This is a genomic window from Marinobacter halophilus (assembly GCF_003007685.1).
GTDB lineage: Bacteria > Pseudomonadota > Gammaproteobacteria > Pseudomonadales > Oleiphilaceae > Marinobacter > Marinobacter halophilus.
Genome location: NZ_PXNN01000011.1, coordinates 342217 through 399887, shown reverse-complemented (window position 1 = coordinate 399887; position 57671 = coordinate 342217). Strand labels below are relative to the sequence as shown.

Annotated in this window: 51 protein-coding genes and 1 other RNA gene (2 of these 52 only partly in view); 26 read left to right on the top strand and 26 right to left on the bottom strand. The window is 56.8% G+C overall.

Annotated features, from left to right (window positions below; all coding sequences use genetic code 11):
* Positions 1 to 378, top strand: the 3' portion of a protein-coding gene (locus tag C7H08_RS08210) for a response regulator (protein ID WP_106671247.1). It extends 279 nt beyond the left edge of the window; 378 of the gene's 657 nt are visible here — the last part of the coding sequence; its start codon lies off the left edge, out of view; it ends in the stop codon at positions 376 to 378.
* Positions 379 to 390: 12 nt separating this feature from the next.
* Here C7H08_RS08210 and C7H08_RS08205 read toward each other — a convergent pair whose 3' ends face one another.
* Together C7H08_RS08205 and C7H08_RS08200 are read right to left on the bottom strand one after the other, a co-directional pair.
* The gene (locus C7H08_RS08205; protein WP_106671246.1) at positions 391 to 1044 is read right to left on the bottom strand and encodes a pentapeptide repeat-containing protein; all 654 of its coding nucleotides are present in this window, start codon (positions 1042 to 1044) and stop codon (positions 391 to 393) included.
* Between the two features lie 68 nt (positions 1045 to 1112).
* Entirely contained in the window at positions 1113 to 2969 is a 1857-nt protein-coding gene (locus tag C7H08_RS08200) for a PQQ-dependent methanol/ethanol family dehydrogenase (RefSeq protein WP_207768297.1), read from the bottom strand.
* Positions 2970 to 3335: 366 nt separating this feature from the next.
* Between C7H08_RS08200 and pedF the strand changes: the two genes are divergently transcribed.
* The 4 genes from pedF (at position 3336) to exaC (ending at position 8598) form a co-directional block, all read left to right on the top strand.
* On the top strand, positions 3336 to 3767 hold the full coding sequence (gene pedF, locus C7H08_RS08195; protein ID WP_106671245.1) for a cytochrome c-550 PedF: 432 nt from the start codon (positions 3336 to 3338) through the stop codon (positions 3765 to 3767).
* Between the two features lie 50 nt (positions 3768 to 3817).
* Entirely contained in the window at positions 3818 to 4756 is a 939-nt protein-coding gene (locus C7H08_RS08190) for a substrate-binding periplasmic protein (RefSeq protein ID WP_106671244.1), read from the top strand.
* Positions 4757 to 4945: 189 nt separating this feature from the next.
* On the top strand, positions 4946 to 6721 hold the full coding sequence (locus C7H08_RS08185) for a PQQ-dependent methanol/ethanol family dehydrogenase (RefSeq protein WP_106671243.1): 1776 nt from the start codon (positions 4946 to 4948) through the stop codon (positions 6719 to 6721).
* 356 nt (positions 6722 to 7077) lie between these two features.
* Entirely contained in the window at positions 7078 to 8598 is a 1521-nt protein-coding gene (gene exaC, locus C7H08_RS08175) for an acetaldehyde dehydrogenase ExaC (RefSeq protein WP_106671241.1), read from the top strand.
* A gap of 259 nt (positions 8599 to 8857) precedes the next feature.
* Here exaC and C7H08_RS08170 read toward each other — a convergent pair whose 3' ends face one another.
* Positions 8858 to 9358 (bottom strand): tetratricopeptide repeat protein, encoded by a 501-nt coding sequence (locus tag C7H08_RS08170; RefSeq protein WP_106671240.1) that lies wholly within the window; start codon positions 9356 to 9358, stop codon positions 8858 to 8860.
* 120 nt (positions 9359 to 9478) lie between these two features.
* A complete protein-coding gene (locus C7H08_RS08165; RefSeq protein WP_106671239.1) occupies positions 9479 to 11602 on the bottom strand; it encodes a NosR/NirI family protein in 2124 nt (707 codons plus the stop codon).
* 226 nt (positions 11603 to 11828) lie between these two features.
* Between C7H08_RS08165 and pqqA the strand changes: the two genes are divergently transcribed.
* The 11 genes from pqqA (at position 11829) to C7H08_RS08110 (ending at position 22207) form a co-directional block, all read left to right on the top strand.
* Positions 11829 to 11900, top strand: coding sequence for a pyrroloquinoline quinone precursor peptide PqqA (pqqA, locus tag C7H08_RS08160; protein ID WP_007153157.1), 72 nt, complete (start codon positions 11829 to 11831; stop codon positions 11898 to 11900).
* Between the two features lie 53 nt (positions 11901 to 11953).
* Positions 11954 to 12883 carry a pyrroloquinoline quinone biosynthesis protein PqqB gene (gene pqqB / locus C7H08_RS08155; RefSeq protein WP_106671238.1) on the top strand — a complete coding sequence of 310 codons (930 nt, stop codon included), beginning with the start codon at positions 11954 to 11956 and terminating at the stop codon, positions 12881 to 12883.
* Entirely contained in the window at positions 12880 to 13635 is a 756-nt protein-coding gene (gene pqqC, locus C7H08_RS08150) for a pyrroloquinoline-quinone synthase PqqC (RefSeq protein WP_106671237.1), read from the top strand. Before pqqB ends, pqqC begins: the two co-directional genes overlap by 4 nt.
* The gene (pqqD, locus tag C7H08_RS08145; protein ID WP_373284872.1) at positions 13632 to 13910 is read left to right on the top strand and encodes a pyrroloquinoline quinone biosynthesis peptide chaperone PqqD; all 279 of its coding nucleotides are present in this window, start codon (positions 13632 to 13634) and stop codon (positions 13908 to 13910) included. The genes pqqC and pqqD overlap by 4 nt, the downstream gene beginning before the upstream one ends.
* Positions 13907 to 15040, top strand: a complete 1134-nt coding sequence (gene pqqE, locus C7H08_RS08140; RefSeq protein WP_106671235.1) for a pyrroloquinoline quinone biosynthesis protein PqqE — start codon at positions 13907 to 13909, stop codon at positions 15038 to 15040. Before pqqD ends, pqqE begins: the two co-directional genes overlap by 4 nt.
* Positions 15006 to 16880: a S9 family peptidase gene (locus tag C7H08_RS08135; protein ID WP_106671234.1), complete on the top strand. Its 1875-nt coding sequence runs from the start codon at positions 15006 to 15008 to the stop codon at positions 16878 to 16880. The genes pqqE and C7H08_RS08135 overlap by 35 nt, the downstream gene beginning before the upstream one ends.
* A 71-nt stretch (positions 16881 to 16951) precedes the next feature.
* Positions 16952 to 18115 carry an alcohol dehydrogenase-like regulatory protein ErcA gene (gene ercA / locus C7H08_RS08130; RefSeq protein ID WP_106671233.1) on the top strand — a complete coding sequence of 388 codons (1164 nt, stop codon included), beginning with the start codon at positions 16952 to 16954 and terminating at the stop codon, positions 18113 to 18115.
* Positions 18084 to 19847, top strand: a complete 1764-nt coding sequence (locus tag C7H08_RS08125; RefSeq protein ID WP_423793506.1) for a PAS domain-containing hybrid sensor histidine kinase/response regulator — start codon at positions 18084 to 18086, stop codon at positions 19845 to 19847. The genes ercA and C7H08_RS08125 overlap by 32 nt, the downstream gene beginning before the upstream one ends.
* Before the next feature lie 138 nt (positions 19848 to 19985).
* Positions 19986 to 20273, top strand: coding sequence for a hypothetical protein (locus C7H08_RS08120; protein WP_106671232.1), 288 nt, complete (start codon positions 19986 to 19988; stop codon positions 20271 to 20273).
* A 50-nt stretch (positions 20274 to 20323) separates the two neighbouring features.
* Entirely contained in the window at positions 20324 to 21700 is a 1377-nt protein-coding gene (locus C7H08_RS08115) for a class II fumarate hydratase (RefSeq protein WP_106671231.1), read from the top strand.
* 24 nt (positions 21701 to 21724) lie between these two features.
* Positions 21725 to 22207, top strand: a complete 483-nt coding sequence (locus C7H08_RS08110; RefSeq protein WP_106671230.1) for a CDP-archaeol synthase — start codon at positions 21725 to 21727, stop codon at positions 22205 to 22207.
* Positions 22208 to 22213: 6 nt separating this feature from the next.
* On the opposite strand, the gene C7H08_RS08105 is transcribed toward C7H08_RS08110, so the two are convergent.
* A complete protein-coding gene (locus C7H08_RS08105) occupies positions 22214 to 23188 on the bottom strand; it encodes a metallophosphoesterase (RefSeq protein WP_106671229.1) in 975 nt (324 codons plus the stop codon).
* A gap of 147 nt (positions 23189 to 23335) precedes the next feature.
* Here C7H08_RS08105 and chrA point away from each other — a divergent pair, with 147 nt between their 5' ends.
* The 3 genes from chrA (at position 23336) to msrB (ending at position 25704) form a co-directional block, all read left to right on the top strand.
* Complete coding sequence (gene chrA, locus C7H08_RS08100; RefSeq protein ID WP_106671228.1) at positions 23336 to 24514, top strand: chromate efflux transporter; 1179 nt, start codon at positions 23336 to 23338, stop codon at positions 24512 to 24514.
* Between the two features lie 91 nt (positions 24515 to 24605).
* On the top strand, positions 24606 to 25256 hold the full coding sequence (gene msrA / locus C7H08_RS08095) for a peptide-methionine (S)-S-oxide reductase MsrA (protein WP_106671227.1): 651 nt from the start codon (positions 24606 to 24608) through the stop codon (positions 25254 to 25256).
* Positions 25257 to 25278: 22 nt separating this feature from the next.
* Complete coding sequence (gene msrB, locus C7H08_RS08090; RefSeq protein ID WP_106671226.1) at positions 25279 to 25704, top strand: peptide-methionine (R)-S-oxide reductase MsrB; 426 nt, start codon at positions 25279 to 25281, stop codon at positions 25702 to 25704.
* 38 nt (positions 25705 to 25742) lie between these two features.
* On the opposite strand, the gene sorU is transcribed toward msrB, so the two are convergent.
* From sorU to C7H08_RS08075, 3 genes are all read right to left on the bottom strand, one after another.
* Positions 25743 to 26066, bottom strand: coding sequence for a SorU family sulfite dehydrogenase c-type cytochrome subunit (gene sorU / locus C7H08_RS08085; protein ID WP_106671225.1), 324 nt, complete (start codon positions 26064 to 26066; stop codon positions 25743 to 25745).
* A 59-nt stretch (positions 26067 to 26125) separates the two neighbouring features.
* Positions 26126 to 27352, bottom strand: a complete 1227-nt coding sequence (gene sorT / locus C7H08_RS08080) for a SorT family sulfite dehydrogenase catalytic subunit (RefSeq protein ID WP_106671224.1) — start codon at positions 27350 to 27352, stop codon at positions 26126 to 26128.
* A gap of 156 nt (positions 27353 to 27508) precedes the next feature.
* Positions 27509 to 28483 (bottom strand): calcium/sodium antiporter, encoded by a 975-nt coding sequence (locus C7H08_RS08075; RefSeq protein WP_188445184.1) that lies wholly within the window; start codon positions 28481 to 28483, stop codon positions 27509 to 27511.
* Between the two features lie 406 nt (positions 28484 to 28889).
* Here C7H08_RS08075 and mqo point away from each other — a divergent pair, with 406 nt between their 5' ends.
* The 4 genes from mqo to C7H08_RS08055 all read left to right on the top strand — a co-directional run bounded on the left by mqo (position 28890) and on the right by C7H08_RS08055 (position 35533).
* Entirely contained in the window at positions 28890 to 30371 is a 1482-nt protein-coding gene (mqo, locus tag C7H08_RS08070; protein ID WP_106671223.1) for a malate dehydrogenase (quinone), read from the top strand.
* 152 nt (positions 30372 to 30523) lie between these two features.
* Positions 30524 to 31756 (top strand): ATP-grasp domain-containing protein, encoded by a 1233-nt coding sequence (locus tag C7H08_RS08065; protein ID WP_106671222.1) that lies wholly within the window; start codon positions 30524 to 30526, stop codon positions 31754 to 31756.
* Between the two features lie 52 nt (positions 31757 to 31808).
* Positions 31809 to 33833, top strand: a complete 2025-nt coding sequence (locus C7H08_RS08060; protein ID WP_106671221.1) for a hypothetical protein — start codon at positions 31809 to 31811, stop codon at positions 33831 to 33833.
* 29 nt (positions 33834 to 33862) lie between these two features.
* Positions 33863 to 35533 carry an acetolactate synthase large subunit gene (locus tag C7H08_RS08055; protein WP_106671549.1) on the top strand — a complete coding sequence of 557 codons (1671 nt, stop codon included), beginning with the start codon at positions 33863 to 33865 and terminating at the stop codon, positions 35531 to 35533.
* On the opposite strand, the gene C7H08_RS08050 is transcribed toward C7H08_RS08055, so the two are convergent.
* The 17 genes from C7H08_RS08050 to smpB all read right to left on the bottom strand — a co-directional run bounded on the left by C7H08_RS08050 (position 35530) and on the right by smpB (position 54814).
* Positions 35530 to 36417: a chemotaxis protein gene (locus tag C7H08_RS08050; protein ID WP_106671220.1), complete on the bottom strand. Its 888-nt coding sequence runs from the start codon at positions 36415 to 36417 to the stop codon at positions 35530 to 35532. The genes C7H08_RS08055 and C7H08_RS08050 overlap by 4 nt on opposite strands.
* A 149-nt stretch (positions 36418 to 36566) precedes the next feature.
* Positions 36567 to 37163, bottom strand: coding sequence for an exopolysaccharide biosynthesis protein (locus C7H08_RS08045; RefSeq protein ID WP_106671219.1), 597 nt, complete (start codon positions 37161 to 37163; stop codon positions 36567 to 36569).
* Between the two features lie 111 nt (positions 37164 to 37274).
* Positions 37275 to 37388: a RhuM family protein gene (rhuM, locus tag C7H08_RS18370; RefSeq protein WP_227663155.1), complete on the bottom strand. Its 114-nt coding sequence runs from the start codon at positions 37386 to 37388 to the stop codon at positions 37275 to 37277.
* Positions 37389 to 37803: 415 nt separating this feature from the next.
* Positions 37804 to 38142 carry a hypothetical protein gene (locus C7H08_RS08035; RefSeq protein WP_106671218.1) on the bottom strand — a complete coding sequence of 113 codons (339 nt, stop codon included), beginning with the start codon at positions 38140 to 38142 and terminating at the stop codon, positions 37804 to 37806.
* A complete protein-coding gene (locus C7H08_RS08030) occupies positions 38142 to 38801 on the bottom strand; it encodes a hypothetical protein (RefSeq protein ID WP_106671217.1) in 660 nt (219 codons plus the stop codon). Before C7H08_RS08030 ends, C7H08_RS08035 begins: the two co-directional genes overlap by 1 nt.
* A 3-nt stretch (positions 38802 to 38804) precedes the next feature.
* Positions 38805 to 41960 (bottom strand): type I restriction endonuclease subunit R, encoded by a 3156-nt coding sequence (locus tag C7H08_RS08025; protein ID WP_106671216.1) that lies wholly within the window; start codon positions 41958 to 41960, stop codon positions 38805 to 38807.
* Positions 41957 to 42976: an SIR2 family protein gene (locus C7H08_RS08020; protein ID WP_106671215.1), complete on the bottom strand. Its 1020-nt coding sequence runs from the start codon at positions 42974 to 42976 to the stop codon at positions 41957 to 41959. Before C7H08_RS08020 ends, C7H08_RS08025 begins: the two co-directional genes overlap by 4 nt.
* Before the next feature lie 3 nt (positions 42977 to 42979).
* A complete protein-coding gene (locus C7H08_RS08015) occupies positions 42980 to 44365 on the bottom strand; it encodes a restriction endonuclease subunit S (protein WP_188445182.1) in 1386 nt (461 codons plus the stop codon).
* Positions 44355 to 46070, bottom strand: a complete 1716-nt coding sequence (locus tag C7H08_RS08010; protein ID WP_106671214.1) for a class I SAM-dependent DNA methyltransferase — start codon at positions 46068 to 46070, stop codon at positions 44355 to 44357. The genes C7H08_RS08015 and C7H08_RS08010 overlap by 11 nt, the downstream gene beginning before the upstream one ends.
* A 777-nt stretch (positions 46071 to 46847) precedes the next feature.
* Complete coding sequence (locus C7H08_RS08000; protein ID WP_227663153.1) at positions 46848 to 48593, bottom strand: DUF927 domain-containing protein; 1746 nt, start codon at positions 48591 to 48593, stop codon at positions 46848 to 46850.
* 128 nt (positions 48594 to 48721) lie between these two features.
* Positions 48722 to 49702 (bottom strand): toprim domain-containing protein, encoded by a 981-nt coding sequence (locus tag C7H08_RS07995; protein ID WP_106671211.1) that lies wholly within the window; start codon positions 49700 to 49702, stop codon positions 48722 to 48724.
* Positions 49699 to 49926 (bottom strand): helix-turn-helix transcriptional regulator, encoded by a 228-nt coding sequence (locus C7H08_RS07990; protein WP_106671210.1) that lies wholly within the window; start codon positions 49924 to 49926, stop codon positions 49699 to 49701. Before C7H08_RS07990 ends, C7H08_RS07995 begins: the two co-directional genes overlap by 4 nt.
* A gap of 149 nt (positions 49927 to 50075) precedes the next feature.
* Complete coding sequence (locus C7H08_RS07985) at positions 50076 to 50843, bottom strand: hypothetical protein (RefSeq protein WP_106671209.1); 768 nt, start codon at positions 50841 to 50843, stop codon at positions 50076 to 50078.
* A gap of 58 nt (positions 50844 to 50901) precedes the next feature.
* The gene (locus tag C7H08_RS07980; RefSeq protein WP_106671208.1) at positions 50902 to 52134 is read right to left on the bottom strand and encodes a tyrosine-type recombinase/integrase; all 1233 of its coding nucleotides are present in this window, start codon (positions 52132 to 52134) and stop codon (positions 50902 to 50904) included.
* A 200-nt stretch (positions 52135 to 52334) separates the two neighbouring features.
* Positions 52335 to 52697, bottom strand: a transfer-messenger RNA (tmRNA) gene (gene ssrA / locus C7H08_RS07975).
* An 81-nt stretch (positions 52698 to 52778) separates the two neighbouring features.
* Positions 52779 to 54176, bottom strand: a complete 1398-nt coding sequence (locus C7H08_RS07970; protein ID WP_227663151.1) for a wax ester/triacylglycerol synthase family O-acyltransferase — start codon at positions 54174 to 54176, stop codon at positions 52779 to 52781.
* A 155-nt stretch (positions 54177 to 54331) separates the two neighbouring features.
* On the bottom strand, positions 54332 to 54814 hold the full coding sequence (smpB, locus tag C7H08_RS07965; protein WP_106671206.1) for an SsrA-binding protein SmpB: 483 nt from the start codon (positions 54812 to 54814) through the stop codon (positions 54332 to 54334).
* A gap of 181 nt (positions 54815 to 54995) precedes the next feature.
* On the opposite strand from smpB, the gene C7H08_RS07960 reads away from it, so the two are divergent.
* Genes C7H08_RS07960 through C7H08_RS07950 form a run of 3 tightly spaced genes read left to right on the top strand, consistent with a single transcriptional unit; the run spans position 54996 to position 57374 of the window.
* On the top strand, positions 54996 to 56591 hold the full coding sequence (locus C7H08_RS07960; RefSeq protein ID WP_106671205.1) for a sodium-dependent transporter: 1596 nt from the start codon (positions 54996 to 54998) through the stop codon (positions 56589 to 56591).
* Between the two features lie 58 nt (positions 56592 to 56649).
* A complete protein-coding gene (locus C7H08_RS07955) occupies positions 56650 to 57096 on the top strand; it encodes a type II toxin-antitoxin system RatA family toxin (protein WP_106671204.1) in 447 nt (148 codons plus the stop codon).
* A complete protein-coding gene (locus C7H08_RS07950; protein WP_106671203.1) occupies positions 57096 to 57374 on the top strand; it encodes an RnfH family protein in 279 nt (92 codons plus the stop codon). Before C7H08_RS07955 ends, C7H08_RS07950 begins: the two co-directional genes overlap by 1 nt.
* A gap of 8 nt (positions 57375 to 57382) precedes the next feature.
* Here C7H08_RS07950 and C7H08_RS07945 read toward each other — a convergent pair whose 3' ends face one another.
* Positions 57383 to 57671 carry the 3' portion of an outer membrane protein assembly factor BamE gene (locus C7H08_RS07945; protein WP_106671202.1) on the bottom strand. 44 nt of this gene lie beyond the right edge of the window, so the window shows 289 of its 333 coding nt (coding positions 45-333); its start codon lies beyond the right edge, outside the window; its stop codon occupies positions 57383 to 57385.

Here is a 57671-nt window from a genome sequence, read left to right as displayed (position 1 = left end):
GATGTGGGCGGATTGGGTTTCGTTTCCAAAAGCTGTGCTCCTGAAGAGCTGGCGGAGGCCGTAAAGCGCGTGGCATCTGGCCAACCCTATATTGAACATCCCGTTGCAACGCGGTTGGCGATGAATCACGAGCGGGCTGTGGATCACCGATTGAGAGACATGACCCAGAGGGAGATGGAGGTATTGCTTATGTATGCCCGCGGGGAGAGCGTTTCGGCTATTGCCGATCGCCTTTGTGTCAGCAACAAAACCGTCTCGAACCATCTGGCCATTTTGAAAAGCAAGCTGCAGGTCTCATCCTCTGTGGAGTTGATCCATCTGGCCGTGGACGCCGGGTTGATCCGCTATGGTCACCTTGAGGGTTCAAGGCGGGTCTGAACCCGCCCATCATCACCAGTCAAATGGACACTCGGTGCAGCCCTCCATATAGGTTCCCTCGAAGGTGGCGTAGTGGATTCTCGTGCCAGTCAGATCTGCCTCGGCCAGATTGGCCATTCCCATCTTTGCCTCTTGCAGATTGGCTCCCTGCAGGTTGGCTCCCTCAAGGTTCGCTTTTGGCAGCCAAGAGATCTCGAAACTGCTGTAGGGCATATTGGCGTTTTTCAGGATTGCTCCTGAGAAGCGGGAAAAATCGAAGTTCGCGCCAGTGAGGTCGGCTCCGGTGAAATCTGCACCCTGGGCAAACAGGTATTCCCCCTGCATTCCCTGCAACCTTGCGTTGCGTAACGTTGCTCCGCGCATGCTGGCTCGATAGGCCTCGAGCCGATAACCGGTGACCTTGTCGAGATTTGCCCCGTCGAGATTGGCGCCCCTCAGATTGGTGTGGCTCAGATTTGCCCCGGAGAGATTGGCGCCCCGGAAATCGGCAGAACGGAGATCCATATTTGACAGATCGACACCCCGCAGGTCCACGCCAGCGCAGCTGGCCTCACGCTCCAGTGCGCAGCCATTGGTGACGGGCGTCTGATCCAGGCCCGCCATGTAATCGCCAGCCAAAGCGGGCGTAATGAACAGTAAAAACGATGCGGTAATGACTGATTTCATGATTTGACTTCCCAAATGAATGCGGAAAAACGGGCCCGGCTTGACGCCGGACCCAGGCCCGAGGTCTGTTATCGCGAGGCTTGTGCCCAGGAAGGCACTTTGAAGACCCAGAATGAGCCGCCCTGTGAGATGGGCTTGGTCAGCTCCGCCATATCACCACCCCAGAGTGGAACAGCACCGCCGTAACCTGAGGCAACGCCGATATATTGTTCGCCGTCCATTTCCCAGGTCACCGGGGATGAGATAATTCCAGAGCCGGTCTGGAACTTCCAAAGCTCTTCGCCGGTTTCAGCGTCGAAAGCCTTGAGGAAACCGTCCCCGGTGCCGGTAAAGACCAGCCCTCCTTTGGTCGTCAGGACGCCCGCCCACAGCGGCATGTTTTCCTTGTGCTCCCACTCAATTTCACCGGTCAGTGGGTTCATGGCTCTCAGAATACCAACATGGTCATCGTACATGCGCTTGATTCGGAAACCCTGGCCGAGGTAAGCCGCACCTTTTTTATAGGTGACTTCCTCGGTCCAGTAGTCTTCTTTCCAGTGGTTGGCCGGTATGTAAAACAAGCCGGTATCCTGGCTGTAAGCCATCGGGTTCCAGTTCTTGCCGCCAAGAAAGGGGGGCGAAACCTCGATGGACTCACCGCGGGTTTCACCTTCGGCAATGGGAGGTGGTCGCTGGCCTTCGGGCTCTACCGGGCGGCCGGTTTCCAGGTCGATGTGCGTAGCCCAGGTGATGTTGTCTACGAACGGAAATGCTTTCTCGAGTTTGCCACTGGTGCGGTCTACAACATAGAAGAAACCATTGCGGTCAGCGTGTGCGGTTGCTTTGACATCTCTGCCGTCTTCGGTGTATTCGAACAGCACAAGCTCATTGTTTCCGGAGAAATCCCAGGCGTCGTTTGGTGTGTGCTGATAGAACCACTTCACTTCACCGGTTGTCGGGTCGACGCCCACCTGCCCGGACGTATAGAGGTTGTCGTAATCATGTGGGCTGCCGCCTGGAGAAGTTCGCTCCCACGTGTTCCACGGGGCCGGGTTGCCGGCGCCTATGATGATGGTGTTGGTTTCCATGTCAAAGCTGGCGCTTTGCCAGGGAGCACCGCCGCCATGGCTCCAGGCTTCAACCTTGCCCGTTTCCCGTGAAGGATCATCCGGCCAGCTCGGAGCACGTGGATCTCCCGTGGGTGTGCTGCGCTCGCCGTTGAGCCGGCCGTAGTGGCCTTCAACAAACGGACGCATCCATATTTCCTTACCGGTATCAGGATCGCGCGCGAAAAGCTTGCCGACGACGCCAAACTCATCTCCGGAGGAACCGTGGATTAAAAGAACCTGACCGGTGTTCTGGTCCTTGGCCAAGGTTGGGGCGCCGGTCATGGTATAACCAGCCTCGTGATCGCCGAATTTCTCTCGCCAGACAACTTCCCCGGTATCCTTGTTGAGGGCGACAATACCGGCATCGAGCGTGCCGAAGAAAACCTTGTCGCCGAAGATCGCTGCACCACGGTTGACCACGTCGCAGCAGGGGCGGATGCCCTCTGGCAGGCGATGACTGTATTCCCAGAGTCGTTCACCGGATTTGGCATCGAGCGCCCAAATCCGGGAATAGGAGCCGGTCACGTAAATAACCCCGTCATGAACCAGAGCCTGGGATTCCTGCCCGCGCTGCTTTTCATCACCGAAAGAAAAAGACCACGCAGGAACAAGCCTTTCAACGTTGTCGCGGTTAATCGTCGTCATGGGGCTGTAACGTTGCGCTTTGGGTCCGATGCCATAACCGAGAACATCACCAGCAGTGTCGGCGTCATTTGCGATGTCATCCCAGGTGACGTCTTTTGCTTGCGCCTGCAAGGCCAGGCCGCTGGCACTGCCCAGTGCCAGCGTAAGACCAATAGCTCTTACAAAAGCCGGTTTTCGATATGTGTGCTTCATGAAGATTCCCCTTGGTTTTTGTTGTCAATCACGCGTTTGTATCGCGTCGACGGTTCAAGTTTTAGTTCGCTACGAACACGAAAGCGACGGAAAAAACCATAAGAATGTCGGGAAAAAGTCGGGAAAAAGTGGGAAATATTCCCGGCACCTTGGTGATTGGTTGAAATGGAGCCGTTTTTTTGTATTGGGGTTGGAGCATCGTGCTTTGGCGCCGCTTCCGGACGCTTACTACCAAGGAACTAGAACTAGGGCGCGAAAGTGGCATTCTGATTGGGGTGGCGTATTCCTAGACTTGTTTGAGGTAGCTGGTAATGCATTCACAACAAACAGCCAGCGCACGCAGATTCAAACCAGAGGTGCAACAACATGTCAGTTTCTTCTTTTTCGTTAAAGGCCATCGTCGCTGCGGGCTTGCTTACCGCTGCCGGTTTGGCCATGTCCCATGGGGACGTTACTCCCCAGGAAGTGGACACCGGTAGTCTGCCCGATCTAGGTAAAGAAGCGCTGAGCGAGAACCCGTTCCGAGAGGGTAACGAGTACGGTGACAGGCATGACGAAGCTGTGAAGGTAGGTGAAAGCGGCTATGCGGGTAACTGCGCGGTCTGCCACGGCATTCAGGCCATGTCGGGCGGACTGACCCCAGATCTGAGAGAGCTGACGGAGTGGGACGACGAGTATTTCATCGGCCGCGTCATGAACGGTACCGGGCGGGGCATGCCGTCATTCAAGGAAAACCTGGACCAGACCGCTATCTGGGCCATCAAAACTTACATTGAATCAGTCCCTGAGCCTATGTGACCGGCGCAAGCAGCCTGTTCGCCATTGGAATTTTTTCGGGAGGTGGGTGCATGAAGTCGGTTTATCGTTTTGGCTGGTCGCTGGTTGTGACTCTGATGTGCGTCTTCGGACCTGTTCAGGCTCAGGAATCCCGTTCCCTGATTCCGGACAGAACCCTGGATATCGTGCAGGACTCCGGCTTCCTGAATGTCGGTATGTACCAGGATTTCCCGCCCTATTCCTACGAGGTGGATGGCGAGGCCAAGGGTGTGGACGCAGATCTTGGGCGCCGGATTGCTGAAGGGCTGGGCGTGGAGTTTCGTCCTTACTGGATTATCCCTGATGAAAACCTGGGCGATGATTTACGGAACCATATCTGGAAGGGACATTACCTGGCAAAGACACGTATAGCGGACATCATGACGCGGGTACCCTACGACAGCACCTTCAAGTATATGCGGGATTCCACCGGCGAGATGATTAACGAGCAGGTGGTTTTCGTGGGTCCCTACCAGCAGGAGCGTTGGCAGATCGCCTTTGACGAAGATCGGCTCGACGGCGTGGACACCATTGCGGTCTTCCAGTATCACCCCATCGGTGTGGAGGTCGACACTCTTCCCGCGACTTATCTTACTTCCGCTTTTGGTGGGCGCTTGAGGGATCAGGTCCAGCATTACAGCAACGTTGGCGCCGCGTTCGAAGCCATGGCGCAGAGAGAGGTTGCTGGTGTCATGGGGATGCGCGCGGAAATAGAGCACCAGCTGGAGTCATACGCCGGCAAGGGTTTCGCCAAGGCAGGCAATGGTTTTCCGGGGATAACCAAACAGGTATGGGATGTCGGGCTGGCGGTTCGTCATACCCACCGCGCCCTGAGTTACGCGGTCGAAGCGATTGTCGATCGCATGGTCCGCTCCGGTGAGATGGCAGCGCTCTTCGCCAATCACGGCCTATCTTACAGTCGTCCCGGCTACTACGACGCGATTCTCGGCCCCGAGGAGAGCGGCGAATAAGTAGTTACTGACTGTTAGCCCGCCATGCGTTGGCTTTCTTGAGGGGGTCTTACTACCAAGTGATGAGAAAACCTGTTCCGGCGATTAATTGTTGCGATGGCCGCTCAGGCGAAGAATGCAGGTTAGAGGCGGGAAAAATTCCCGGTTCCCTGCAAACACTGACAACAAGAGACTTTGGAGAGCGCAACCATGAGATCGAATCCGTTCGGTAAACAGTTTACAGCCAGTGCCTTGGCGCTGGCTGTATCGTTGGGGGCCCATGCGGTCACTGATGAAGACATCATGAATGACCATAATACCGTTGACCAGATCGTAACTTACGGTATGGGCGTACAGGGCCAGCGGTTCAGCCCGATGGATGCTCTGAATACAGAGAACATCCAGTACCTGCAGCCTGCCTGGGCGTTTTCTTTCGGTGGCGAGAAGCAGCGTGGCCAGGAATCCCAGCCAATGATCAAGGACGGCGTTATGTACGTGACGGCGTCCTATTCCCGTGCTTACGCGGTTGATGCCCGCACCGGTGAAGAAATCTGGCAGTACGACGCCCGCCTGCCGGACGGCATCATGCCTTGTTGTGATGTTGTGAACCGTGGTGGCGCCCTTTACGGCGATCTGTTCATTTTCGGTACCCTCGATGCCAAGTTGGTTGCCCTGAACAAGGACACCGGCAAGCCGGTGTGGATCAAAACAGTTGCCGACTATCAGGCCGGTTACTCCATGACGGCAGCACCGCTGATAGTCAAGGGCAAGCTGATCACTGGTGTGTCCGGTGGTGAGTTCGGCATTGTCGGTACCGTAGAGGCCCGCGATCCGAATACCGGCGACCTGCTTTGGACACGCCCGACCGTTGAAGGTCACATGGGTTATGTCTATGAGGACGGCGAAAAGATCGAAAACGGCATCTCTGGCGGCGAGGCTGGCAAGACCTGGCCCGGCGATATGTGGAAGACTGGCGGAGCAGCCACATGGCTAGGCGGCACCTATGATCCAGATACCGATTCATTGTTCTTCGGCACCGGTAACCCGGCTCCCTGGAACTCGCATCTGCGTCCGGGTGACAACTTGTTTTCGGCTTCACGCCTGGCAATTGATCCGGAGGATGGCAGCATCAAGTGGCACTTCCAGACCACGCCTAACGACGGCTGGGATTATGACGGCGTCAATGAGCTGATTTCCTTTGATTATGAAGACAACGGAAAAGCGGTAAAGGCAGCCGCCACTGCGGATCGTAACGGCTTCTTCTACGTGTTGAACCGCGAGAATGGCGACTTTATTCGTGGCTTCCCCTTCGTGGACAAGATCACCTGGGCCACAGGCCTGAATGAGGACGGCAGTCCAATCTACAATACCGAGAACGGCCGCCCGGGCAACCCTGCCGATGCTGACGGTGAAAAAGGTGAGACAGTTGTTGCTTTCCCTGCGTTCCTGGGCGGCAAGAACTGGATGCCGATGGCGTACAGCCAGGATACCGGCCTGTTCTATATTCCATCCAATGAGTGGTCCATGGACATCTGGAACGAGCCAGTCTCCTACAAGAAGGGTGCTGCTTACCTGGGGGCAGGCTTTACCATCAAGCCTGCAAACGACGATTTTATCGGGGTGTTGCGCGCGGTTGATCCAAAAACCGGCGAGGAAGTCTGGCGCTACAACAACCCGGCTCCGCTCTGGGGTGGTGTTATGGCTACAGCAGGCAACCTGGTATTCACCGGTACGCCGGAAGGATATTTCAAGGCATTCGACGCCAAGACGGGCGAGGAGCTCTACAAGTTCATGACCGGCACTGGCGTTGTGGGTACACCGGTAACCTGGGAAATGGACGGTGAGCAGTATGTGGCCATCTCTACTGGTTGGGGCGGAGCGGTTCCTCTCTGGGGTGGTGAAGTAGCCAGGGTGGTCAAGGACTTCAACCAGGGTGGTACTGTCTGGACTTTTAAGCTGCCGAGCGATCGGGTTGCCAGCCACTGATCCAGCGTAACGCCGGTGCTATACCGGTTTTACAGGGGCTGCCTCCGGGCAGCCCCTTTTTTGTTTCCGATGATGCCGGGGTCAGTCAGGCGGCCTGATGGCGGACCGTTTGGGCCACCGAGTCGTTGATGTCTTCAAGCCGTGTTTGGTCTGCATGGTCAGTGCCTCGGTTGCGTTGAAAGGTGGGGACCATGTTATGCCGCTTAAGGCGTGGCTCTCGGGCCATCTACTACCAAGGGAGGAGTTTTTCGCCCCCATTGCATTATTCAACTATCCAGGTGCGGGGTCTACATTGATAGGGTAAACGCGAAAGGCCGCGTTGCCCTTCGACAAACACAAAACAAGAGGTCGAGACCATGATCTATGCACAACCAGGAAAAGACGGCTCCGTCGTTTCCTTCAAATCTCGTTACGAAAACTTCATTGGTGGCGAGTGGGTTGCCCCGGTGAAAGGTCAGTATTTTGAGAACATCACACCGGTAACTGGTGACGTGATCTGTGAAATTCCCCGTTCCAGCGCCGAAGACATCGAGCTCGCACTGGACGCCGCTCATAAAGCCGCACCGGCCTGGGGCAAGACCTCCACCACTGAGCGGTCTAACATCCTACTGAAAATTGCCGACCGAATTGAGCAGAATATCGAGATGCTCGCGGTTGCCGAAACCTGGGACAACGGTAAAGCCGTCCGTGAAACCATCAATGCTGACCTGCCGCTGGCGGTGGATCATTTCCGTTACTTCGCCGGTTGTATCCGCGCTCAGGAAGATGCTTCCAGCGCCATCGATAACAACACCGTGGCTTACCATTACAACGAGCCTTTGGGTGTTGTTGGCCAGATCATTCCCTGGAACTTCCCGCTGCTGATGGCTGTGTGGAAGCTGGCGCCTTGTCTGGCAGCCGGTAACTGCACCGTTATGAAGCCTGCTGAGCAGACTCCAGCCAGCATCCTGGTTCTGATGGATCTGATTGGCGACCTGTTGCCACCGGGTGTAGTCAACATTGTCAACGGTTATGGCATTGAGGCCGGCCAGGCTCTGGCTACCAGCACGCGCATCGCCAAGATTGCCTTTACCGGCTCAACGCCGGTCGGTGCTCACATTCTCAAGTGTGCAGCCGAGAATATCATCCCGTCTACCGTAGAGCTGGGCGGCAAGTCTCCCAACATCTACTTCTCAGACGTTATGAAGGCTGAGCCCGAGTTTATCGACAAGTGTGTTGAAGGTCTGGTATTGGCGTTCTTCAACCAAGGTGAAGTGTGTACCTGCCCGTCCCGCGCCCTTATCCAGGAAGACATGTACGACGAATTTATGGCCAAGGTGATTGAGCGCACCAAGGCGATCAAGCGCGGCAACCCGCTGGATACCGATGTGCAAGTGGGCGCCCAGGCCAGTAAAGAGCAGTTCGACAAGATTCTGTCTTACCTCGAAATCGGCAAGCAGGAAGGCGCGGAAGTGCTAACCGGCGGCGACCGTGAGCAAATGGAAGGCGAATTCAACAATGGTTTCTACATTCAGCCTACCTTGTTGAAAGGCAATAACAACATGCGCGTGTTCCAGGAAGAAATCTTTGGCCCGGTGGTCGGTGTGACCACGTTCAAGGACGAAGAAGAGGCTTTGGCCATCGCCAACGACACTGAATTTGGTCTTGGTGCCGGCCTCTGGACTCGCGATAGCAATCGCGCTTATCGCATGGGTCGTGCCATTCAGGCCGGTCGTGTTTGGACCAACTGCTACCACCAGTACCCGGCTCACGCCGCCTTTGGTGGTTATAAAAAGTCTGGTGTTGGTCGCGAAAACCACAAGATGGCTCTGGGACACTACCAGCAGACCAAGTGCTTGCTGGTCAGCTATGACATCAACCCGCTTGGGTTCTTTTAATGTGTAGAAGGCTGTAAAGATTTTTTCGCTTAGGACCTGATTCGTGTAACCGCACAGGGACCGTGCATTTTTTAAACCTGGTAATTGCCAGGTAGCTCCTTAACGGGAGCGCGGGATTTATCTACCACTCTCTTTAGGCCCCTCCCAGGGCCTTTTTTTGTGGGGCCGGCACGGGCCGCACTCCTGGAGGTGCAAGCCAATAAAGTGGGTAGTAACAGAGAATACGGGGTGGTTCTAGGTCAAGACCAAAGGCAGGGCTCTATGGTTGAGCCTCTGGCTTGCCTGTAGACGGATCGGTTTCAATTTGATGCAGGAACCGCTGAGCATCCGCGCTGCCTGAAGCGGCAGCGCGCCTGAGCCAATGCAGGCCCTCTGCCTGGTTCATGTCGGTGCCTGTGCCCTGATACAGCGCTTTGCCGTAATGGTAGCGGGCTAGAGAGGAGTAGTCAGCGGCGTCATCAAGCTCAGCACCACGCTTCATGAGTGATGTTGCATAGGCTTGGTCCCGTTGTACTCCGATGCCGGTTTCATAAATCTGTGCCAATCCGATCATGGAGTAAACATCATTCCAGCGCCGGATGCAGTCTTCGAAAATACGTATGGCGACTGCATGGTTTCCGGTCTTTTCAGCAGCGTAACCATAGAGGCACTTAATACGTTTATCCGAGTCAATATAGGCCTCATAGCTGAGATCACTGGCTTTGACCGAGGCCATCGATGCAAAAAGCGGGATGATAAAGATAAGAGTCAAAGAACGCATAAATTGCTCCTCTAAGAAAACCATAAAATGTTAGATATATTTCCAGCTAATAGCTAAAACGTTGTGTATTGGTCATTGGTTCCTGACGGCAGATCTTTTAACAAGTTACGCGGATGCCACTCAGGTTCTTGCTTTCTGCCCCTCGGCGGCATCCGTGGCCAGAATCTGTGCCCCCCTTCGGAGCTGCCTATTGCGGATGATGGAATCCACACATTGGCTGTCATCCCGCAAAATCACCACGCATTCCAGGCACTGAATACATTCGTTGTAGTCAACCCGCCCATCCTTTCGGATGGCATTAATGCCACATTCGTTTCGGCAGTGTTGGCAGGGTTGCCCGCAGCGTTTTACCCGCTCAAGCCAGCTGAACAGGCGGAAGCGGCCGAGCACTGCCAGGCCTGCCCCCAGGGGGCAGAGGTAACGACAGTAGAATTTGTGGATAAACATGCCAACCGCCAGCAGGCCTAAGGCATAGACCACAAAGGGCCAGTGGCGCACAAAAAACAGAGTAATGCTGGTTTTAAACGGCTCCACCTCTGACAGCTGTTCCGCCAGCGTGATGGAGTAAAAGGACGCGGCCACGATGCTCAGTAGTAAAGGGTACTTGATCAGAATGAGTTTGCGGTGCCAGTAGTCGGGCACCTTGATCTGTTTGAACTTCAGTTTCCGACCCAGCCACGACGCCATTTCCTGCAGAACGCCAAAAGGGCACAGCCAGCCACAGAAAAGCCCTCGGCCCCAGATAAACAGGGTGATGAAGGTGTAGGTCCAGAGTATGAAAATAACAGGATCCAGCAGGAACACGTTCAATGAGAAGCCGTCTTCGATGGCGAGGAACAGAGTGTAAATATTTACCACCGACAGCTGGCCTTGGGCGTAGAAGCCGATAAAGAACAGGGTAAAGAACAAAAAGCCCCAGCGGAATCGACGCACCAGTTTTGGATGTCGGGTCAGCGTCTTCTGGCGGGCGAAGAACACAGTCAGTAATGACAGGCTGACCACCAGCACGCTGATCTGCCACCAGCGCTCTTTCCACAGGCCAATCCAGATGGGGTCGCGAACAAACTCCGGTCCGCCGGTCACTTCCACCGTTTCGAATAGGTCGTCTGAGTAGGCCAGAGGGAATCCGAAGCGGGCCGTATCGGAAATTAAATGATTCCGGGCCAGAACGACATTCATGGTGAAGGTGGCTTCTGCGCCTGGGTTGAATCCGGCATTTCCGCCAACCCGAAACAGATTGATGGCGTTCATATCGGGCATGCCGGGGACGGAGAGCGGATGCGATGTTTCCAGCCAGTTAAGATCGCGCAACTCAATGGACAGCTGGTTCTGGTTCAGGCCAAACCGGTCCGGCGTGCTGCCGGGTACAAAATCCGACCCGATGTGTGGGTAAGTGCCCCGCGACATCACCATCATGACGTTGCCATTGTCGCCCAGGCGGTCCCGAAAAGTCTGGTATCGTTCCTCGCCCAGCAGATTGCGCCCGACCATGGGCGAATTCATGTAGGCAAAGTAGACCTCAGAGAAGGGCTCGCCGGGGTCTGGCTCAACATTGGCGGGGTATATCGACAGCGGCCGGCCAACTTGCGCTTCGACGTCGCTGGCGGAAATCCTGAATTTTCGGATGTAGCCCCGCTCCAGAAGCTGATCCCAGTCGAGCGGCTCGAAGTAATCCTGCCGTGCCCTGGTCGGTGCCCCTTGCGCAAACCCTTCAAGCTTTTGGCGAGCTACCTGCAGTGCCGAGGACAACACCGAGTCGTTGATGATCAGTATCGACACCGTTGCCTTGCTGACGCCGTCAAAGTAGACCACGTTGCCTGAAGTGGATTTGCCGGACCGCCCTGAAGACCGGATGACAATCTGCTCGGTAAGCGACTGCCCCTCGTATTGGTCAACAAAGTCGGTCAGCGCCTGTTCGCCGATGCCGTAGTGAAACACCGGCTCGTAATGATGCAGCACTTTAACGCCGGTGAAGCGCCCCCGGGTATCCAGCCCAATCATCATGGTGATCGGCTTGCCGGCAAACCCCTGAAGTTTGCTGAATTCGGTGGAGACGTACGCGTAACCGAGCAATTCCTGAAGCTGATAGACCGGGTAAACCGGAAGGTCCGGTAGCTGATCTTCGATCACGGTGGCTGAGGGGAACAGTTCCTGGATGACCTGCCGGGTGTCTTCCGGGGGTTCCGCGTGGCCATGGATGAATACAAAACACAGGATCAGCGAGAGCAAAATGCGCCCGGCCATGATGCCTCCAGAAGTTATTATTGTCTTTGTTACATGCTAGGCGGCTCAGTGCCCAGCTCAATTAAACCTCGGAGGCAATCCCTTGCTACTTTCTGCCGGCAGAAAACAGTGCCAAAGTACCATATGGGGTGGAAGGCTCTGTCATTAGGATGAAGTTGTGCACGTGGAAAAATCCCCGGTGCGCGGACATGCAACGCACTCATAATCATGACAAGAGGTGAGCATCATGTGGACCAAGCCAGCGTATGAAGATCTCCGGATCGGATTTGAAGTAACCATGTACTTCGCCAACCGGTGAATTACGGCCGACCAGCCGATCGGGCTGGTCGTTTCCGACCCGGAGGTTTAACCATGCATCTTCACATTCTGGGTTCGGCCGCCGGCGGCGGTTTCCCCCAATGGAACTGTAATTGCCGCAATTGTTCCGGCTACCGTGACGGCACCCTGAACGCCAGAGCCCGCACTCAGTCATCCATCGCCATCAGCGAAGACGGCGAACACTGGATTCTTTTCAACGCCTCCCCGGACATCCGGGCTCAACTCGCCGCGTTTCCCGCTATGCAGCCGGCCCGCTCGTTACGTGACACGGGTATTTCGGCGATCGTGTTGATGGACAGCCAGGTTGACCATACCACCGGATTGCTGTCCCTGCGCGAGGGCTTGCCGCTGGATGTCTGGTGCACCCGCCAGGTTCATGATGATTTAAGCACCGGCTTTCCGTTATTCACCATGTTGCAGCACTGGAACGGTGGCCTGAACTGGCGTGAAATTGAAGCCAACGAACAACAGTCGTTCACGATTCCCTGTGCCCCCGCTCTTGAGCTGACGGCCTTCCCGATTGTCAGTAACGCTCCGCCTTATTCGCCGCGCCGGGACAATCCCCACCCGGGCGATAATATCGGGCTCTTTATTCGCGATTCCCGTAATGGTCAGACGGTGCTTTATGCCCCTGGCCTGGGGCAGCCGGACGACCGCATCCGCAGCTGGATGAAGCAAGCCGATGTCCTGCTGGTGGATGGCACGGTCTGGCACGATGATGAAATGATTCGCCAGGAAGTCGGCACCAAGACAGGCCAGGCCATGGGGCATCTGGCCCAGTCGGGGACCGGGGGTATGATTGAATTGCTGGACACCATGCCAGCCCATCGCAAGGTGCTTATTCACATCAACAACACCAATCCGATCCTGGATGAAGACTCGCCCGAGCGCGCGGAACTGGCCGCCCATGGCATTGAAGTGTCCCAGGATGGCATGCAGATCGACCTGACGGGGCAGCCATGAACGCTAAAGCCAACACCGCCTTGAACCGCCACGATTTCGAACAGGCTCTGCGGGCCAAGGGTGCGTATTATCATATTCATCATCCTTATCATCGGGCCATGTACGGTGGCCAGTGTACGCCTGAGCAAATCCGGGGTTGGGTGGCCAACCGGTATTACTACCAGATCAAAATCCCGCAAAAAGACTCCGCCATCATGGCGAACTGTCCGGACGCGTCGGTACGCCGCCTGTGGTTGCAGCGCATTCTCGATCATGACGGTCACGAGGGCGACGTTGGCGGTATCGAAGCTTGGCTGTCGCTGGCAGAGGCGGTCGGCCTGACCCGGGAAGAGGTCATCGATGAACGTCACGTGTTGCCGGGAGTCCGCTTTGCGGTCGATGCCTATCTCAATTTTGCCCGCCGCGCGACCTGGCAGGAGGCGGCGTGTTCGTCTTTGACGGAGCTGTTCGCGCCGGAAATCCATCAGTCCCGGTTAGACAGTTGGCCACAGCATTACCCCTGGATAGAAGCGGATGGCTATCGCTATTTCCGCAAGCGTTTGTCCGAAGCCCGGCGGGATGTGGAGCACGGGCTGGCAATCACCCTCGATCACTTCGTTACCGAAGCCGAGCAGAATCGTGCCTTCGAGATCCTGCAGTTCAAGCTGGATATTCTGTGGAGCCTGCTGGACGCGTTAACCATGGCTTACGTCCACCAGACGCCGCCGTTTCATACGGTAACCGATGAGCCTGTCTGGCACCGGGGATTGTGAGGAGTTTCGCGATGGAGCAAATACCCCGGCTGAGGCGCGGTTTCCGGTTTCAATGGGAGCCGGTACAGAACAGTCACGTGCTGTTGTACCCGGAGGGCATGGTCAAACTCAACGACAGTGCCGGTGCCATTCTGGCGGAGGTGGACGGCGCTCGCTCTGTGCAATTGATCATTGCCTCCCTCGAGCAAAAGTACCCGGAGGCCGGCCCGCTTGCGGCAGACGTTGAAGCGTTTCTGGCCGAAGCGATCCGACAACACTGGATTGAATGGTTATGAATGAGCTGGCAGACAAAGTCGGGCCCCCGTTGTGGTTGCTGGCAGAGTTAACCTACCGCTGCCCACTGCAGTGCCCCTATTGCTCCAACCCCATCGATTACGCCAGCCAAAAGAGTGAGCTGAACACTGAGCAGTGGCTGGATGTGCTACGCCAGGGGCGGGCCATGGGTGCCGCACAACTAGGGTTCTCGGGTGGTGAACCGCTGGTGAGACAAGACCTGCCGGAGCTGATTGCCGGTGCTCGCGAGCTGGGCTACTACACCAACCTGATCACCTCCGGGCTGGGGCTGACCGCCGACAAGGTAGACACGTTTGCGCAAGCTGGCCTTGATCATATCCAGGTGAGCTTTCAGGCGTCGGATCCGGAACTTAATAACGCCGTGGCCGGCTCGCGCAAGGCGTTTGATCAAAAACTCGCGATGGCCCGGGCGGTGAAAGCCGCCGGTTATCCGATGGTGCTCAATTTCGTTATTCATCGCCATAACATTCACCAGATGAACGATATTCTGGCGTTATGTGAAAACCTGGACGCGGATTACGTTGAATTGGCGACCTGCCAGTACTACGGATGGGCCTTCAAGAACCGTGAAGGGCTGATGCCGTCGAAGAGCCAGCTGGTGAAGGCGGAGCAGGAGGTCAACCAATACCGCGCCGACTTGATGGATCGGGATCAGCCGATGAAGGTGATCTTCGTAACGCCTGACTACTACGAAGAGCGTCCCAAAGGCTGTATGAACGGTTGGGGCAGCCTGTTCCTGACCGTGGCCCCGGATGGCACGGCGTTGCCGTGTCACAGCGCCCGGCTGCTGCCCATCGACTTCCCCAACGTACAACGCCAGCCTTTGAACGACATCTGGTATCACAGCCCAGGTTTCAATCACTACCGGGGTGACAGCTGGATGCCGGAACCCTGCCGCTCCTGCGATGAGAAAGGCAAGGATTTCGGGGGTTGTCGTTGTCAGGCCTACCTGCTGACCGGCAATGCCGATAACGCCGACCCGGTATGCTCAAAGTCACCGCACCATGATCGCATCCTGGCAGCCCGTACCGCGGCTGACCACGCCACGGCCGGGCTGGAGGATCTGACCTATCGCAATGCCCATAATTCCCGACTGCTCTATCGGGGCTGACCCGATATCCGCGCAAGCCGCCTGCGCCGGTTTTACCCAGTTTGCGGGGCTCAGGGTGTGTGGCCAGGAGGTGTTCTGGCTGGCATCGGAACCGGCAACCGGCACCGTGGGGCTGTGGCAGACCAGCAATACCGGAGTCCGCCGTGTTCCGACCGGCCCGGGCAGCATTCGAAGTCGTCTGAATGGCTACGGTGGCGGTGCCTTCGCGGTTCTGCCCAAGCGCATCGTCTGGGTGTCGGAGGATCAGAGTCTCTGGAGCCTGGACCGCCACTCCGGCGAGCGAACGGTGTTGCTGAACGGAAACGGTCAGGCCTGGGGCGGCCTGGTGGCAGACCCGACCCGTGACCGGGTCGTGGCGGTGCGAGAGCAGCAAAACCAGCAGGCATTGATGGCGATTGAAGCCGCCGGACCGATACGGGTACTGCACCAAGGCCTGGATTTTTACGGCGCACCGGCCGTCAGTGCCGAGGGATCCCTGCTGGCCTGGTGCAGCTGGCAGTTGCCGGATATGCCCTGGTTGCAATCCACGCTTTGGGTGGCGGAGGTGGCCAGCGATGGCTCCCTGACGAACACTACCGGGCAGGCACCACCAGCCCCAGGCTCTGTTCAACAACCGCAGTATGCGGGCGAGGCGCTGTGGGTGGTGTCTGACCATCAGGGCTGGTGGCAGCCTTGGCAGGTGGTTCGGGAAACGGACCGTTACCGTTGGCACTCGGCCGGCAGCCCTGCATCAGACCATGCCAATGCCCCCTGGCAGTTGGGGGAACAACACGCCTGCCCGGTGGCCGGAGGCGGCTGGGCACGGGTTCGATACCGTAACGGCATTGGTGAACTCTGGCTGGACGACGTCGCCGGTGATCGGCGGCTGGCCGAGGCGTTCACCGATTTCCGGGATCTTCGGCTACGGGCAGGGCAACTGGTGTGCCTGGGCCGTTCGGCCGATCGCTATGACAGCGTTCTGAAAATCTGCCCGCGCACCGGCGCGGTAGATGTTCTGGCCGGAGGCGGGTTGCCGGCCCACACTTCCGTCAGGCCGGCGCTGCCCCTCGCCTTCAGCGTGCCGGGCGATCAGCCGCAAGCAACTGTCATTCAGGGTTTCCTGTACTTGCCGGTCTCTGACACCTACGCGCCTCCACCGGTGATTCTGACGGCTCATGGCGGCCCCACGTCCGCAGCCTACGCCGTTTATAACCCGCAGGTTCAGTTCTGGTGCCAGCGGGGCTTCGCGGTCGCCGAAGTGAATTACACCGGCAGCACCGGCGCCGGCCGAGACTTTCGCCTCGCTCTTGGGGGCGAATGGGGCAGCGCCGAGGTGCGGGACATGGTCCGGAGCGCCGATTATCTGGCGGCGCAGGGGCTGGTCAGTCACGGCAAAGCCTTTATCCAGGGCAGAAGCTCCGGTGGCTATACTGCTCTCATGGCGGGCGTTCAAACCCGTCGTTTCTGCGCCATCGGCAGCCTGTTTGGCGTGACCGATCCGATGAAACTCAGGGCGGCCACGCACCGGTTCGAATCCGGCTATCTGGACTGGCTGCTGGGAGACCCACAGACCTATTCCGATCGCTGGAACGACCGCACTCCGGCGATTCAGGCCAGTCGTATTCAAAGTCCGGTAATTTTCTTTCAGGGCGGTCTTGATGAGGTGGTCGTACCTGAGCAGACTCGGCTGATGGTTGAGGCACTTCGCTCTCACGGCCAGCGCGCAGAGCTGTGCTGGTTTGACCAGGAGGGCCATGGGTTCCGGCAGGCAGCTAATCAGGCGTACATGCTGGAGCGCCTGAGCCACTTCTACCAGCGCTGCGTCCGAACCGGGCCACCGGCCCGGTCAAAAGGACAATGAATCGGCACAAAACTTGAGTTAAACTCTCAACTATTATTCCTATAACAACAACTGGGCTGTCCCTGTGCGTCATGAGCTATGATATTTCTGCGCTGCGCAAATTTGTCTCCCCGGAGATTGTGTTTGGTAACGGTTCTCGCCGGTCGGTTGCCAATTTCGCCAGCAATTTCGGTGCCCGTCATGTTTTCCTGGTGTCCGACCCCGGTGTTGCGGCGGCAGGCTGGGTAGGCGAAATCGAAACCCTGCTGTCGGAAGCGGGCATTCGCTGCACGACATTTACCGGGGTATCTCCCAACCCGAAAGTGGACGAAGTCATGGCTGGTGCCGAACTGTACCGGGCCAGTGAGTGTGACGTTATTGTCGCGATTGGCGGTGGCAGCCCCATGGACTGCGCCAAAGGCATCGGTATTGTGGCTTCCCATGGCCGAAACATTCTGGAGTTTGAGGGTGTGGATACGATCCGCAATCCGTCGCCCCCACTGATCCTGATTCCTACCACTGCGGGCACGTCGGCCGATGTTTCCCAGTTTGCGATCATTTCCGACCCCAATCGGCGCTTCAAGTTCTCGATTATCAGCAAGGCTGTTGTTCCGGATGTTTCGTTGATTGATCCGGAAGTCACCGAAACTATGGATGCCTATCTGACCGCCTGTACTGGCGTTGATGCGTTGGTGCATGCCATTGAAGCGTTCGTGTCGACCGGCAGCGGCCCGCTGACCGATACCCATGCTCTTGAGGCGATACGGTTGATCAACCGGAACCTGGAGCCTTTGGTGGCGAACCCGTCAGATCCGCTGCTCCGGGAGCAGATCATGCTGGCGTCGATGCAGGCCGGGCTGGCGTTCTCCAATGCGATTCTCGGGGCCGTGCATGCCATGTCTCACAGCCTGGGCGGATTTCTGGACTTGCCGCACGGGCTCTGCAACGCTCTGCTGTTGGAGCATGTTGTGGCGTATAACTTTGCCTCGGCTGAAGATCGTTTTCGCCGGGTAGCGGAAGCCATGGACATCGACACCAGAGGCATGTCACATGCCCAGGTCAAAAAACGCCTGATGAGCCGGATTGTTGGCCTTAAGAAAACGGTGGGTTTGGAGGCCCGGCTCCAGGAATTGGGTGTGACCACCTCAGACATTCCCTACCTTTCCGGTTATGCAATGAAGGACCCTTGCATATTGACCAACCCAAGGAAGTCTTCCGTGGGGGATGTTCAGGTTGTCTATAAAGAAGCCCTCTGATTCAGAGAACGCGGGTTATGCTGTCGGTGACCTTTTAGGGCTGAGCAGTCAGTCCGTCCGCAAGAATTATTACCCCGCGCTCCAGAATCGACTGAAAGAGCTGGAGCAGGAACGCAACCGCTACAAATGGCTGTTCGAAAACGCGCTGCACGGTGTCTTTCAGGCCAATCTGCGAGGCGGCTTTCTGGCCAGCAATCCGGCCATGGCGCGCATCTGTGGCTACGACGACCCGCAGCAGCTTCAGGCCAGCGTTATCCGGTTGCGAGAGCAACTCTTCTGCAGTGCCGCAGAGTTCGATGCGATTCGCCAGGAATTGCTCGATTTCGGCAGTCTGCGTGCCCGGGAAACCCGGTTCCGCAGAGCTGACCAAACGCCGGTGCATGTAGCCGTAACCCTGCTGCGCCGGCCTGATCTCGGGCCGGAAGTGGTCGAAGCGTTTGTCGCGGATATCAGCGAGAGGGTGCAGTCACGGCAGAAACTGGAACAGATGAACGCCGAGTTGGAGAGGCGGGTAGAGGAGCGCACCGAGGCCCTTCACAACGCCAACGTTGACCTTCGCTATCAGATTGAAGAGCGCGAAAAAATCCAGCAAGAACTCAAAGTGGCGGTTGAAGCCGCCACGGAAGCCAATCGTGGCAAAGACAAATATCTGGCCGCAGCCAGCCATGACCTACTGCAACCGCTGAACGCGGCCCGCCTGATGATTTCCGCGTTGCAGGACAGCAAGCTGCCTGAGGCGGAAGAGCGGATGGTGAACCAGGTTCATCGAGCGCTCGAAGGTGCGGAGGATCTGCTGGCCGATTTGCTGGACATTTCCAAACTGGACCAGCAGGCGATGAAGCCAGACCTGACGTTCCTTGACTTGGCTGAGCTGCTTAAGGGTCTTGGCGAAGAGTTTCAGGCGGTGGCCGCCAATGCAGGGTTGAAGTTCCGAGTGCGGACTGTGCCACTGATCGTTCAGGCCGATCACCGAATGCTCACGCGAGTGTTGCGCAACCTGTTGAGTAACGCTTTCCGTTACACCCATCAGGGTGGTGTACTGCTAAGTCTGCGCAAGCGCCGGGATAAGCTCGCTATCGATATTTGGGATAGTGGGATCGGAATAGAAGAGCACAAGTTGCAAGATATCTTTACCGAATTCCATCAGCTCCTGCCTCAGGGCAGTGGTGGTCGGCAGGGTGTTGGACTGGGGTTGGCGATCGTGGAGCGGATGGCTCGGATACTGGGCTACGGGATTGACGTTGTTTCCCGGCCGGGTCGCGGCTCTCGGTTTACGGTGTCGATTCCGCTGAACCGAGTCTGTCACGAGCCTCTGCGGAATACACGAAAACCAGCGGCGATAGCAGCGTCGGGCTTTGACGAGACCATCGTGCTGGTTATTGATAACGAGCCAGCGGTGCTGGAAAGCATGGCTGCGGTTCTGGAGCGTTGGGGATGCGTTGTATTGGCGGCGGCCAGTGAATCCGAGGCGTTGAGCTTGCTCGACGGAGGGCCTGGGCCGGATATCATCCTTGCCGACTATCACTTGAACAATGAGTGCACTGGTTGCGAGGCCATATATGCGGTTCGTCGATTTCTGAATCGGGATTTGCCTGCCGCCGTTATCACTGCAGATCGCAGTGATGAGACCCGCAATCTGATGCGAACACTGTACCTGCCCATTCTCAACAAGCCCATCAAACCGAATCGTCTGCGTGCCTTATTGGCGAGCCTGACCAGCTCTGTCGCCTGACCCAGCTATTCAACGCCCAGTCCACGCTGTTCAATGGCAAGAGCGACGGCGCAAGAATAGAAGTGCCTCGAAGAGGCCCCCTTATGCGTTTCAGGGTCTACACTTGAGGTGAATCGTTCACAGCCTCAGGAGATCAATATGACTAATCACGAACAGGGTCTGACCAATCATGAAGTCACCATCTGCCTGGCTGGCGGAGCAGTGCTTGGCCCCTATAACGCCACCTGGAGTCAGAATGAGGGTGGCGATGTGCGAGAGCTTGTGCGCGAGTACGACGCCTTTTTACAGGGCGAGAAACAGCAGCGTTTCAAGTTCCATTTACACGACACCTACACCCAGACCGTACACACCCTGATCCTGGATTTTGAGCAAGTTACCGGCATCTGCGACCATGTCAGGTTACGGTCTCAGGCGCCCGGGGGCTAACCCTGCCACCCTGAGGCATTCAAGCTAGACAACGCAGACAGGAGGAACCGGTGAGCGACTTCAGAACGGAAAAGGACAGCCTGGGTGAGGTAAAGGTGCCGGCCGATGCGCTCTGGGGCGCCCAAACCCAGCGCGCGGTGGAAAACTTCCCGGTGAGTGGCCAGCCCATGCCGGCGGCATTTATTGCCGCAGTGGCTCAGGTCAAGCGCGCTGCTGCCCAGGCCAATGCCTCATTGGGCCTGCTCGATGCAAACCTGCGCGACGCCATTGTTGAGGCCTGTGAGCAGCTGGTGCAGGGTGAGTTCGCAGATCAGTTCCCCGTCGATCGGTACCAGACCGGCTCCGGTACCAGCACCAACATGAACGTGAATGAGGTGATCTCTGGCATCGCCCATCAGCAAGGCACGGAGGTGCACCCGAACGATCATGTCAATATGAGCCAGAGTTCCAATGATGTGATTCCCACGGCGATTCATGTCAGTGCTCTGCTGGCGCTCAGAGACAAGTTGCTGCCGGCGCTGTCGCACCTTCGCGGGGTGATCTATGAACGTGAAGCCGAGCTGTCCGGGCAGGTCAAAACCGGGCGCACCCATTTGATGGATGCCATGCCGGTTACCCTGGGCCAGGAGCTGAGGACCTGGCGGGAGCAGATTGCCGCTGCAGAAAAACGGCTTGAGGCTGCGATGGCAGAGCTGGCAGCGGTGCCGCAGGGAGGCACCGCGGTGGGCACGGGGGTGAATGCGGCGTCCGAGTTTGCCGGACAGTTTATCAAATTTCTCAAAGCCAACACCGGCCACCCGTTCCGCTCGTTGGAGCACAAGTTTGTTGGCCAGAGTGCGGTGGATGCACCGGTGGCCCTGTCGGCCCAGCTGCGCGGTGTGGCGATTGTGCTCACCAAAATCGCCAACGACCTGCGCTGGATGAACAGCGGTCCCATTCATGGTCTGTCAGAAATCAGCCTGCCGGCTCTGCAACCCGGTAGCAGTATCATGCCCGGCAAGGTCAACCCGGTTATTCCGGAATCGGTGGCCATGGTGGGTGCGCAGGTGATGGGCCTGGACAATGCTGTGGCGATTGCTGGCCAGTCCGGGAATTTTCAGCTCAACGTGATGCTGCCGCTGGTTGGTGCCAATGTGCTGGATATGATCACACTGCTGACGGGTGCGTCGGTTATCCTCGCGGACAAGGCGCTCAAAGGCTTTACGGTGAATGCCGATAATCTGAATGAGGGGGTGGGCCGTAACCCGGTATTGGTGACCGCACTCAATCCTGAAATTGGCTATACCCTGGCGGCGGACATTGCCAAGGAAGCCTACCGTACCGGTCGCCCGGTGATTGACGTCGCCGAGGAGCGCAGTGGTCTCAGCCGCAAGCGCCTCGAAGAGCTGATGAATCCGCTCAAACTGACCCGTGGCGGTCTGACCTGAACAGACGTCACCGGAGGTAAGGCCGTGCTGTTAGCGTTGGAGCTGTTTGTCATGCTGGTGTTGGCCAACGGTTCGCCGTTGGTCGTGGCCCGGCTGTTGCATCAGCGCGGTAATTGGCCGGTCGATGGCGGCCGTGTGTGGCGAGATGGCGGGCCGGTGTTTGGCCCCAGCAAGACGTGGCGGGGGCTGGTGTCCGGCATAGCCTGTTGCCTGGTATTTTCGGCCTGGGTGGGTCTGGGCTGGTTTTTCGGGGCGCTGTTCGGATTGCTCGCCCTGATCGGCGACCTGATCAGCAGCTTTATAAAACGCCGCTGGGGACTGGTTTCAAGCGCCCGTGCTCTTTGGCTGGATCAGCTGCCTGAGGCCTTGCTGCCGATGATCATGGCCTGGCTGTGGTTGCCTTTGCTTCTGTGGGAAGCTGTCGCAGTGGCCTTGCTGTTTGCGTTGGGCAACATGCTGATCTCGCCAGTACTGTACCGCCTGGGTATTCGCAAACAGCCGCACTAGCGCGAATTATTGTGGCCCACGGGTCAGTGTGTGCAGGGTCACCTCTGGCGGGCAATTCAGGCGGACATTCAGCACCGAGGTGCCGGAACCGGGGGACGTGTAGCCCTGCATGCCGTTGACCTGCCAGAAACCCCGGCCCAGTCGTCTCGGGCAGTCAGAATCCAGTGTCACCGGAATGCCACCTGGCAGGCAGAGCTGGCCGCCGTGAGTGTGGCCGCACAGGAAGAGGTCGTAACCGGCGTGGGCGGCTTCGCGCCATATTTCCGGGGTGTGGCTCAACAGCAGACTGACACCGCCCGCGGGAATGTCGTCGCCGGCACGGTGCAGGTTATGTACTTTGTAATAGTGAGCGTCGTCCACCCCTGCCAGGTAGAGTGAGCTTCGTCCCCGTTTCAGGGGTACCATCTCGTTCATCAGCAGGCGGTAGCCCATGTCTTCAAGCGCCGGTACCATACGCACGCTGTCGTGGTTGCCCAGAACCGCGTAAGCATCGCCTTTGATGGCGCCGCGCAGGCGCGCCATGCCCTCCACCGCGGCATCGATCGAGCCCCAGGTGAGCTGGCGATAGTCGCCGGTGAGCACGCACAGATCGTAGTCGAGCGGCTGGATCTGCTCGATCACCGCCTGCAGATTCTGCTCGTCCATGTCGACGTGCAGGTCGGTCAGGTGCAGCACGCGGAACCCGTCAAAGGCTTCGGGCAGATCGGGCAGGGTAAAAGTGTTGTGAGCGGTGGTGAGTGAGCGGCTATTTTCCTGGGCCCGGTTGAACAAGCCTGTCGCTTGCAGGCAGAAGCGGATCAGACCTGGTGCGTTGGTCAGGTTTTCCAGGTGAAATGAGCGCTTGTCACGGCCGAATACCCGGGCTTCTGCCTCGCGCTCGATACCCAGACGCTGTCGTGCGTGCACCGGCCCAAGTCGCAGACTCAGCCGGTAGTGAAGAAGCTCATCCTGATCTTCTGCGGTGCGGACTAATGCCGTCATATTGATTTCCCTGATGCCGAGCGGAGTCTTATGCCTGACTCCTGTTGTTATTATGGATGGTCACCAAGGTTGTGCAACCGCCCAGACACAATGTTCATGTTTTACTGCCACGATGCGATGCTAAACGAAACAAAGAGTCAAGACGCGATGACCGATCCAGACAAGCTCGAATCCATCAGTCGCTGGCAGGTGTTCCTGATCTTTCTGCGACTGGGCCTGACCTCGTTTGGCGGCCCGGCTGCGCACCTGGCGTACTTTCACGATGAGTTTGTAAAGCGCCGGAAGTGGCTGTCAGACAGTGCCTATGGTGAAATCGTGGGGTTATGTCAGCTGCTGCCGGGCCCCGCTTCGAGCCAGGTGGGGTTGACCATCGGTTTCCTGCGAGGCCATTACGCCGGGGCGCTGGCAGCCTGGCTTGGCTTTACCTTGCCGTCAGCGATCCTGATGGCGCTGTTTGCCTTTGGTCTGGGGCTGTGGCCAGAAGCGGGCACTGGCGGTTGGGTCAGTGGCCTGAAGCTGTTTGTGGTAGCGGTGGTTGCGCAAGCGGTCTGGCAGATGGGGCGGTCGTTGTGCCCGGACCGGCCCCGTATTGTTGTTGCGATGCTGGTGACTGTGACACTTCTGCTGGCAGGCGCGGTCTGGATGCAGGTTCTGGTGCTGGCGATGGCAGCCCTGGCAGGTGCCGGCCTGAAATTGCCCTCCGCCAAAGCAAGTGACCCGTTACAGGTGCCGGTGCAATCTGGCAAGCCGATGCTGTTCGCGCTTCTTTTTGTGTTATTGCTGGCGCTGTCGTTTGTACCCCAGGCTACGGGATCGCTGGCCTGGATCGGCGCCGAGCTCTATCGGTCGGGCGCCCTGGTGTTCGGCGGTGGCCATGTGGTGTTGCCCTGGTTGCAGGAAGGCTTTGTGGTCTCCGGTGCTATGCCCGCCGACACGTTTCTGGCCGGCTATGGTGTGGCGCAGGCGATGCCAGGGCCTCTGTTTAGCTTTTCGGCCTTTCTGGGGGGTGTTGACGGGGGCATCGCGGGCGTCGTCATCGCGGTGGTGGCGGTGTTCCTGCCGGGAACCCTGCTGGTGTTTGCCGGTCTGCCCCTGTGGACGTGGGTGCGGCAACATGAAAAGGCCCGGTCTGCTCTGGCGGGCGTAAATGCCGGGGTAGTGGGCCTGCTGCTGGCTGCCCTGTACGATCCGGTCTGGACCTCGGCGGTGCATGGCGCTGGTGACTTTGCCTTTGCATTGTTGTTCTGGCTGGCGCTGGCGGTCTTGCGGGTGCCGGTATGGGGGCTGGCACCGGCCAGCGCGGCTCTTGGGGCAGTCTTTTTGTGATCCCCCGGCGTATACACGAGCATCTACAGTAGTTGGCATTGTGTGGCCAAACCGCCACACTCCAGATAAACGAACGCAATGGAGCAACCCCATGAGTGATGCATGCAACGTCCCCGGACTCTCGGTACCCCGCAGCCGGTTTCCGGCGCCTGAACGGGATTTGCCGGAACCGGCGGGCGAGTCCCGGATTGTCCTGGCGGGCGGTTGTTTCTGGTGCGTAGAGGCGGTATTGCTGGCTCTGGACGGCGTTACTTCGGTCGAATCGGGCTATGCCGGTGGCTCATCCGAGACCGCCAACTATCAGGCGGTGTGCAGCGGCACCACCGGTCACGCTGAAGTGGTCGACGTGCATTACAACCCCGCCAAAATAAGCCTGGGTGAACTGCTTCGGGTGTTTTTCTCGGTTGCCCACGACCCGACGCAGTTGAACCGACAGGGTAATGACATAGGCACCCAGTACCGGTCTGCAGTGTTTTACGAAACCGACGAGCAGAAGCAGGTGGTGGAAGCCTACATTCGCCAGCTTGATGCGGCTGGGGTCTATTCTGACCCGATTGCCACCGCGCTGGAGCGGCTTGCCGCCTTCTATCCGGCGGAAGCCAGCCATCAGAACTTTGCCGCGCGTAATCCCTGGCAGCCTTACATCATGGCGGTCGCCGCTCCCAAGATGGAAAAACTGGCCAGCATCTGGGCAGACCGGTTAAAACCGGAATTCAGTCAGGACGACCCGGACCAGGCCTGAGCCAAACGACTAGGAGAACAGCATGAGCGTATCCGCAGCAGGTTATGACCTGACACCGCTGAACAAAGCACAGATTGAAGAGAAAGCCGAAGCGCTGACTGCTGAAGAGAGGCGGGTGTTGCTGGATCACGGCACCGAGCATCCGTTCTGCGGCACCCTGCTGGACAACAAGACGGCCGGCGTTTATCACTGTCGGCTGTGCGATCTGCCGTTGTTCAGCTCCGATGCCAAATTTGATTCCGGAACCGGCTGGCCCAGCTTTTTCCAGCCGTTTGATCCGGAGCATATTCGGTACATCGAAGACAGCACTCTGGGCATGACCCGCACCGAGGTTCGCTGCCCCCGGTGCGACAGCCATCTTGGCCACGTGTTTCCGGACGGACCAGCCCCAACCGGGCAGCGCTACTGCCTGAATTCCATTGCCATGGTGTTTGTAGAAAGCGCCTGAGCGAGTGATGTGGGCGGGGGCAATAGTGCCCCCGCTGATCAGTTCTGAGCGGAAGTGACTGAAACAATGTAGTCGGCAACTGCCTGAACCTGTTCGGCAGACAGTGAGCCTTCAAACGCTGGCATGATGCCAACGCCCTGCGTTACGGCGTTAACCACCTGATCCCGGGACGGTTTGAGTTCGTCCAGGTCTGGCCCGATGGCCCCGGCCGATCCTGCGTCCGACAGAGTGTGGCAAATGGTGCAGGAAGGTTGTGAAATCTTGGTGAACACTTCTTTTCCGAGTTCGGTGTTATCGGCGTGCGCCAGAGCGCTCAGGCCTGAAAACCCAAGAGCTGCCACCAGTACTGCTGTTTTTCTCATGTTTTTACGATCCGGTTAAGCCAGGGTGGACGGTGTCCTCCGCCCACCCCACGGTTGGTTCAGCTAACGGTGACCGAGACTCCGTGGTCACTCCATCCGTTGTGACCGTAGCCACGCTCATTTTCAATCCTGCCTTCAGGTTGAGTATTACCCTCAATGTCGGTTGCCCGGCTGACGATTCGATGCTCGCCGGCCCCAAGATCGGCTGCCATCACAAATGGACGCCAGGCATAAGGCCCAAGATCCGGCCCAAGGAAACGGCCCTGCTTCCAGGTTTTACCGCCATCGGTTGAAACCTCGATTTTCTCCAACGCTACCGTGCCACCAAACGCCACGCCGCAAACCATGCTGCGGCCACTTCGCCCGGTTTCAAGCGGCGCGGTTACCCAGGATTTGACGTTCATTTCCCACATGGAGGGCTGGTCCGGCGAGCCTGATTTGCCCACCTCCCGCACCCGGTAACCGGAGGCTTGAATCTTGGCATCGGTCTGGTTTTCGGTGAACGCGATATTTTTCACGTATTTGACGTTGTTCACCCCGTAGTAACCGGGCACCACGAGGCGCAAGGGGCCGCCGTGGGTGTGGCTCAGGGGTATGTCATTCATTTCCCAGGCCAGCAGCGCAGAGTCCAGCGCGCGAGTGGGTATTGAGCGTTCCACCATGATGCTCTTGGGATCGAGCCCTTCCGGTAAGGATTCACCACCGGTACCGGTGATGTAGCGGGCACCTTCGGCCACGCCTCCAAGTGCATCAACTACATCCTTCAACGGCACGCCGGTCCACATCACACAGCCTGCGGCGCCAACCGACCAAGGTGTGCCGCTGGCACCATGGGGGAAGAAGGCCCGGCCGTTGCCGGAGCACTGAAGCACCGAGGCCACGGTGGTGACGCCCATGGACTTCAGCTCACCAACGGTCAGCGAACGAGGATTTTTCACGCCCTCGATCTGCACTTCCCATGCATCGGGATCGTCGGTAATGGTTGATGGCGGGGCTGGTAGATTGTTGCGAACAAACAGGCGGTCAGCGGGCGTGATAACGCCGTTACCAATGGCTCCCCGATGGGTTTCCATGGTGTTGGCGGTATACACAATCAAAGCGTTACGATCTTTCCAGGCCGCGAAATCGGGCAGTGATTTCGGTTCGCTGGCTTTGGTCAGCGGGGTAAAGCCCAGCAGGCTGACTGCCGCCATGGCGCCGGCGCTGCCGACCAGAAGGCTCCGGCGTGTTGGATTTTCCAGGCCGGGGTCATTGGCGCCCCGCTCAAGGGCGTGTTGCTGTTTCATATGCCGTCTCCTTATTGGGATTGTCATCGGACGGTGTTCCGCTTTCCGGTTGAAAGGCGGGTTATATCCTTATTACTTATAGATGCTGATCATTGTTTGAGCAATACTTTTGTTGGTTATTCAGCGTATGATCGAGCCGGTACCGTCCACCGCCGGTCAGCCGGTGATGACTGTTGAAAACAGGTAGCCGGTGTAGGCCACGTACACCACTATGAGCACCACACCGTTGCCGCGGGACACCAGCTTGCGTTTGCCGGACAGGCCAAAGCCCATGAGTAGTAGGGCCATCGTCAGCGCCAGCATCAGCGTCCAGTCCCGGTAGAGCACTTCCGGGGCCACTGCCAGCGGCTGAATGGCAGCGGCCAGCCCAACCACCGCCAGAGTGTTGAATATGCCCGAGCCGACAATGTTGCCGAGAATCAGGTCATGTTCGTTTTTCCTGACCGCGGCAATGGCGGAGGCCAGCTCCGGCAAAGAGGTGCCAATAGCCACGATCGTCAGACCAATAATCAGATCGCTGACGCCAAGACTCTGGGCGATGGTAACCGCCCCCCAGACCAGCAAGCGGGAGCTGGCAATCAGCAGGATCAACCCGATCACCAGCCAGATCACGGCGTTTTTCAGCGGCGTAGGGTGGGCGATCAGCTCGGCATCCGCTTCGCCGGCCAGAGCATCATCCTTGCTTTTGATGCCCTGGTAGATTGACCAGCCCATCACCGCAGCAAACACCGCCAATAAGATCCAGCCATCCAGCCTGGTGAGCTTGCCGTTAAGCAGCAGCGCACCGGCAATCAGCGTCAACACCACCAGCAACGGCAATTCCTTGCGAATCACCTGAGAGTGCATGGTGATGGGGGCAATAATGGCCGTCAGCCCGACAATCAGGGCAATGTTGGTGATGTTCGATCCGTAGCCGTTACCCAGTGCCAGGCCAGGATTGCCATCAGCCGCTGCCATGGCGGACACCGCCAGTTCCGGAGCGGAGGTGCCAAAGCCGATGATCACCATGCCGATCAGCAGGCTCGGCATGCCCAGATGCTTGGCGGTCGCCGCCGCGCCTTCGACAAACTTGTCGGCACTCCAGACCAGTAAAATGAGACCGGCAAGAATCGCACCCGTCGCTATCAGCATAGGAAGACCTCAATTGAAAACTCGGTAATGCCCTCGCGGACACCGCACGCGCAAGGCTTGATGGCGCACAAGATACCGCAAGTCACGGTTTTTGGTCAGCCCCGGATTACACCGATCTTTCGGTATAGACAATGATCCGCATTCTTTGAAAAAAGGTATCAGACTAAGGTGGCGCTGATATTGTTAACAAATCGCGCGAAAATCGCGCTCAGCCACAATAGTTCGTCCGACACGCATCAATTGACAATCACATTTTATTATTCCGGCAAAAATCGGGATAATGCGCCCAAATTCAGACCGGAAGCACACGGCTGCGCCGCCTACCTCGCGCCACGTCGGCTTCCGACAGGCCACTTTCGCTGATCGTGGGGTGGCAACAGGCTCAACACTAGCTAGGTGAAGACCAATGGCCGTTAGACAGGCAGACGTAGTGCTGGTCGGTGGGGGCGTCATGAGCGCAACCCTCGGCATGATGCTCAGGCAGCTGGATCCGTCTCTGGACATCGTCATGGTGGAGCGTTTAGACCACGTTGCCCATGAAAGCACAGATGGATGGAACAATGCGGGGACTGGCCACGCCGGTTACTGCGAACTCAACTACACCCCCGAAACCGACGATGGCGACGTTGAAATTGCACGAGCACTGCAAATCAACGCGCAATACGAGGTGTCCCTTCAGTTCTGGTCCTACCTGGTGGAGCAGGGCATCCTGCCCGAGCCGACCAGCTTCATTAACCGCACACCGCACCAGAGTTTTGTCTGGGGTGAGAAAGACGTCGCCTTCCTTAAACGTCGTTTTGAGCGCCTGAAAGCACACCACCTGTTCCGGGAGATGGAATACACCGAGCGTCCGGAAGATCTGGCCGAGTGGATGCCGCTGGTGGTGAATCAGCGTGATCCGATGCAGCGGGTTGCGGCGACCCGCATCAAACACGGCTCTGACGTGGATTTTGGCTCGCTGACTCGCAGCATGGTCAAGTGGCTGGAAACCCAACCCAATTTCGAGCTGATGCTGAGCAGCCCGGTGCACTATATCGACCAGCGCGACAATGGCCGCTGGAAACTGAGGGTGAAGAATCAGAAAACCGGAGAGCTGACCAAACTGGAAGCCGGCTTCGTGTTCCTTGGGGCGGGTGGCGGTGCGCTGCCCATGCTGCAGAAATCCGGCGTTGAAGAGGCCAAGGGCTACGGCGGATTCCCGGTCAGTGGCCAGTGGCTGGTGTGCCAGAAGCCCGAGGTGGTAAAGCAGCACAATTCCAAGGTTTACGGCAAAGCACCCATTGGCGCGCCGCCGATGTCGGTTCCGCACCTGGACACCAGAATTATTAACGGCGAGCCCGCGCTGCTGTTTGGTCCGTTTGCCGGCTTCACCACCCGCTTCTTAAAGCAGGGCTCCCTGTTTGACCTGTTTGGCTCTGTCCGCGCCACAAACCTGCGGCCGATGCTGTCAGTAAGCAAAAGTAATATGGATTTGACTCGTTATCTGATTGGTGAAGTGTTCCAGTCTCATAGCGATCGGGTCGAAGCACTGCGCAATTTCTTCCCGGATGCCCGGGAAGAGGACTGGAAGCTGCAAATGGCAGGTCAGCGGGTCCAGATCATCAAGCAAACGTCGGAAGGCGGCGGCAAACTTGAGTTCGGTACCGAAATCGTGGCCGCCAAAGATGGCACGCTGGCAGCCCTGCTGGGCGCGTCTCCCGGTGCATCGACAGCCGCGAACGCGATGCTGGATGTGATTGAACGCTGCTTCCCGGAAAAGATGAAAACGGACCAGTGGCAAAAACACATGCGCGATTTGGTGCCGTCTTATGGCCAGACTCTGGTCGAGGATGAAGCGTTGCTTAACAAGGTGCGCGAGAGAACACTGTCGACTCTGAAGCTGAACTGAGTTTTTCGATTCAGGCAAGTAATTTCTATCTTTTACGGGCGCTTGGCTTAACGCCGGTGCCCGTTTTTTATGGTTATTGCTGGGCGTTGAAATTTGCGATTTGAAATCAATAGGTTCAGGGTAAAAGGCCAACCCTAACGTGGAGAGCGCCTGTGACTGAACAGAACTACAATCCCGAAAAAGGGTACATTGCCCTTTTGGGCTGGAGCCTTAATGCCATTGAGGCAGCTGACAAGTTTGACCGCAAGTACGTCGTCGTGGCCCCGGACTGGGCTGAACCCTACTGCACAGAACACAATATTCCTTACCTGCCCTGGAATTTCGAGCGTCTGAATGACCGCTCTGTCGAAATTGCCCAAACCCTGCAGGAGATGGGAGTCGACGTTGCCATCCCGCTGTTTGAAGAAACCGTAGAGTGGGCTGGTGCCATCAACTCGGTACTGATGGGCAATCCAAGGCTCTTTGGCCAGGCCATGCTGTTGCGTGACAAGGCACTGATGAAGCGCCGTGCCCAGCTTGGTGGTATCCGTGTGGGCATTTTTGAAGAAGCCCATGACCGGGAAGACGTGGTGCGGTTTCTCAAGCGAGTGAATCAGACCCTGCTGAAACTGGATGGTGATCCCAACGACCCCATCCACCTAAAAGCTTTCGATAAAGCCGGTTGTCTGGGCCACAGAGTTATTCGCACACCGGATGAGGTGGACACCATTCCCGATGAGGAATTCCCGGTGCTGATGGAATCCCATCTGGACGGCTGGGAGTTTGCGGTTGAGGCCTGGATCCATAACGGTAAAATTCGGTTCCTGAACATTTCCGAGTACGTCACCCTGGGCTATTCGGTGTTTGTGCCGGCGACGCCGGACCTTGAAAAATATCGTGCTGAGATCACGGCCCAGATCGAGAAGCTGATCAAGACTTTTGATATTGAGTTTGGCTTTGTTCATCCCGAGTACTTCGTGACCAGCGACGGCACTATGTACTTTGGCGAAGTGGCGTATCGTCCACCCGGTTTCAAGGTGTTCGAGTTGCTCGAGCGTTCCTACGGTTTCAATGCCTATCAGGGCATGATTCTGGCGTTTGATCCGAAAACCACCGAAGAGGAAATCGCAGCGTTCTTCCCGAAAGAGGTGGAGGATGCCAAAGGGTACTCGGGCTGTTTCGGGGTTTATCCACGGCGCCGCGTAGTCAGCCGCCTTGAGATTCCGGATGAAACCGAGAATCACGAGTACTTTGAATCACACGAACTGACACCGCCCGTGGAAGAGACGGTTACCAAGCGCACCGCGTTCGGTACTCACTGGGGGCTGATCTATTTCTTCGGTGAAGATCCGTATGTTATGCGGGATCTGCTCAAACATCAGGAAGACCTCGATTTTTATGTATAATCAAGGCATGCATTAACAAAAAGGGTTTGATGCAGGCCCTGAGGATTCTCGTTTGAGTGAGCACCAATCGGCCAGCCAGGCACCAGCGGTTAACTTTGACAAGCTGGTGCAAAAACTGGACGAGTCCATCGCGGCTCTGGAAGAGAGCCGGTCTTTTGCAAAGGCCGGCAAACTCCCCAAACTGTTTGACACTGCCCGGCGTGTACTCTTGCAGCCGGGCGGCTGTCAGGCCATCGAAGAGCGTGCCCGCCGGCTGGAAGAGGCCGGCGTTTATGACGGCACGGACTGGGCCGAGCCCGCCATCCTTATTCCCTCGCTGACCACCTACTCATTGCAGAGCCCGAACGCCGATACCGTGGTGATCGAGGCCTTCAGTGAGCTGCGCCTGTTGGCGGTGGCCCGTGGTGAGTATTTGCATCCGGGCTTATCGGCCGAGCAGGCCCACAATTACCTAACTCAGGTGCTGGCTATTAACCTGGGATTGCTGTTCGGCATGACCGGCGAAGCGGAGCGTGAGCAGGGCAAACTGGCTCTGATCAGCCAGGCTCTGGTGCAACACGTGGCCAGCCACATCGGTTACGAACACGTGATCGACAGCCTGATCGAAGAAATCTGGCGCATTCTTGAACAACGGCCGATTCGGGTCACGGACGCGCGCCGGATGATTACCCAGATCGCCATTTGCCGGGCCGATACCGATGCGGATCTGGGCGGAGCCGGCCGGGGTGCCGACCGACTGATTTCCAGTCTGTATGGCCCAACGCGGGTTTGCAGTGAAGATCCGGGCACCGTGGTCTACGAGCAACGCCTGGAGACCATGGACAGCGCCGGATTACAGAACGAGGCCACCGGATTCGCCCGATCGATGCACGACACCGGTCTGGTCTCGCCTTATCACGCCAGCTTTGTGCGCTTTATCCTGACCGACTGGGATTCCCTGTTGAGCGATGCTCTCGGGCTGTCCAGCACCGGCCGGGATTGCCTGATGTGCTACCGGGAACTGGTGCACGCCCTGATTCAGGAGTCGGTTTTCCCGGAAACGGCCCAGGGTCTCTACGGCCTGGCTCTGTTGCTGGAGCGGGGTATCCTGTACCAGCCTCCGGTCGCGCCGGCGCTCTGGCGCCAGGTACGCCTGTCGCTTTGCCCGGAAGCCCGGGAGCGTCTTCAGTTAGCCAACGGTTACGAACCCAAGCCCTCAGCCTGGCTGATGCAAGGTGTGATGAACATGCTGGGCCAGCCCTTGGGCGTAGGACAGGGCAACAACCCCACCTGTCAGTCAGCCCGGGCGTTGTCCATGTGGGCTTACAACGATCCGGATTACCTGCTGCAAATGGTGGCCTGGGCGGCGCGGGATAACGAGATTGTGATGCATTTCGAGGGCCAGCCTGTGTCCTCTGCCCGCAGTGCCAGTGGTGTTGCTTCAGAAGTGACGCTGGATCTTGATCCGGTATCGCTGGTTGTGGTGCCGCATCTGGACCGGATTTACGCCGAAATGGGCCGGTTATGCATCGGCCGTGAAGGCGATCCGCACCGTTGGGTTAACCCGGAGTTTCACGGTTGGTCCGCCGGGCGTGGTTTTGCCATCAACGTCGATGTAGCGACCGGCAAGCTGGCGGATCTGGAGGGTTTTATCCGGCATTTCTACGCCAGCTACCATCCTTACTACAACGGCAGCCAACCGCTGATACACCCGCAACCGGCCGGGGTTGCGGTGACCGACAGCGCCGCCCGATTCATTGGCTGGCACGCGATCACCATTCTCAGAGTCACCCTGGACCCGGAAAGCGAAATGCGGGTGTATTTCTTTAACCCGAACAATGACAGCGGCCAGAACTGGGGCGATGGCGTTCAGGTGAGCACCTCCGGTTGCGGCGAGCGCTTCGGCGAATCGTCGCTGCCGTTTGAGCAGTTCACCTCACGACTGTACATTTACCACTATGATCCATTGGAGCGGGGTGAGCCGGCGGAAGTGAACGATGATGAGCTGCGCCGCGTAACGGAAGGTGTCTATCGTACCTGGGGTGAAGACAGGGTGCCCGCAGACCTCTTGCAGGCGCAGCCACCCAGAACCGATTGATCCTGTACTCACTGATCAAGGGGAAGGACATGGCCAACGACCAACCTCCGGCCCGTAACGGAGCCGAGTTGTTTATCCGGGCGCTGGAGACAGAAGGCGTAAAGTACATCTTCGCGGTGCCCGGTGAAGAAAACCTGGCCTTTCTCGAAGCTCTGCGCACGTCCAGTATCCGGTTAGTGCTTAACCGTCATGAGCAGGCTGCCGGCTTTATGGCTGCCACCTATGGCCGCCTGACCGGTAATGTGGGGGTTTGCCTGTCTACCCTGGGGCCCGGCGCCACCAACCTGGTCACCGCAGCAGCCTATGCCCAACTCGGCGCCATGCCGATGATGATGATCTCCGGCCAGAAGCCGATCAAATCCTCCAAACAGGGCTTGTTTCAGATTCTCGACGTGGTCGACCTGATGCGCCCGCTGACCAAGTACACCCGCCAGATCACCAACGCCAACACCATTCCTGCCAAGGTTCGGGAAGCCTTCCGACTGGCGTCGGAAGAGCGCCCCGGTGCCGTCCACCTGGAGTTGCCGGAAGACATTGCCGCCGAGGCGTCTGCCGCAGACACCCACATCTTTACACCCAGCGATGCCCGGCGGCCCTCCGCCAGCCCGAAGAGCCTGGATATGGCCTGTGACATGCTGCGCGAGGCCCGGCATCCGCTGATCATGATTGGCGCGGGTGCCAACCGCAAGCGGGTGTCTCAGGCCTTGTTGCATCTGATCAACGTAACCGGCATACCGTTCTTCACCACGCAGATGGGCAAAGGCGTGGTGGATGAGCGTCATCCCGGCTACCTGGGCAATGCTGCGCTTTCCTCCGGGGACTTCGTTCATTGCGCCATCGACCGCGCCGATCTGGTGATCAACGTTGGCCACGACGTGGTTGAGAAGCCGCCGTTTTTCATGACTCCGGGCGGAAAGAAGGTCATCCACGTGAATTTCAGTGCGGCCGATGTCGATCCGGTCTATTTTCCGCAACATGAGGTGGTGGGAGACATCGCCAACAGCGTGGAATACCTGGCGGAGAACTGTGGCCAGTGCGCCAGTCATGACTTTACCGGGCTGATGGAGGTCAAGCAGGCGGTCGATGCCCATCTGCAGGATCGGGCTGAAGACGACCGCTTTCCGGTGATTCCCCAGCGCATTGTCCATGACGTCCGGCAGGTGATGCCGGAGGATGGCATCATCGCCCTGGACAACGGCATGTACAAACTCTGGTTTGCCCGTAACTATCCGGCCTATGACAACAACACCGTGTTGCTGGATAACGCCCTGGCCTCCATGGGTGCCGGCCTGCCCAGCGGCATGATGGCCTCGATGCTGTATCCGGACCTCAAGGTCATGGCGGTTTGTGGCGACGGTGGTTTCATGATGAACAGCCAGGAGCTGGAAACCGCAGTGCGTCTGAAGCTCAACCTGGTGGTGCTGATCATCAACGACAACGCCTACGGCATGATCAAGTGGAAGCAGGGGCAGGAGGGGTATACTGATTTTGGTCTGGACTATGGCAACCCGGATTTCGTGATGTATGCCCGTGCCTACGGCGCCGAAGGTCACCGCATTACCCGCACAGAAGACTTGCGACCGACGCTGGAGCGCGCGCTGGCCGCAGGCGGTGTGCACCTGGTGGAAGTACCGGTGGATTACAGTGAAAACCAGCGGGTTTTCAATGAGGAACTGGCGGAACTGATCTGCCGTCTCTAGTCGGCCTGTGCTGCGCCTTTGAGCATGGTCTGCAGTAATTCCTCGGCATCAAACTTGGTCAGTGCCTCATTGGCACCTACCTGATTGGCGTAACTCAGGCTCATCTCGCTGTTCAGTGAGGTGTGCAGAATAATATAGGGCTGTTTCAGGGCGGAATTGTCCCGCACATTGAAGGTCAGCTCATAGCCATCGAGGCCCGGCATTTCGATATCACTGACCAGGATATCAATCGGGGTGCCCCGTTCGTCCTGGCTCAGCAACACCTGCAAGGCGTCATCACCATTACTGGTCACGTGGTAGGTGATGTCTTTACTATCCAGCACATCACACAGCTGCTTGCGCGCAACCTGAGAATCGTCCACCAGCAGAATGTTCAGGGATTTCAGGGTTTCACTCTGCACATCTGAAAGCGCCACGTTCTGGGCATCCAGCGATTCCGGGTAGACTTTGGCCAACAGCAGTTCCACGTCAAGTAACTGAATGATGTCGCCGTCCATATCCAGCAGCCCGGTGATAAAGGCATTGGAGCCCAGTGCCTTGGGCGGCGGCATCACGCTCTTCCAGTTGGTTTCGATAATCTGCTGAACACTGCGCACCAGAAAGCCGATCTCCTTGCGCTGAATGTCGGTCACGATGATCGAGGCTTTGTCCCGCTCATCTTTTGACAGCGCCGGGTAACCCACCGCCGCCGCCATATCAATTACCGGCACCGCCGAGTTGCGGAAGGTCGCCGTGCCGATCACCGCGTGATGGCTGTGGGGCAGCTTGGTCAGCCGCTGATACGGCAGAATTTCACGTATTTTAAGGGTGCCAATACCAAAAAGCCGCGACCCGAACAGGCAGAACAGCAAAAGTTTCTGGGACTGCTTCGCTTTGCTGGACATAGAGCCAGATCCTTTTAAATGCAAAAGCCCCCGGTGGCAGGAGCTTGTCAGGAAAGGTTTGATTTCATCTGTAGCAATAGTAGCAGCTTTGCGGTTGAGCAGGATTCAGAAGCTTTGTTTCAAATGGTGACAGAAATCATCTGCATCACTTACCAGGGAATGTTGGTCAGAACGAACCAGGCCGTACCCCCGGTCGCCAGAACAGCCAGAAGCGCCAATAGCCCATCGCGAGCAACGATCGCCAGCCCGAATGCGGTCAGGGCCAGGCCAGCGCCGTTGGCGCTGAATGGAATAACCTCCATCACCGGCATTGCGGCTGCTACTGTCATGCAGATGCCTGCCATTACGTATTGCCCCGGGCCGGTTACCAGCCAGGTCAGCCTCTGCTGAGTCCAACTATCCAGAAATCGTGCCGGTTTAACCATCCAGTCCAGGCCCTTGACCAGATTTTCCCTTGTGACCGTGCGCCGGGACAACTTGGCGGGAATCCAGACCGTATGCCGTTGAAACACCAACTGCCCAAGGGTCAGCATCACCATAAGGCCGAGCAACGTAGGTACACCGGGGATGTCACCAATCAGCGGCGCCAGGGTAATCACACCGGCAATAAGAACCAGCGGCCCGAACGAGCGCTCACCAACGGCCGACAGAATGTCGCCGACAGAAACATGGTCTTGACCCTCGGTGCGAGCCTTAAGGCGATCAAGGAGGTCCGTCAGGCTGGCTGGGTCATCGGGTTGGTTCATAATTGAGTGCCTGATCGTCAGCCATATCGGAAAAATCATCATAAAGCTGCACAACCAGCGCTTCAATGACTATCGGCGCTGGGGCAAAGCCGGGGCCAACTGTTGCTCGTCTTAGCCTTTTACCAGGTGATCTTTCTGAACCTGGGTGGCCCATTGGCGGAATTGAAAGCCGCGTTGGGACCAAATGCGATATCCTACCGATATGCTCGTAAATGTTTCGTACACCCTTGCCGAACAGCTCGGCCATCTGTGCCTGGGAAGGCTCACAATATCGGAGTAAATCGTGGTAGGTGTCGCGGGCGGCTCAGAGATAAGTTGTATTGGGTGTCGAGTGAATGTCAAAAGTTGCGGGGTTTAGAACGAAAAAAAAGCCCCTGAGGTCAGGAGCTTTTTAAGGTTGTTTGGTGGAGACGGCGTCCACTTAACCTGGACTGTAACAATATGAATATACTTAAATTTATTATTGAATGGCACAAAAATACCCACACTCTTACCCACAAGTAGGAGCCGCTACCCCTGGAATTGCCGGGAACTCAAAGCCTGAATTTCTAGCCGACTGAGTGGCAGGTTGGGAGCCGTTCTAGTTTCAACATTCTTCAACATGAGCCAAGAGCGTTGGCCCCCATGAGTAAAGCAGCACTCAGCTGTTTCGCATGGCTTCAACGTCTGCTTTTGGTAGCCACTCGATAGACAGCCTGCGACCATCGACATGAACCACGCCCTGGCTCGCGTTCGGCTGGTCATGTTGGGCACGATAAGCCAACAACGCATCCAGCAGCTCCATCATGTGCAGCTTGAAGTCGGAGCCTTTGATTGCGTCGTAGTCTTCGTCGTTATCAAGCTGCCAGGTTGCCAGATCCAGCCGGTTCTCCTCGGGGTCACCGAAGAACAGTATCCGCCCGGTCATGCTCTCGCTGGTCAGATGCTGTTTGGCCAACTGGTCGAGGCGGGCTTGGTCAAAGGTGCTGTCGTAGGTCATCAGGTTGCTCCCGTGGCGTTCCAGTATTTGGACATATGGCTGATGAACCGCTCTTTGCTGCATACTCCGTTCTGCTTTCGGTTCCACCACGCGCAGGCTGGATGGTGAACGCCAACGAAGCTCTGATTAAGGCGCTTGCCCACGGCTCTCTTGGCTTTTGTTGATACGAAAATGATGTGGTCGGGCTTTAAGGCTTCAATCACATGGTTGATAGTATCGACTGCGACCTCAACGTCCTGGTTTGTCTCCTTTATGGAGGCCCCAGTTATCGCCGGGCGCTGAAAGGCATTCATGAAGGCTACCTGGCGGAAAACGCTATCGTTCGCCGGCAAGCCTGCTTTGAGCAACGCTGACTCGATGTTTCGATAGATGGCATGGCCCTTTGCAGTCCAGCCTCTTAGTGGCTTGTTAAGGATCCGTCTGGTGCGCATCCATCTTTGCTCCACCGGCGTCAGATCGCCCTCTCTTCCCGTATACCAGCGTCGAGCATCCCTGTGCACGGAGCTTTCCGATGGCAGGTAATGGCTCTCCGCAATCAGAAGAACCTTGGGGCCGCTGCTGCCATAGGCTGAGCCAACAAAGGGTTTCAGCAGAGGATAGCGCTGGTAGAGCTCAATCGAATCCAGCTGATTGTCGAAAGCCTCGGTATAGTAATTCATCGCTCATTTCGTCCAATGATTGGACAGAGCTTCCGCCTGTTCCATAATCAGCGCAATCGCCGCAGGGGCTTTGTCAGGCGGGTACTTGTATCGCTGCAACGTCCTTCGCACCAGAATTCGTAGCTTGGCCCGTACACTCTCACGCACCTGCCAGTCTACGGTGGTGGAGTTGCGCAGCTTGTCGGTGATCTCTACGGCGATCTTCTTTAGGATTTCGTCACCCAGCTCTCGCACGGCACTTTCGTTGCTGGCCAGTGCGTCGTAGAAGGCCACCTCATCAGGGTTGAGGCCAAGCGCTTCGTCTCGTTCCATTTCAGCCTGGAACTGTTTTGCCAGGGCGATCAGCTCTTCAATCACCTGTGCCGTTTCGATGCCCCGGTTGTTGTACTTGCGCAGCGTCTCCTGAAGGCGGTCAGCGTACTTTTTCTCCTGCACCACGTTGTTACGTGTCTTGGCTTTGATGTCGTCCTTCAGCAGCCTTTCCAGCAGTTCTACGGCGAAGTTCTTGTAGGGCATCTGCCGCACGTCTTCCAGGAACTCATCAGAGAGCAGGCCGATGTTGGGTTTGTCCAGGCCGCACAGGGCGAACACATCGGTAACACCTCCTCCGATCAGGGCGTTGTCCAGAATCTGCTTCAGGGCCGTGTTTTTGTCTTCCTGGCTCAACTTCTTGTCCACGCTGGTGAACTTGGTGATCGCGGCTTTTACCTGAGACAGGAAGGCCACCTCTTTCTGCTGGGCTTGGGCTTCGTCCAGTGTGGCGCACAATGAAAACGCCTTGTTGATTTTCAGCACGGTGTCCAGGAAACGCTTTTTGCCGTCTTCTAGGCTTAGAATATAGTTGGCGGTCGGCACCAGCAGCTTGAAGGGTTCTTCCTCGAAACCGCTGTAATCGAAACCCTTGCTCTTGGGGCCTGGCGCAAACATGCCGTGGATGATGTCCAGCTTTTCCAGCAGGACGGCGTAGGCTTCTTCAGCACTGTGGGTGGGTTCGCCTTTACCCTTGGCATCAGTATAGGTTTTCAGGGCCTGCTTGAGTTCGTTGGCAATGCCGATGTAGTCCACTACTAGGCCGCCGGGTTTGTCTTTGAACACGCGGTTTACCCGAGCAATGGCCTGCATCAGATTGTGGCCCTTCATGGGCTTGTCCACATACATGGTGTGACAGCAAGGCGCGTCGAATCCGGTCAGCCACATATCCCGCACGATCACCAGCTTGAGCGGGTCGTTCGCATCCTTGAAGCGCTTCTCAAGCCGCTTCTTGATCTTCTTGTTGTGAATGTGCGGTTGCAGCAGGGCCTTGTCAGATGCGGAACCGGTCATCACGACTTTGATGGCGCCTTTCTCGGGGTCTGCGTCATGCCATTCCGGGCGCAGGGCCACAAGTTCGTTATACAGCTGGGCCGCAATATCCCGGCTCATGGCCACAATCATGGCTTTGCCGTCGATGGTGCTGTTGCGGGTCTCAAAGTGTTTGACCAGATCTTCGGCCACCTGTTTTAGGCGCGGGCCGGCGCCGACGAGCTTCTCCAGCCGGCTCCATTCGCCTTTGGTTTTCTCTCGGCTGCCAGCGTCCTCATCGTCTTCGACCACTTCCTCCACCTGGTCAGAGAGTTTTTCGATGGCCGCGCGGTTGATGTCTAGTTTGGCCAGCCGAGATTCGTAGTAAATGGGTACGGTCGCGCCATCGTCTACGGCATCTTGAATGTCGTAGACGGACACGTAATCGCCGAACACGGCACGGGTGTCCTTGTCCTCGCTGGCGATGGGCGTGCCTGTGAAGCCAATGAACGAGGCATTGGGCAGGGCGTCACGCATGTGGCGGGCGTAGCCGAACTTGTAGCTGCCGTCTTTCTTTAGGGTGGCTTTAAGTCCGTACTGGCTTCGGTGCGCCTCATCCGAGATCACTACAATGTTGTGGCGGTCATTCAGAATCGGGTGGTCGGATTCGTCATCCACCAGGGCGAACTTCTGCACTGTGGTGAAGATGATTCCGCCGGATTCCCTCTCGGCCAGTAGCTGGCGCAGGGTGTCGCGGTCTTCAGCTTGCACCGGCTCCTGTTTCAGCAGCTCTTTTGCCGCGCTGAAGGTGGTGTAGAGTTGGCCGTCCAGGTCATTGCGGTCGGTCACAACGATCAGGGTCGGGTTGTTCATCTCCGGCTGTTGAAGCAGCTTGCCAGCGTAAAAACACATGGAAATGCTCTTGCCGGAACCCTGAGTGTGCCACACCACACCAGCTTTTTTACTACCGGGTAGCACCTCATCACCGTAGGTTGCACGCTTATCTTGCGCGTCCTTCCTGTCCTGCTGCCGGGCGGCGATTACGGTAGCCTTCACTGCTTCACGTACCGCATGGAACTGGTGATAACCGGCAATCTTCTTGGTCAACTTGTCGGAATCCGTCTCGAATATGACAAAGTATCTGATGTAATCCAGAAACAGTTCTTGGTCGAAGAATCCCCGCACCATCGTCTCTAGTTGCCATTCCAGCAGGGGTTTGTCGTTCTCATTTTTGATAGTGCGCCAGGGCATGTAGCGCTCTTGGCTGGCGGTGAGGGAGCCCACCCGTGCCAAATAACCGTCACTAATAACGACCGCCTCGTTATAGGAGAACAGATCAGTTGCTTCATCTTTGTAGGTCTGGATCTGGTTGTAGGCGTCCCAGATGCTCACGTTCTCCACACCGGGGCTTTTCAGCTCCAGAACTGCCAGCGGCAGACCGTTGATAAAGCAGATCACATCCGGTCGACGCAGCTGCTTGGAGCCTTCGATAGTGAACTGGTTAATGGCCCGAAAGCAGTTGGCGGTCAGGTCACTGAAATCGACTAGGAAGGCCTGATCATGAATCACCTTGTCGTTACGCTTGAACTCTACAGGAACACCCTCCAGAAGCAGCCGGTGAAAAGCCCTGTTGTTGATCACTACATCCAAGCTTTCGGGTTTTCGGACAACTGCAACAGCCTGTTCAATGGCTGTCTGAGGCAGGTGCGGGTTTATACGTCGTATTGCTGCCTCAAGATCGGCCAACAACAAAACCTGCCGGTAATCAGCACGCTCAGGGTTATCGCCTTCAGGTGCCAGATCCGACCCATGGGTTATTTTCCAGCCACCTTCACCAAGCCACTTAAGGCAGAGTTTTTCCAGTTTATCCTCGTTCATGCATCCTGCCCCTGAGCTAATGCCTCCAGTAATGCCTCTAAACTTTCGTCATGGTTATCGGTGTACCATATTGGGTATATGTTGGCTTTGGCGAGCTCATCACGTCGCGCCAACCTGTCTTCTTTATCGTTCAATTTCAAAAAAGCATAGTGTCTTGGAACATTTTCAACGCCTTTTCGATCAGCGATGCGTCCTAAACATTCCAATGTTCGATCGACTGTCAGACTGCACCCGATAAATAGCAGCGATCGTGTGCTAATCGCCTCGATAACACTTTCTAACGCCTGATCATCCTCGTAATGCCTGTCATACTCTGACTTTGTAAGAACCCGCTTTCTGGAAGAGTTTGCTTTGCCATGGAGCTTCACCAGTACCCTTTTATTTTCACCAAGTAGCCGAGGAAACTCGACGGCATCCGCTCCCTCAATAACCTCATTAAACTCATAACCCGCTGAGCTATAGGTCTTAGTCAAAACGTCATCGAAATTTGTAGTTATAACTGCTCCATTGAACAGATGGGGTAGCCGCTGAACTGGTCCCGATACCTCTTGGTCTGCGCCAAACTCGTTCTCTACATGCTCTAGAAAGCACCCTGGAGGTAAATCATCATGTAACGTCTCCGCCGCTTCCTCGTATTTGCCGCTCAAAATCAGCTCATTAAATTTTTCGGGTGGGATCCTAGTTTCTGCAAGCACTCGATAGAGAAAGGCTGTCCAACCCGGGTAGCCACTAGGTATCGACATTCCAGCACCAACAAATGGTGTTATTGCGCCACGGCCATAGATTTCTTTGAGCTTTCTAAAACGTGCAGAATTACTATTAAATTGATCCAAAATCTCTTCAGCGCTGGAGAGATTGTTTCCTTTTCTTTGTTCGCACCATTCAAGAAAGGCCTCGTTGTAGCCTACAGCCTCCATCTCCCGGAGAATGGTATCTCTGCAGAATGAATAACCTGCTATCTCAACGGTGCCTTGATCGTTTAAGAAGTTGTCAAAGGCCGGTTTTAAGTAGTCCATTACTCAGGCCTCCATAATGTCGATCAAGCAGGAGTCAGTAAGCAATTGCGGTAGCAAGGTATCGCGAAGATTAGCTAAAGAACCCGATTCCCGGGCTGAGATTTCAATATTTTTATAGATACTTTTGGCTATCTTGGTATAGGAATTGATTAAGTCTTCCTGGGGTACTGCTACAGGAATAACCTTGAAGCTCTTCTTACTTATTTCTGCAAATGTAGTACCACTGGCTCGTCCTTCAATCTCATTCATCCTGGACACACACCACTGTAGGACAAATTCTGGTGATAGTGACTTGTCGCACTTCATTGCGATGTAGCCTTGGTTGACCGCAACAGGGGTTTTCGCAAGAGCTAGATATCCAACGGGGGCACGAGATGACATTAACACCGTATCAACGGGTAGCAGCCCTGAGCTGATCTTGGTTAAGCCAGCTGAAGTTATTTTTCTCTCAGTATCAATAAGGACCTTATCATTAAGGCCGGAGAGGTCTTTCGGAGTCGTCCAATGGATTTTCCCACCTTCCCAGAAATCGCGATTCTTTGTTGAAGGTGTACCACCACCCACGACGGTCACCTCGTCACCGATTTGACTAACATTCCACCCCTCTGGAATCTCCTCTAACTCGCTATCCTGCATAGCCGACGGAAATAGCTCGGCGGTGTTGCGGAGCTCTGCGTAGTGCTCGGGCTGTTCGGCCTGAAGGCGGAGAAGCTCCATTTCGACTTTGCCGGAAATGGCCTGCATGGCAGCGAGCAGTGCATCTTCTTCGCTGCCGCCGGCTTCCAGTGCAGCGTGCTTGGCTTTGACCGGCTCGAAATCGACAAACCAGCTTTTGAAGATGGCCTGGGCAATCTGTTCGAGGGTTTGGTTGATCCTATGGTTCATCTGGATCTTGTCAGCAAGTGAGCCCAGAGTATCCGCGATTTTTGCCTCATGTGGTTCCCTTCTCGGGATTTCCAGTGACTTTAAGGTAGGTATCCGTACGTTGCTTACGGTTGTCCCGGTTCCTTCGTTCCAAGAAATCTGGTGCTGGACAAAAGGAGACTGCAGGGCCCAATACAAATAACGCCCGTTGACAGACTTCTTGGGTCGAAGTAAAACTTGACGTTGACCCAGGCAGCATGTGAGGCCTTCAGGTATCAAGCAGACTTCGCCCATCGGAGCCTCGCGTGTAAAAACGATATCGCCGGCTTGCGGGACAGCTCTTTTTATCCTCGACTGGTAGCCAGCGGTGTCAGTGAAGCTTGGTGATGAAAGGTCGAGCTGTCCATTTCGGATGTTTTGATTGCGCAGGACGATCATCCCCTCGTCGGTCCACTTTGGCGTGGAATGCGGGCAATCCACAATTAGCTCGCACATGGACTCAAGAGAGTTTGTTTCAACACTCATATCCAAGCCCCTTAAGATTTTGCTTGATCTCAGCTTCCAGCCGATCACTTTCAGCAAACTGCTCTCCTAACTGCCCGGTCAATCGGGCCATCTTCTCCGTTAAGGGTTCCCCATCTTCTTCCTGTTGCTGAGCTCCCACATAACGCCCCGGCGTCAGCACGAAGTCATGTTTCCTAATTTCATCTATGTTGGCGGATTTGCAGAAGCCGGCAACATCCTCGAAGTTTTCGCCACGCTGCCACGAATGAAAGGTGTCGGCTATTTTGGCAATGTCGTCGTTCGTGAAGTCCCGCAGTACCCGATCTCTCAGAAAGCCCAGATTGCGGGCGTCGACAAACAGAAACTCTTCGCGGCGGTCACGTTTTTTCTCGTCGCGCACCATGCCGTTTGCTTTGTCACGGGTCAGAAACCAGATGCAGGCCGGGATCTGTGTGTTGGTAAATAGCTGGCCGGGGAGGGCGACGATGCATTCCACCAGATCCTCTTCGACCAAACGCTTACGAATGTCGCCTTCGTTGTTAGAGTTGGAACTCATGGAGCCGTTGGCCAGCAGCAGGGCCATACTGCCGGTGGGTGCCAGGTGGTGTATCATGTGCTGCATCCATGCGAAGTTGGCGTTGCCCTTCGGTGGCGTGCCGAATTTCCAGCGGGCGTCGTCGGCCAGGGATTCGCTCCACCAGTCCTTGGTGTTGAAGGGTGGGTTGGCCATTACAAAGTCGGCGCGCAGATCCGGGTGCTGGTCGTCGACAAAGGTGTCGGCGTTTTTCTTGCCAAAATTAAAATCAATGCCTCGGATGGCCATGTTCATGGCTGCCAGGCGCCAGGTGGTGGGGTTTGATTCCTGGCCGTACACGGAGATGTGCTTTTTCTGTTCGGCGGGATCGTAGTGTTGCTCTTTGGCGTGCTCTTCGATGAATTTGTCGCTGGAGACGAAGAAACCCCCGGAGCCCATGGCGGGGTCATATACGCGACCGGAATAGGGCTCGAGCATTTCTACAATCAGGGTGACGATGCTTTTGGGGGTGTAGTACTGGCCACCCTGCTTGCCCTCAGCCAGCGCGAACTGGCCCAGAAAGTATTCGTATACATGGCCAAGGATGTCCTTGCTCTGCAGGCTTAGTTTCTCACCGCCCAACACTGGTTTGGTGAAGGAGGTGTCGGAGAAGGTGTTAATCAGGCCCAGCAACTTGTCGTTTTCCAGTTGGTACTGGCTGATACGGTTCAGAATACCCTTGAGCTTGGCGTTGTTTTTCTCGATTTCTTCCAGGGCGTTGTCGATCAGCCAGGACACGGAACGCAGTTTTACATCGTTACCTGCATCGTCTTGCCAGAGTATGGTGCCCACGGGTAGGACGGCTTTTTCCTTGAGCGTGTTCCAGCGGGCGGGTTTGGGTACCCAGAACACGTTGGCTTCACGGTAGTAGTCCAGTACCTCCAGTTCTTCTTCCAGCGCCTGCTGATATTCCTCGTCGCTATCGAAGTCCTCGCGTGGGAGGTAGTAGATGTTGTCGTCGCTGCCGGTTTTGAAGAGTTCCAGCAGTTCTTCCTGCCGTTCCTCGAAGGCATCAGACACGTACTTCAGGAAGATCAGCCCCAGCACCACATGCTTGTAGTTCGCCGCGTCTAGATTGGCGCGCAGTTTGTCGGCTGCCTTCCAGAGCTTATCGTCCAGGGCTTTGAGGAATTGCTGTTCCGTGTTGTTCATTGGTCGGTCGTTCCCTATGAGAAGTTACTGCTTTCGTTCTCTGATAAAGCGTAAAAGCACGGAGCGACAAGATGTGTCGGTTCGTGCCTTCGATTGTTCCGGAGTGTAACGGGCAATACCGGGGTGTATTGCTTGCTAACCACTCGATATGGATTGTTTTACGTTACTTGTTGGGGTTAGGCAAGGATCGGGGGGGCTCGGGAGAAACGACGGGCTGCTCACAAGAAGTGTGGTAATCGCCACGTAACCGCGCTCCCTCTGAGCAGTATCTGTTCCTCGGCGGATAGCAACGTTGGCAGGCCATTATATGGTTGATCATTGCATCATGGGCAGGCTTCCATGCCTGCATGCGCTGTATATAGTCTGAGCGGCTGTCACGCGCTCTTGTGGGGGCTGGTTGGTCGTCCGCCAGCTGCTTGCCATCTGACCGCATGAGCCTGAAGTACGCCAGCAAATGACTCCGGCTGGTTGCTCCCTCGGCAATGTCCTGCATATCGTCCTCCGATAGCAGGGCTCGCAAACGGGCGGGGCTGGCCTGAAGGGTTTGGGCCAACTCAAAAAGCAGGGCGTCGGGGTTTGCAGGTTGTTCGGTCTGCCAAACCTCCTGGTATTCAAGCGCCCCCTTTTTGTCAGGCCCCCTAAGTTTTTCCAGGGAACACGGGGAACAGGGAGAACACTTATGATCTATAGGAGCTTTTCCTGTTCCCTCTGCGACTTGGGTCGGGGGAACGTGGGGAACACTTTCAATACCCATGGTTTGCAGGATGCGGGCAATGCTCATTCGTCTGCTCCCTCATCTGGCCTGACCCAGTAAAGACCTGGGGTCTCGTTGCCAATTCGGGTTTTCTTCGACTTCTTACCGTGGTCGTGGTCAACAATCCATCCGGCACAATCCAGTGCGGCCAATATCCGTTTGAGGTCGAAGCCTGTGGCGGCCTCTCGCAATCCATGACTGAAAAACAGGTATACCCGGCCTCCGGCATTGTCTACCCAGTATCCTGCGCGATCTCGGGTTCCCAGGCTGCCCTCTGGTTCGTCCTTTGGGGCAAAGCGGGCGCTTCCGTGTTTGGCGATAAACTCTCTTATGCCTGCAAGTATCTGGCTGTTTTCGTTTTGCCCTGGCCCCCTGTGTTCTCGCCATGCGTTGAACGTGTCCAGTGCAGCAGTGATCGCGGCGCCGTTTTCCCAGTCTGTTAACCCGTAGTGTGTTGCTAACTCCCCAGCCATAGCTATCAGGGCAAAGGTGCCCGCGGCTCGGGACTCCAGGCCATCTCTTCCGGCGAACTCAGGCGCTTGCATGATCGCGGCGTACTGGTGCTTCAGGTCTCTGGAATCTTTTAGAAGTGCTGCCACAAAGGCAGGCCCTGTGTGTCCGTAATTCTGGTTCGTCGCCTGTTTCAGATAGTCCGCCAGGGCGCGGGCGGTTTTATGGTCGTGAAGGTGGTCGAACAAACCGTAACGGCGGTTCGTTGCGGGAATGTCCAGCAGCCGGGCTCCTTGACCTGCTTTCGCTTTCTGGTTGGCTTCTCCCATGTGGGCGCTTAATGTCCGCTCGCCACTGGATAGGAGCATGACCCGCCAGCGTTGAGACTCACGGGCTCCACCAGTTCGCCGGGCCCGTTGTTTTCCCTGCCCGTTCGCTAGTGCGTACACGACAGTCCCGATTTCCCTTGGGTTGCTCTCGCTGATTTCATCCAGGGGCAAAAGCGTGTCATTCCGGGCGGCCGCGGTGGCCTCTAGGCCGTTGCCGGTTCCCCGCCAGGTCATTACATAGCCGGGGCTGCCCCATATGCTGGCAGCCACCTGAAGCGCGGTTGTCTTGCCTTTGGATGAATCGCCTTGCAGGTGAAGGCCAGCGCCCCCGGCCTCCTGCTGAGCAGCTATTTTCAGCAGGGGTGCGGCCAAGGCGCACGACACGGAGACAATCAATAATGGGTTGGCATTGCAGTGCTGGCCCACGCTTTCACGCCAGCCTTGCAGGCTGCCGCGCTGCATGTAGGCGTCATGTGCGGCGTGTTCCGACTGGAAGCGGTAACTGTTGTCTCCAATGGTGCGGCCAGGCAGAACGAAAGCAGTGTTGTCCCGATTCCAGCCGGTGCGAGTGGCTGCCACAACACGGGCGGGCGGATACTGCTCCATCATCCACTCAGACAGCAGCCTTTGGGCCTTGGGATTAATCCGGGCCCCGTTGTCCAGCAGCTCCCCGCGGAGCTCCTCCCCGCTGCCTTTGAGCATGTACATGGGGGCAGCCCACTCCTTAACCCGACCTTGTGAATCCCAGAATCGAAGGATCAAGCCGTATCCGCTGCCGATTTCGTCCCGGGTCTCTGCCGCGGCCTCAAGCGGCGTGCTGATCCATATGTCTATGGGTTCCGGTTCGCTGTCCGCTCTGGGGTTGGTGGTGCTATGCCAGTAAAGCCCCGGCTTTCGGCACGCTCCGTGCAGGCTGTACCAATCCGGGTGATTCAGGAAACATGGGCGCTTAATGTTCGGCTCCGGCGCGTTTGCGGGCGGTTGCTCCATTGGGTAAACCGGGTTCAGTGTTCCCTCTGTTCTCTCTTCGTTTTTGTACGGGGGAACGCTATAAGCCACGTCACGGCTGCCTGTACTCTCTGTTCCTTCTGTTCCCTCAACAAAACGAGAGTCCGGGCTCATCGCTGCCCCCTCTGCCAGTTGTGCAGGTCGTTAAAATCGGAAAGGTGCAGGGGTGCCGCTGGCGGCCATTCCGGTAGGGCAAGCTGTGCCCCGGCTGCCAATGCTGCGGCTCGTGCGGCTGCGGCTCCTGGGTTGCCCGGTGTCTGGCGGTCGTCATCGCCGCAAACAATCAGGTCAGCATCGGGCCAGTGGTTACGGGCCCCGGTTGCTACGGCTTGCAGGTTGGAGCAATCCACGGCGGCCAATACCAGGGCGGCTGGATCTATCTCTGCTAAGGTGCAGCCCGTGGCCCAGCCTTCACAGATCAGAACGCGGGCGGGGTCGTTGGGGCCATCCACTACGATGAGATGACCGGACTTCTTGCCGCCAGCCATCAGGCGCTTACCTCCGGCCTCGCCTATGGTTTGCAGGCTCCAGCTCTTGCCGCTGAAATCCGACAGCAGTAACACAAGCTCTCCGTCTTGCTGGCGGGCTCTGTGGGGCTGTATGCCTTTGCGTAGCAGATAGGGGTGTTCTGGGTCGGCCGGTGGGCATGATCGCCAACGGCGGCTGGCCGCGGCGGCTCTGGCTTCCCATCGCCTGGCCTGTTCCTCCTCCCGGATTTTTCGTGCCTCAGCCATCCGGCATCTCAGCTCTCGCTGTTCTTCCGCCGTCAGGGTGTCCATGGAATGGGCGACCCACTTCATTTCAGCCCCGGTGCTCCAGTCCCCGGCGATAACGACAAAGGGCAGGCCGCGGTCAAAGTAGGCAATCAGCCATCCGTTTTTGCTGCGGGGTTTGCGGGCAGTGCCGAACCGTAGCGGCTTGCCTTCGGCATCAGGAAGGCGTGATAGCAGGGCATCCATGTTTTCGGGCTCTATGTCGTGCTCCAGCACAGCTACCCGTATGGCTTCTAGCCGGTCTGGATAGCTGTCGGTGGTGCTATAGCGGCTAAGGGACTGGTGCCTTGCCCCTTCGGAGGCGCGTGCCTTTTTCATGCCTGGACTCCTTCCATGCGTTCAGCTATCCAGTTACGGATTACTGATTCCGGCCACGCCACTGCGCGGGCACCGATCTTTACAGGTTTAGGGAAGGTGCCGGTGGACATGCCTTCATAGATTGCGCTGCGGCTGCGACCTGTAATGGCCTCCACTTCCTTACGGCGCAACATGCGATCAATGTGTTGACGGGTGTCTTCTGTGGAGATCGGTTGTGCAGTCATTTCGGATTACCCCTTGGTTCCGGTTAGGTTCGGGGTAATCTTCTAATGCTCGGTGGGCTTTTTGCAGGTGTAGGGGGTGCAGGGGAAGGGGTGTAGGTCGGCGCTCAAGCTCATGAGCTGCAAGGCCAGGGAGGGGTGTAGGGGTGATTTTACCAGCCCTTATCTAAGGCCCATTGTGGTTTGATTATCGTGGCTCCGGCGTCTGCGTTTTTTGCGCTTAATCCCTCCTTCATCAGCCAGGCTTTCACATCATCTTTTTTGGGACAGGCACTCCGGTCAGTTCTGTCTGCATTTTGCCAGTAAGTGCGCCAGGCCCGCAGAAGGGCTTCCAAGTGAGGTAGCTCCCCAGTTGCCAGGGCTCCTGTTAGAGAGCGAGCGTCTGAGCTTTGAGTATCCGGTTCTTCGGAATTTGCAGTTGTGGTCTGCTCTGGCTCCTGCTGGAGGGTGTCAGGCTCTGTTGCTAGGCGTTTCAAGTCATCCCCCCAACAAAGAATTTCGCTCGAGTGGCACATGACAACCTCTTTGGACTTGTCATGTAGTCTTACCTTGGAGGGGGCACTTGCCTCTTCAAAGAATGGTGTGTCGTTTGTTATCAGGCCATCAACTCTCTCGTCAATGAAGCCAATATTGACCGCGACTGAACTACAGAGCGGCGACGTTCTCTCACGAACGGTTTCTGGCTGGCTGGCCCAGTATGTGTAGTGTTTTTCGATCTCTGCGAGGCTTGATAAATCAAGTCGCAGATAAAATTTCTCTTCGCCTCTAGTTTCGCCAGTCTCCAAAGCGTGAAGGATTGCCCAGGAGTCAACAAATGTATACATTTTCAGCCTGCCGGTAGCCCCAAGGTGCAGAACATAATCCAAGGTAAGTGGAAAAGGGAATTTATTCAGTTCGGTCAGATAATAGTAATCTCGCACGGCGCTCCCTCTTTGGTGTTTCTTTATAATTTTTGTGGTTGCCCAACTTGGAAACCTATCAGTCGGCGACCTGTCGAATGGGTGTCACGTTGTTGTCCAGCTTCTTCAGGCTGTCCAGGTAATTGGCCCATTGCTGCATCATTTCCCGACGCTCTGGTAGCCAAGTGGTGCGGTTGTAGGCTCTGCCGTGTGTGTCGGCCACCCGGTGGGCCATCTGCATTTCTATGATTTCCGTCCGGAAGTCCAGCCGTTCAGTTAGAACTGTCTTTGCCATGGCGCGGAAGCCGTGCCCGGTCATTATGTCCTTTAGCTCCATGCGCTTCAGGGCCCCGGTTATTGCGTTCTCGCTCATGGGACGGCCCCGGCTGTGGCCGTTCGGGAACACCCATTCTGACTTCCCGTTGACTTCCTGAAGCTCTCGCAATAGCTCGACTACCTGGCGGGCGAGTGGAACTACCAGTGACTCCCCGTTCTTTGTGGTTTCTGTTGTCCAGGAGGCAGCATCCCAGTCGATTTCATCCCAGCGCATTTGGCGAAGATTGCCGGGGCGTAGAAAAACATAAGGGGCCATGGTCAGGGCCTTGCGCACGGTTGGCGTTCCCCAGTAGCCATCTAGGGTTTTGAGTAGCTCGGCTATCTCGTTGGGAGTCACTACGGCGGCGTGGTGCTTTGGCTTGGCCGGCGGTAGAAGGCCGCGAAGGTCTGCAGTAACGTCCCTGCTGGCCCGGCCCGTGCTCACGGCGTAACGGAATACTTGGCCTATCAAGGTTTTTACCCGGTGGGCGCTTTCCAGGTGGCCCGCTCTATCAATCTCTCGTAGGACAAGCAAAACGTCGGTTGGCTCGATTTCAGCCATCGGGTGGCGGCCTAGTTTCGGGTAGGCATACATTTCTAACCGGCGCTCGTTACGGTTCCATGTGGTGTTACCAACTGATTTTTTGTGTACGTGCTCCAGCCATTCGAGGGCCACGGCTTTGAAGTTGTTGGCGGAGGCTTCGATCCGTTCGGCTTTATTGGTAGCCCGGTGGGTAACTGGATCGATACCTTCCGACAGCATGCGCTTCGACTCGTCTCTTTGGGCGCGGGCTTGCTTTAGGCTGACAGCCGGGTAGTTGCCGATGGTTAGGGTTCTCTCTTTTCCGCTGTAGCGGTATCTGAACCACCAGACCTTAGAGTCAGGCTTAACGACAAGGGTTAGCCCTCCGCCATCGGCAAGTTTCCGTTGTGGCTTGCCTTCGGTGTTGGCATTCCTTACCGCGGTGTCTGTCAGCTTGTTGGCCGCTCTGCTCATGGCTTCCCGCTTCCATTGTGGGTATGGGTATGGGCAAACGTGAATGCGCCCGATTTATACCCACAACCATACCCACAAAAATATCTGGATTCCAGCGGTACAAGTTGGAATATTCAGGAAGGCTAAAACGAGAAAAGCCCCGACTGGCGGGGCTTTTGATGGTGATTTAGGTTCCGGTGAAGTCCGGCTAAATCTTTGTTTGGTGGAGACGGCGGGAATTGAACCCGCGTCCGCCAGCACTATGCCTTGAGATCTACATGTTTGTGTCCTTCTATTGATTTAACCTCAAGCGACCCGAAGGCCAGGGTGCAGGAGGCGAGTTCTTTAAATCTTAGCCGCTAGCCAGTGAACTCTGGATAACGGAGCATCCCGTAAGCGATGACGTCCTGAAATGTAGCTCTGGGCTACGGGCGACCCAGTCAGGACGACTAGCAGCTTACGCTGCTAGTGAGTAGTTTTCGTCGTTTGCGACTATTGCGTTGCAGCTTTGGATTAACGAGATTGGCTGCCATCTCGACATGCACCCAAGGGTTCGCCACCAGCGTCGAAGCCATGTCGTCCCCTTATGCCGTAGTATATGTGTCCGCATTGGCGTACTTCAAGGGTTCTTTTTCTCTGCTGTTCATTATTTGTACCTATCTCGCTCAGGACGCATGCCGTATATCAGTGTCTTGTTCCTCTGCCAGAGCGGCCTGGTACAGGGCCTGGAAGCTTTCCTGGAAGTATCGCATAACAGCTTCTGGCTCTGCGGGAATGCCCTTGTCTACGGTTATGCCGAACTGCACAGTGTCGGCATAACTGAAAATGCTCATGCCAATGCCGATGTTGCCGCTCTGGGGCACCCAAAACATAGGCTGTATCAGCTTGCTGCCCGCCAGATAGACGGCGTAACGGGGGCCAGGCACGTTGGTGAGTACTGCCGAGGCTTTGTTGCTGAGCAACTCCAGCGCCCGCCGCTCGATGACATCCGGGCCGCGCCCGAACAGGTCAAGCAGGCTGAAAGTGACTTGCGCCTGGTAGGAGCGCTTCAGCCGGTTCATGTTTTCCCGCACCTGGCGGAAACACATGATCGGATCGAGTACTTCTATGGGCAGGTTCACCAGGACCATTCCGAACCGGTTGCCCAGGGTGTCGATCGGTTGGTCCAGGGGCCTCAGGTTAAAGGGCACCGCCACACGGATGCCGCAGTCGGGAACCGGCTGTTGCTGTTCGGCGAAGTGGCGGCTCAGTGCTCCGGTGGCGACGCACAACAGAACGTCGTTAACGGTTCCCCCCAGGATTTTGGCGCACTGCTTTACCTCAGCCAGTACTAGCGGTTCGGCCCAACCCACTTTCTTTCGTCCCACCAGTTGGCGCTTCAGGCTGGTGTCGGGTTCAGCCGGCGCAAACCCGAGTTTCACCAGGTCCATGGCAATGCCGCCGGCGGTGGCCGCCAGCTTCAGTGGATAATTGGGATCGTGGCGTACCGAAGCCAGAAACAGGCTGGCTTGTTGCCAGCCGGCCTGACCGCTGTCTACCAGCCGATGCAGAAAGCGTGAGGTGGCACGGCCTTCCGGTTTTACCGATTTGCGCAGGCCGGCAAATTTTTTCAGCTTCGGCTCTGGTGTGCGGTCGGTGAGAGACATCAGTACCCGCGCCAGTGAAATACCGTCGGCGATGCAGTGATGTATTCGTATCAGCAGCGCGGCGCCTTCCTGATAGTTTTCAATGTAATGCATTTGCCAGAGCGGCCGGCGGAAATCCAGTGAAGTGCTATTGAGGTCGCTGGCCAGGGCCTGGAGCTCTTCCTTGCCGGCTTTGCCGGGTAAGGCGATGCGGTGCAGGTGGTTATCCAGATCAAACAGTGTGTCATCTTGCCAGTAGGCCCGGTCTCCTTTTTCCACCACCCGCTGTCGAAACCGATGATACTTCAGAAAACGCTCTTCCAGCGTGTGCTTCAGCCGTTTGATGGATATGGGGTGCTCGAGTATCAGCACTCCGGAAATCATCATCGGATTTTCCGCGGTATCCATGCGTAGCCAGGCGCGATCGACCGACGTCATCGCTGTCCTTTTAGGTACCATAAGCCCTCCCTTTGCCATGTACCGAATAATGGGGCCGCCTGGTTACTGCTTTCGGGGCCGGATCAGAGTTAACATTCGAGTATAGGAGGGATTCGGCAGGACGGAAAGAGGGGGCGAATGCGACAGAGCGAGGCTCAGGTGTTGGCGTCGCGCATGATTCTCTGCTTCTGGCGGTTCCAGTCGCGCTCTTTCTCGGTGGCTCGTTTGTCGAAGAGCTTCTTGCCTTTAACCAGGGCAATTTCGCACTTCACTCTATTCTGTTTCCAGTACATCGCCAACGGAATGCAAGTGTAGCCGTCCTGACTGACCTGACCGACGATTCGGGCGATTTCTTTGGCGTGCAGCAGCAACTTGCGAGTACGGGTCGGATCCGCGATGACATGGGTGGAGGCCGCATTCAGGGGCATGATATGCGCGCCCAGCAGCCAGGCTTCGCCATCTTTGAGAAGCACGTAGGCATCTACCAGTTGGCCCTTGCCGGCGCGCAGGGATTTCACTTCCCAGCCCAGCAGAGCGAGGCCCGCTTCAAACCGGTCCTCAATGTGGTACTCGTGTTTCGCCTTTTTGTTGAGGGCGATGGTGCTGCTGGTTGGTCCGCTTGCTTTCTTCTTGCTCATGAATCCTGTCCGGGATCGGAAGAATGTGTATGCCGGCGTGATGTACGTTGACCGGCAAAACGCGCATTGTAGCTCAGGACTGCCGGGCGGGTCACGATTTCACCGATGGGCCGGAAGTGCGGGTCGTTCAGGTGCCATGTGTTCGGCTACAATGAGGCGCCATTGTTTGTCAGGGATCGGAATGCTGGGCAAGTATCACACATCGATCGGGTCGTTTACCCGAAAATCCACCTTTTTCTGGGCTTCGGTTGGTGCAACCGTGGGCCTGGCCAACCTGTGGCAGTTTCCGTACCTTGCGAGTATTCATGGTGGCGGCCTGTTTATTTTGCTCTATCTGGCCTGCCTGCTACTGGTAACCTTGCCGTTGATGGTGACTGAAGCCGTGATCGGTCGGCACTCGCGCCATGGTATTGTGTTGGCGATGGATGGGCTGGTCAAAAGCGCTGGCTGCTCTTCCCTGTGGCGATTGGCCGGGCCGCTCAGTGTGGTTGCGGCATTTCTGGTGCTGTCTTTTACCGCGGTGTTTGGCGGCATTGTCCTGGCGTATGTATTCTTCGGTGCGACCGATCGCTTTGGTACCGCGACGCAGGTATCGGCAACCGGTATTCTTTCGGATTTCGTCTCCGATCCTGGGCGTTACCGGGAGTTCATGGCGTGGCATGCGTTTTTCCTGATCCTTGTGGTTTGGGTGTCAGCCCAAGGGGTCGTGAAGGGGCTTGAGCGATCGCTACGCATAATTGTGCCTTGCGCACTTTTGCTGATGCTGGCGTTGTTTGCTTTGTCGGCCAGTCATGGCCGGCTGGACGCAGGTGTAGAGCACATTCTGGCGCTCAGACCAGCTGATGTTGGTTTTGACAGTGTCCAGGCGGCTTTATTCCACGCGTTCTATACCCTGGGCTTGGGTATGGGTGTGTGGGCAATCTTCGGCGCATACAGCACATCGCACACCCGGCTTAAACGTTCGGTGCTTGCGGTGGTATTGATGGATACGCTGGTCGCCATCATGGCCGGCCTGATGATGTTCTCGGTGGCGCTGGATGGCGCCGCTCTGGACGGTCAGCGAGGGTTTGGTTTGCTGTTTGTGTCGCTGCCGGTGACTCTGGCGCAACTGCCCTATAGCCAGGTGGTCATTACGGCTGTTTTTCTTTTGGTGGTGATGATCGTTTGGGCGACCGCTATCTCATTGCTTGAGCCTGTGGTTGGCTGGTTTCGTGAATGGATCGGCGCTCCGAGGGCCTGGTCCGCGGTGCTTGCCGGCGTTGCAGTCTGGGCGGCTGGCCTGGCGACTTTGTTTTCGTTCAATCTGTGGGCAGATGTTCAGTTTGTTGGTGCTACGGCATTTCGATGGTTGGAATTGCTCACCGGAGGGATACTGGTCCCGCTGGTGGCAATTCTGATTGCCACCTTCGCCGGCTGGTGTCTCACCCGGCTATACACGGCCAGTATTCTCGGCCCTGCGCCGGTGATCATCCGGAAAATCTGGTATTGGGTCATGCGCCTGGTCCTGCCGGTTGTGGTTGCCTGGATCGGGCTGCAATACACGATGTTCTCGCTGTCGAATCTGTGTAATAACGGCAGCGCGGCAATCTGGTGTGGTCAGGAAGATGTGGCAGGGGAGTCCGTGCAGCCATCGCAAGATGAAGAGCCAGGTGACGGGCAGTCAGCACCGAATAGAGGCTCAGAAACCTCCGGGCCGCAGCCCGGACAAGGTAATCCGGCGTCTGAGCCGGTTGAAAACATCCCTGCCGGGGACGATATCCTTTATCATAGTGTGTAACCGGCGCTGCTGAATCGGCCGGGCTCAATGGTTTTAACGCGCAGGAATCCTGGTTTTCATGGCCCATCAGATTGATAAAACCGCGTTGGTTATGCATTCGGCTGAACGCATGTTCCATCTGGTCAACGATATTGCACGCTACCCGGAATTTTTACCTTGGTGCGCGGGGGCCGAAGTGCACGAACAGACAGATGCAGAAATTATGGCCTCCCTTGAAATAGCCAAGGGCGGTGTGCGCCACCGCCTAACCACGCGCAATCAGTTGTTGATGCCGGAAACAATTGAAATGAGTCTGGTGGACGGGCCGTTGAAAAATCTCAGAGGTCGTTGGCATTTTCGGGCCCTGGATGATCATGCCTGCAAGGTCATTCTCACCCTGGAGTTCGAGTTTTCGAGTTCCTTGTCCAGAATGACCTTCGGGCCGGTGTTCAATCAGGCGGCCACAACCATGGTTGATGCGTTTTGCCGTCGCGCTGATGACATTTACCGGGGAGGATTGGCCTGATGCGGGTGGAAGTTGCCTTCGCGCGCCTTGAGAAACAGCAGATTGTCGAGGTTCAGGTTGCTGAGGGCACGACTGCGATTGAAGCGGTGAAGTTATCCGGAATTACCTCAATCTTTCCGGAAATCGACCCGGATGCAATTGACATGGGCGTGTTCGGGAAGGTCATCAAAGACCCTGCTGCGCACGAACTTCGTGATGGTGACCGGGTTGAACTGTACCGCCCTTTAAAGATCGATCCGAAGCAGGCCCGGCTCAACCGGGCCAACAGGAAGGGCTAAGGCCGCGGTCAGTAAGCTGGTGTTTCGTCGAGCAATTGCGCTTCGTAATGGCTGAACTCGTCACCGTCATAGTAGACGATGATGCGCTGCTCTTTGATGTCACCGCCCCGACGCTGGAAGGTGTACACATAATATTCCCGGGAAGGGTCCACCGGGTTGAGCATCAGGGGTGAACCCATCACGGCGTGCACCTGACTTCTCGGCATGCCCTCAGACAAGCTTTTCAGTTCTTCGTCGGTGACGATATTTCCCTGCTGAACGTTGATTTTATAAACGCCGGGAAAGGCGCAGCCGGCC

What these genes read in the sequence shown, in the direction of transcription:
- C7H08_RS07970 (WP_227663151.1), bottom strand. Translation starts at nt 54,176, where the DNA reads ATGACGTCGGTCGATCGCGCCTGGCTACGCATGGATACCGCGGAAAAT.
- C7H08_RS07955 (WP_106671204.1), top strand. Translation starts at nt 56,650, where the DNA reads ATGGCCCATCAGATTGATAAAACCGCGTTGGTTATGCATTCGGCTGAA.
- C7H08_RS08015 (WP_188445182.1), bottom strand. Translation starts at nt 44,365, where the DNA reads ATGAGTGTTGAAACAAACTCTCTTGAGTCCATGTGCGAGCTAATTGTG.
- pqqB (WP_106671238.1), top strand. Translation starts at nt 11,954, where the DNA reads ATGCATCTTCACATTCTGGGTTCGGCCGCCGGCGGCGGTTTCCCCCAA.
- smpB (WP_106671206.1), bottom strand. Translation starts at nt 54,814, where the DNA reads ATGAGCAAGAAGAAAGCAAGCGGACCAACCAGCAGCACCATCGCCCTC.
- exaC (WP_106671241.1), top strand. Translation starts at nt 7,078, where the DNA reads ATGATCTATGCACAACCAGGAAAAGACGGCTCCGTCGTTTCCTTCAAA.
- C7H08_RS07980 (WP_106671208.1), bottom strand. Translation starts at nt 52,134, where the DNA reads ATGAGCAGAGCGGCCAACAAGCTGACAGACACCGCGGTAAGGAATGCC.
- C7H08_RS08010 (WP_106671214.1), bottom strand. Translation starts at nt 46,070, where the DNA reads ATGAACAACACGGAACAGCAATTCCTCAAAGCCCTGGACGATAAGCTC.
- C7H08_RS08045 (WP_106671219.1), bottom strand. Translation starts at nt 37,163, where the DNA reads ATGAACCAACCCGATGACCCAGCCAGCCTGACGGACCTCCTTGATCGC.
- chrA (WP_106671228.1), top strand. Translation starts at nt 23,336, where the DNA reads ATGACCGATCCAGACAAGCTCGAATCCATCAGTCGCTGGCAGGTGTTC.
- C7H08_RS08190 (WP_106671244.1), top strand. Translation starts at nt 3,818, where the DNA reads ATGAAGTCGGTTTATCGTTTTGGCTGGTCGCTGGTTGTGACTCTGATG.
- C7H08_RS08075 (WP_188445184.1), bottom strand. Translation starts at nt 28,483, where the DNA reads ATGCTGATAGCGACGGGTGCGATTCTTGCCGGTCTCATTTTACTGGTC.
- pqqC (WP_106671237.1), top strand. Translation starts at nt 12,880, where the DNA reads ATGAACGCTAAAGCCAACACCGCCTTGAACCGCCACGATTTCGAACAG.
- C7H08_RS08050 (WP_106671220.1), bottom strand. Translation starts at nt 36,417, where the DNA reads ATGTCCAGCAAAGCGAAGCAGTCCCAGAAACTTTTGCTGTTCTGCCTG.
- C7H08_RS08025 (WP_106671216.1), bottom strand. Translation starts at nt 41,960, where the DNA reads ATGAACGAGGATAAACTGGAAAAACTCTGCCTTAAGTGGCTTGGTGAA.
- C7H08_RS08125 (WP_423793506.1), top strand. Translation starts at nt 18,084, where the DNA reads ATGTTCAGGTTGTCTATAAAGAAGCCCTCTGATTCAGAGAACGCGGGT.
- sorT (WP_106671224.1), bottom strand. Translation starts at nt 27,352, where the DNA reads ATGAAACAGCAACACGCCCTTGAGCGGGGCGCCAATGACCCCGGCCTG.
- pqqE (WP_106671235.1), top strand. Translation starts at nt 13,907, where the DNA reads ATGAATGAGCTGGCAGACAAAGTCGGGCCCCCGTTGTGGTTGCTGGCA.
- C7H08_RS07990 (WP_106671210.1), bottom strand. Translation starts at nt 49,926, where the DNA reads ATGACTGCACAACCGATCTCCACAGAAGACACCCGTCAACACATTGAT.
- C7H08_RS08055 (WP_106671549.1), top strand. Translation starts at nt 33,863, where the DNA reads ATGGCCAACGACCAACCTCCGGCCCGTAACGGAGCCGAGTTGTTTATC.
- C7H08_RS08000 (WP_227663153.1), bottom strand. Translation starts at nt 48,593, where the DNA reads ATGGAGCAACCGCCCGCAAACGCGCCGGAGCCGAACATTAAGCGCCCA.
- C7H08_RS08200 (WP_207768297.1), bottom strand. Translation starts at nt 2,969, where the DNA reads ATGAAGCACACATATCGAAAACCGGCTTTTGTAAGAGCTATTGGTCTT.
- C7H08_RS08020 (WP_106671215.1), bottom strand. Translation starts at nt 42,976, where the DNA reads ATGGACTACTTAAAACCGGCCTTTGACAACTTCTTAAACGATCAAGGC.
- C7H08_RS07950 (WP_106671203.1), top strand. Translation starts at nt 57,096, where the DNA reads ATGCGGGTGGAAGTTGCCTTCGCGCGCCTTGAGAAACAGCAGATTGTC.
- C7H08_RS08165 (WP_106671239.1), bottom strand. Translation starts at nt 11,602, where the DNA reads ATGGCCGGGCGCATTTTGCTCTCGCTGATCCTGTGTTTTGTATTCATC.
- pedF (WP_106671245.1), top strand. Translation starts at nt 3,336, where the DNA reads ATGTCAGTTTCTTCTTTTTCGTTAAAGGCCATCGTCGCTGCGGGCTTG.
- msrB (WP_106671226.1), top strand. Translation starts at nt 25,279, where the DNA reads ATGAGCGTATCCGCAGCAGGTTATGACCTGACACCGCTGAACAAAGCA.
- sorU (WP_106671225.1), bottom strand. Translation starts at nt 26,066, where the DNA reads ATGAGAAAAACAGCAGTACTGGTGGCAGCTCTTGGGTTTTCAGGCCTG.
- ercA (WP_106671233.1), top strand. Translation starts at nt 16,952, where the DNA reads ATGAGCTATGATATTTCTGCGCTGCGCAAATTTGTCTCCCCGGAGATT.
- C7H08_RS08170 (WP_106671240.1), bottom strand. Translation starts at nt 9,358, where the DNA reads ATGCGTTCTTTGACTCTTATCTTTATCATCCCGCTTTTTGCATCGATG.
- C7H08_RS08105 (WP_106671229.1), bottom strand. Translation starts at nt 23,188, where the DNA reads ATGACGGCATTAGTCCGCACCGCAGAAGATCAGGATGAGCTTCTTCAC.
- C7H08_RS08120 (WP_106671232.1), top strand. Translation starts at nt 19,986, where the DNA reads ATGACTAATCACGAACAGGGTCTGACCAATCATGAAGTCACCATCTGC.
- msrA (WP_106671227.1), top strand. Translation starts at nt 24,606, where the DNA reads ATGAGTGATGCATGCAACGTCCCCGGACTCTCGGTACCCCGCAGCCGG.
- mqo (WP_106671223.1), top strand. Translation starts at nt 28,890, where the DNA reads ATGGCCGTTAGACAGGCAGACGTAGTGCTGGTCGGTGGGGGCGTCATG.
- C7H08_RS08205 (WP_106671246.1), bottom strand. Translation starts at nt 1,044, where the DNA reads ATGAAATCAGTCATTACCGCATCGTTTTTACTGTTCATTACGCCCGCT.
- C7H08_RS08035 (WP_106671218.1), bottom strand. Translation starts at nt 38,142, where the DNA reads ATGACCTACGACAGCACCTTTGACCAAGCCCGCCTCGACCAGTTGGCC.
- C7H08_RS08185 (WP_106671243.1), top strand. Translation starts at nt 4,946, where the DNA reads ATGAGATCGAATCCGTTCGGTAAACAGTTTACAGCCAGTGCCTTGGCG.
- C7H08_RS08030 (WP_106671217.1), bottom strand. Translation starts at nt 38,801, where the DNA reads ATGAATTACTATACCGAGGCTTTCGACAATCAGCTGGATTCGATTGAG.
- C7H08_RS08135 (WP_106671234.1), top strand. Translation starts at nt 15,006, where the DNA reads ATGCCCATAATTCCCGACTGCTCTATCGGGGCTGACCCGATATCCGCG.
- C7H08_RS07960 (WP_106671205.1), top strand. Translation starts at nt 54,996, where the DNA reads ATGCTGGGCAAGTATCACACATCGATCGGGTCGTTTACCCGAAAATCC.
- C7H08_RS07995 (WP_106671211.1), bottom strand. Translation starts at nt 49,702, where the DNA reads ATGAAAAAGGCACGCGCCTCCGAAGGGGCAAGGCACCAGTCCCTTAGC.